This is a genomic window from Hoeflea phototrophica DFL-43, assembly GCF_000154705.2.
Classification (GTDB): domain Bacteria; phylum Pseudomonadota; class Alphaproteobacteria; order Rhizobiales; family Rhizobiaceae; genus Hoeflea; species Hoeflea phototrophica.
In genome coordinates this window covers 56674-114344 of sequence record NZ_CM002917.1, presented here as the reverse complement: position 1 = coordinate 114344, position 57671 = coordinate 56674, and the positions used below count along the sequence as shown (strand labels likewise).

The 57671-nt window shown below is 59.8% G+C and carries 47 protein-coding genes (2 of these 47 only partly in view); 12 read left to right on the top strand and 35 right to left on the bottom strand.

The genetic code is table 11. The annotated features are described in order from the left end of the window. Both HPDFL43_RS00510 and HPDFL43_RS00505 read left to right on the top strand, forming a co-directional pair. Positions 1 to 327, top strand: partial view of a four-carbon acid sugar kinase family protein gene (locus tag HPDFL43_RS00510; RefSeq protein WP_007199587.1) — the 3' end only. The gene continues 1059 nt to the left of window position 1, outside the view; 327 of the gene's 1386 nt are visible here — the last part of the coding sequence; the start codon falls outside the window, past its left edge; it ends in the stop codon at positions 325 to 327. Then, a complete protein-coding gene (locus HPDFL43_RS00505; protein WP_007199586.1) occupies positions 324 to 1589 on the top strand; it encodes a ribulose-bisphosphate carboxylase large subunit family protein in 1266 nt (421 codons plus the stop codon). Before HPDFL43_RS00510 ends, HPDFL43_RS00505 begins: the two co-directional genes overlap by 4 nt. A gap of 78 nt (positions 1590 to 1667) precedes the next feature. Here HPDFL43_RS00505 and guaA read toward each other — a convergent pair whose 3' ends face one another. The 16 genes from guaA to HPDFL43_RS00425 all read right to left on the bottom strand — a co-directional run bounded on the left by guaA (position 1668) and on the right by HPDFL43_RS00425 (position 18339). Continuing rightward, on the bottom strand, positions 1668 to 3239 hold the full coding sequence (guaA, locus tag HPDFL43_RS00500; protein WP_007199585.1) for a glutamine-hydrolyzing GMP synthase: 1572 nt from the start codon (positions 3237 to 3239) through the stop codon (positions 1668 to 1670). A 9-nt stretch (positions 3240 to 3248) separates the two neighbouring features. Continuing rightward, positions 3249 to 3881 (bottom strand): 5'-methylthioadenosine/S-adenosylhomocysteine nucleosidase, encoded by a 633-nt coding sequence (locus HPDFL43_RS00495; RefSeq protein WP_007199584.1) that lies wholly within the window; start codon positions 3879 to 3881, stop codon positions 3249 to 3251. After that, the gene (locus tag HPDFL43_RS00490) at positions 3878 to 4327 is read right to left on the bottom strand and encodes a PaaI family thioesterase (RefSeq protein WP_007199583.1); all 450 of its coding nucleotides are present in this window, start codon (positions 4325 to 4327) and stop codon (positions 3878 to 3880) included. The genes HPDFL43_RS00495 and HPDFL43_RS00490 overlap by 4 nt, the downstream gene beginning before the upstream one ends. 94 nt (positions 4328 to 4421) lie before the next feature. Beyond that, entirely contained in the window at positions 4422 to 4886 is a 465-nt protein-coding gene (locus tag HPDFL43_RS00485) for a TspO/MBR family protein (RefSeq protein WP_007199582.1), read from the bottom strand. 65 nt (positions 4887 to 4951) lie between these two features. Then, positions 4952 to 6244 carry an RsmB/NOP family class I SAM-dependent RNA methyltransferase gene (locus HPDFL43_RS00480; RefSeq protein ID WP_007199581.1) on the bottom strand — a complete coding sequence of 431 codons (1293 nt, stop codon included), beginning with the start codon at positions 6242 to 6244 and terminating at the stop codon, positions 4952 to 4954. A gap of 69 nt (positions 6245 to 6313) precedes the next feature. Beyond that, positions 6314 to 7060 carry an SDR family oxidoreductase gene (locus HPDFL43_RS00475; RefSeq protein WP_007199580.1) on the bottom strand — a complete coding sequence of 249 codons (747 nt, stop codon included), beginning with the start codon at positions 7058 to 7060 and terminating at the stop codon, positions 6314 to 6316. A gap of 18 nt (positions 7061 to 7078) precedes the next feature. Then, entirely contained in the window at positions 7079 to 8545 is a 1467-nt protein-coding gene (locus HPDFL43_RS00470) for an aldehyde dehydrogenase family protein (RefSeq protein ID WP_007199579.1), read from the bottom strand. 48 nt (positions 8546 to 8593) lie between these two features. Then, positions 8594 to 10204, bottom strand: coding sequence for an ABC transporter ATP-binding protein (locus HPDFL43_RS00465; protein WP_007199578.1), 1611 nt, complete (start codon positions 10202 to 10204; stop codon positions 8594 to 8596). Further along, on the bottom strand, positions 10201 to 11061 hold the full coding sequence (locus HPDFL43_RS00460; protein ID WP_007199577.1) for an ABC transporter permease: 861 nt from the start codon (positions 11059 to 11061) through the stop codon (positions 10201 to 10203). Before HPDFL43_RS00460 ends, HPDFL43_RS00465 begins: the two co-directional genes overlap by 4 nt. Then, a complete protein-coding gene (locus tag HPDFL43_RS00455; RefSeq protein WP_007199576.1) occupies positions 11058 to 12008 on the bottom strand; it encodes an ABC transporter permease in 951 nt (316 codons plus the stop codon). Before HPDFL43_RS00455 ends, HPDFL43_RS00460 begins: the two co-directional genes overlap by 4 nt. Before the next feature lie 70 nt (positions 12009 to 12078). After that, positions 12079 to 13569 (bottom strand): ABC transporter substrate-binding protein, encoded by a 1491-nt coding sequence (locus HPDFL43_RS00450; protein ID WP_007199575.1) that lies wholly within the window; start codon positions 13567 to 13569, stop codon positions 12079 to 12081. A gap of 44 nt (positions 13570 to 13613) precedes the next feature. Continuing rightward, positions 13614 to 14921: an acetylornithine deacetylase/succinyl-diaminopimelate desuccinylase family protein gene (locus tag HPDFL43_RS00445; protein ID WP_007199574.1), complete on the bottom strand. Its 1308-nt coding sequence runs from the start codon at positions 14919 to 14921 to the stop codon at positions 13614 to 13616. A gap of 156 nt (positions 14922 to 15077) precedes the next feature. Continuing rightward, positions 15078 to 15440 (bottom strand): septal ring lytic transglycosylase RlpA family protein, encoded by a 363-nt coding sequence (locus HPDFL43_RS00440; RefSeq protein ID WP_040449446.1) that lies wholly within the window; start codon positions 15438 to 15440, stop codon positions 15078 to 15080. A 102-nt stretch (positions 15441 to 15542) separates the two neighbouring features. Next, entirely contained in the window at positions 15543 to 16415 is an 873-nt protein-coding gene (locus HPDFL43_RS00435) for an SDR family oxidoreductase (protein ID WP_007199572.1), read from the bottom strand. Positions 16416 to 16430: 15 nt separating this feature from the next. Then, positions 16431 to 17642, bottom strand: a complete 1212-nt coding sequence (queG, locus tag HPDFL43_RS00430) for a tRNA epoxyqueuosine(34) reductase QueG (protein WP_007199571.1) — start codon at positions 17640 to 17642, stop codon at positions 16431 to 16433. A gap of 4 nt (positions 17643 to 17646) precedes the next feature. Beyond that, a complete protein-coding gene (locus tag HPDFL43_RS00425) occupies positions 17647 to 18339 on the bottom strand; it encodes a glutathione S-transferase family protein (protein WP_007199570.1) in 693 nt (230 codons plus the stop codon). Between the two features lie 190 nt (positions 18340 to 18529). Here HPDFL43_RS00425 and HPDFL43_RS00415 point away from each other — a divergent pair, with 190 nt between their 5' ends. Further along, on the top strand, positions 18530 to 19333 hold the full coding sequence (locus HPDFL43_RS00415) for an undecaprenyl-diphosphate phosphatase (RefSeq protein WP_007199569.1): 804 nt from the start codon (positions 18530 to 18532) through the stop codon (positions 19331 to 19333). 5 nt (positions 19334 to 19338) lie between these two features. Here HPDFL43_RS00415 and HPDFL43_RS22090 read toward each other — a convergent pair whose 3' ends face one another. The 12 genes from HPDFL43_RS22090 to HPDFL43_RS00355 all read right to left on the bottom strand — a co-directional run bounded on the left by HPDFL43_RS22090 (position 19339) and on the right by HPDFL43_RS00355 (position 32742). After that, complete coding sequence (locus HPDFL43_RS22090; RefSeq protein ID WP_007199568.1) at positions 19339 to 19485, bottom strand: hypothetical protein; 147 nt, start codon at positions 19483 to 19485, stop codon at positions 19339 to 19341. Between the two features lie 158 nt (positions 19486 to 19643). Continuing rightward, entirely contained in the window at positions 19644 to 20381 is a 738-nt protein-coding gene (locus tag HPDFL43_RS00405; RefSeq protein ID WP_007199567.1) for a sulfite exporter TauE/SafE family protein, read from the bottom strand. Positions 20382 to 20425: 44 nt separating this feature from the next. After that, a complete protein-coding gene (locus HPDFL43_RS00400) occupies positions 20426 to 21406 on the bottom strand; it encodes a complex I NDUFA9 subunit family protein (RefSeq protein ID WP_007199566.1) in 981 nt (326 codons plus the stop codon). A gap of 153 nt (positions 21407 to 21559) precedes the next feature. After that, positions 21560 to 21853, bottom strand: coding sequence for a DUF1330 domain-containing protein (locus HPDFL43_RS00395; RefSeq protein WP_007199565.1), 294 nt, complete (start codon positions 21851 to 21853; stop codon positions 21560 to 21562). Positions 21854 to 21855: 2 nt separating this feature from the next. Then, positions 21856 to 22584: an orotidine-5'-phosphate decarboxylase gene (gene pyrF / locus HPDFL43_RS00390; protein ID WP_052093244.1), complete on the bottom strand. Its 729-nt coding sequence runs from the start codon at positions 22582 to 22584 to the stop codon at positions 21856 to 21858. Between the two features lie 98 nt (positions 22585 to 22682). Beyond that, positions 22683 to 23264 (bottom strand): NADPH-dependent FMN reductase, encoded by a 582-nt coding sequence (locus tag HPDFL43_RS00385; protein ID WP_007199563.1) that lies wholly within the window; start codon positions 23262 to 23264, stop codon positions 22683 to 22685. A gap of 152 nt (positions 23265 to 23416) precedes the next feature. Next, a complete protein-coding gene (gene pmtA / locus HPDFL43_RS00380; protein ID WP_007199562.1) occupies positions 23417 to 24007 on the bottom strand; it encodes a phospholipid N-methyltransferase PmtA in 591 nt (196 codons plus the stop codon). 105 nt (positions 24008 to 24112) lie between these two features. Continuing rightward, complete coding sequence (gene dnaJ / locus HPDFL43_RS00375; RefSeq protein WP_007199561.1) at positions 24113 to 25258, bottom strand: molecular chaperone DnaJ; 1146 nt, start codon at positions 25256 to 25258, stop codon at positions 24113 to 24115. Positions 25259 to 25442: 184 nt separating this feature from the next. Further along, positions 25443 to 26540: an acyltransferase family protein gene (locus HPDFL43_RS00370; protein ID WP_040449444.1), complete on the bottom strand. Its 1098-nt coding sequence runs from the start codon at positions 26538 to 26540 to the stop codon at positions 25443 to 25445. A gap of 158 nt (positions 26541 to 26698) precedes the next feature. Further along, positions 26699 to 28618, bottom strand: a complete 1920-nt coding sequence (gene dnaK, locus HPDFL43_RS00365) for a molecular chaperone DnaK (protein ID WP_007199559.1) — start codon at positions 28616 to 28618, stop codon at positions 26699 to 26701. A gap of 317 nt (positions 28619 to 28935) precedes the next feature. Further along, positions 28936 to 31119: a transglycosylase domain-containing protein gene (locus HPDFL43_RS00360; protein WP_040449443.1), complete on the bottom strand. Its 2184-nt coding sequence runs from the start codon at positions 31117 to 31119 to the stop codon at positions 28936 to 28938. Between the two features lie 231 nt (positions 31120 to 31350). Beyond that, on the bottom strand, positions 31351 to 32742 hold the full coding sequence (locus HPDFL43_RS00355) for a M20/M25/M40 family metallo-hydrolase (RefSeq protein WP_007199557.1): 1392 nt from the start codon (positions 32740 to 32742) through the stop codon (positions 31351 to 31353). A 375-nt stretch (positions 32743 to 33117) separates the two neighbouring features. On the opposite strand from HPDFL43_RS00355, the gene polA reads away from it, so the two are divergent. The 7 genes from polA to HPDFL43_RS00320 all read left to right on the top strand — a co-directional run bounded on the left by polA (position 33118) and on the right by HPDFL43_RS00320 (position 44477). Then, a complete protein-coding gene (polA, locus tag HPDFL43_RS00350; protein WP_007199556.1) occupies positions 33118 to 36060 on the top strand; it encodes a DNA polymerase I in 2943 nt (980 codons plus the stop codon). A 255-nt stretch (positions 36061 to 36315) separates the two neighbouring features. Further along, positions 36316 to 37503 carry an ABC transporter substrate-binding protein gene (locus HPDFL43_RS00345; protein ID WP_245271161.1) on the top strand — a complete coding sequence of 396 codons (1188 nt, stop codon included), beginning with the start codon at positions 36316 to 36318 and terminating at the stop codon, positions 37501 to 37503. Between the two features lie 146 nt (positions 37504 to 37649). Next, positions 37650 to 39341: an ABC transporter permease gene (locus tag HPDFL43_RS00340; protein ID WP_007199554.1), complete on the top strand. Its 1692-nt coding sequence runs from the start codon at positions 37650 to 37652 to the stop codon at positions 39339 to 39341. Between the two features lie 11 nt (positions 39342 to 39352). Then, entirely contained in the window at positions 39353 to 40000 is a 648-nt protein-coding gene (locus HPDFL43_RS00335) for an ATP-binding cassette domain-containing protein (protein ID WP_156970143.1), read from the top strand. Then, positions 39997 to 42462, top strand: a complete 2466-nt coding sequence (gene hrpB, locus HPDFL43_RS00330) for an ATP-dependent helicase HrpB (RefSeq protein ID WP_007199552.1) — start codon at positions 39997 to 39999, stop codon at positions 42460 to 42462. Before HPDFL43_RS00335 ends, hrpB begins: the two co-directional genes overlap by 4 nt. A gap of 43 nt (positions 42463 to 42505) precedes the next feature. Further along, entirely contained in the window at positions 42506 to 43846 is a 1341-nt protein-coding gene (locus tag HPDFL43_RS00325) for an ActS/PrrB/RegB family redox-sensitive histidine kinase (protein WP_007199551.1), read from the top strand. A gap of 61 nt (positions 43847 to 43907) precedes the next feature. After that, on the top strand, positions 43908 to 44477 hold the full coding sequence (locus HPDFL43_RS00320) for an ActR/PrrA/RegA family redox response regulator transcription factor (protein ID WP_007199550.1): 570 nt from the start codon (positions 43908 to 43910) through the stop codon (positions 44475 to 44477). A 50-nt stretch (positions 44478 to 44527) separates the two neighbouring features. On the opposite strand, the gene HPDFL43_RS00315 is transcribed toward HPDFL43_RS00320, so the two are convergent. Then, complete coding sequence (locus HPDFL43_RS00315) at positions 44528 to 45004, bottom strand: MmcB family DNA repair protein (RefSeq protein ID WP_007199549.1); 477 nt, start codon at positions 45002 to 45004, stop codon at positions 44528 to 44530. A gap of 206 nt (positions 45005 to 45210) precedes the next feature. On the opposite strand from HPDFL43_RS00315, the gene HPDFL43_RS00310 reads away from it, so the two are divergent. Then, positions 45211 to 45864, top strand: a complete 654-nt coding sequence (locus HPDFL43_RS00310; protein ID WP_007199548.1) for a L,D-transpeptidase — start codon at positions 45211 to 45213, stop codon at positions 45862 to 45864. A gap of 84 nt (positions 45865 to 45948) precedes the next feature. On the opposite strand, the gene HPDFL43_RS00305 is transcribed toward HPDFL43_RS00310, so the two are convergent. The 3 genes from HPDFL43_RS00305 to HPDFL43_RS00295 all read right to left on the bottom strand — a co-directional run bounded on the left by HPDFL43_RS00305 (position 45949) and on the right by HPDFL43_RS00295 (position 51743). Further along, positions 45949 to 48105 (bottom strand): malate synthase G, encoded by a 2157-nt coding sequence (locus HPDFL43_RS00305; protein ID WP_007199547.1) that lies wholly within the window; start codon positions 48103 to 48105, stop codon positions 45949 to 45951. A gap of 135 nt (positions 48106 to 48240) precedes the next feature. Beyond that, positions 48241 to 50244, bottom strand: coding sequence for a hydantoinase/oxoprolinase N-terminal domain-containing protein (locus tag HPDFL43_RS00300; RefSeq protein ID WP_007199546.1), 2004 nt, complete (start codon positions 50242 to 50244; stop codon positions 48241 to 48243). 74 nt (positions 50245 to 50318) lie between these two features. Next, a complete protein-coding gene (locus HPDFL43_RS00295) occupies positions 50319 to 51743 on the bottom strand; it encodes a cytochrome P450 (protein WP_156970142.1) in 1425 nt (474 codons plus the stop codon). 206 nt (positions 51744 to 51949) lie between these two features. Here HPDFL43_RS00295 and gyrB point away from each other — a divergent pair, with 206 nt between their 5' ends. Next, positions 51950 to 54385, top strand: a complete 2436-nt coding sequence (gene gyrB / locus HPDFL43_RS00290; RefSeq protein WP_007199543.1) for a DNA topoisomerase (ATP-hydrolyzing) subunit B — start codon at positions 51950 to 51952, stop codon at positions 54383 to 54385. Between the two features lie 203 nt (positions 54386 to 54588). On the opposite strand, the gene HPDFL43_RS00285 is transcribed toward gyrB, so the two are convergent. The 3 genes from HPDFL43_RS00285 to HPDFL43_RS00275 form a co-directional block, all read right to left on the bottom strand. After that, positions 54589 to 55857, bottom strand: coding sequence for an ABC transporter permease (locus tag HPDFL43_RS00285; protein ID WP_007199542.1), 1269 nt, complete (start codon positions 55855 to 55857; stop codon positions 54589 to 54591). Then, positions 55854 to 56660 (bottom strand): taurine ABC transporter ATP-binding protein, encoded by an 807-nt coding sequence (locus tag HPDFL43_RS00280; RefSeq protein WP_040449438.1) that lies wholly within the window; start codon positions 56658 to 56660, stop codon positions 55854 to 55856. Before HPDFL43_RS00280 ends, HPDFL43_RS00285 begins: the two co-directional genes overlap by 4 nt. 86 nt (positions 56661 to 56746) lie before the next feature. Beyond that, positions 56747 to 57671, bottom strand: partial view of a taurine ABC transporter substrate-binding protein gene (locus HPDFL43_RS00275; protein WP_007199540.1) — the 3' portion only. It continues 68 nt past the right edge of the window; 925 of the gene's 993 nt are visible here — the last part of the coding sequence; its start codon lies off the right edge, out of view — the gene reads right to left on this strand; it ends in the stop codon at positions 56747 to 56749.

Below are 57671 nucleotides of genomic sequence, written 5' to 3'. Positions count from 1 at the left end.
TTCAAATCGGCGGTTGCTCACTCAGCTCATGACATGTCATCAGCGAACCAGATGATTGGCGAAGCGCTGGGGCGGGTTCTTCACACCGTACTTCTTCGAACCGGCACAAGACGAGCCGTTGTGTCGGGCGGGGACACCTCGGGACACGCAACCCGCCAATTGGGAATTTTTGCGCTGACCGCCTTGGCACCGACCATACCGGGCGCCTCGATTTTCAGGGCGCATGCGAACGGCCCCATGGATGGACTGGAGCTCGCCTTGAAAGGCGGGCAAATGGGAAGCAAGGACTATTTCGGCTGGATCCGAAGTGGTGGAGGACGAAGATGAACCGGATTACAGCAACTTATGACATCGAGTCACCGTTGGGCGTGGACCACGCCGCGACGGTTCTGGCTGGTGAACAATCCACCGGCACCTTTACGCGATTGGCGGCTGAGACAGACGAGCTTCGCGAGCGCTCCGCAGCCCGCATTGAAAGCTTAACCATTACAGGTTCGTCACCAAACCCCTCGCTGCCCAGCCGCAAAAGTGGCCCCGCATATGAACGAGGGACGGTCACCATCAGCTGGTCGCTGGACAATTTTGGCGTCTCCCTCCCAAGCCTGTTTTCGACATTGGCCGGAAATCTGTTTGAACTGGCTGAGCTTTCTGCGATCCGCCTTTTGGACATAGGTTTGCCGAAGGAATTCGCCCTGGCCCATCCGGGGCCGCAGTTCGGCGCAGATGGAACACGGGAACTGATGGGAGGTCACGAAGGGCCAGTCATCGGCACCATCATCAAGCCCAGTGTCGGTTTGAGCCCAAGCGAGACGGCTGAGCTCGTACAAACGCTTATCGAAGCCGGGATTGATTTCATCAAGGACGATGAACTGCAGGCAAACGGCCCGCATTGCCCTTTCGAAGAACGGCTGAAACTCGTCTCCAGGGTCATCAATCTACATGCGGAAAAAACCGGCAAAAGGGTGATGTATGCGTTCAACATCACCGATGAAATTGACCAGATGTGGCGCAATCTGGATCTGTTGCAGGAACATGATGGCATATGCGCCATGGTCTGCATGAACTCCGTTGGCCTTACCGGTCTTCGCGCAGTGCGGGATCGCAGCCCGATGATTGTCCATGGGCACCGTGCAGGGTGGGGCCTTTTTTCCCGTTCTCCCGATATCGGCATCAGTTTCACCGCCTTTCAGAAACTCTGGCGGCTGGCGGGTGCAGACCATCTCCATGTCAACGGACTGGCGAGCAAGTTCACGGAAAGCGATGAGGTCGTCGCCCAATCGGCACGATCGGTTCAACAGCCGGTCTGCGAGGGCGACGGCCCTCAGCATCTCGCCATGCCGGTCTATTCATCCGGACAGACAGTCTGGCAGATAGACCCGGCAAGACGGTTGCTGGGAAATGACGATTTCATCTTCTGCGCAGGTGGCGGCATCATGAGCCATCCGTCCGGAATTGGTGCCGGCGTGATTGCGCTTAGACAAGCTGCAGCTGCAGCCAAAGAAGGCGTTGATATCGAAATGTATGCCGCCAATGCGCCGGAACTGAAAAGCGCATTGGAAACATTCAAAAAACCTTCAATAGACTTGTGAACTTGACCGGTGCCGTATCCGGCTCGGCATCAGTGGTGCATTTCGGTCGATTGATCGAAATGCAATGTCACGTCCGGGCTATTCCCACTCGATGGTGCCGGGGGGCTTGGAGGTGACGTCGTACACGACGCGGTTGATGCCCTTGACCTCATTGATGATCCGGGTCGCGGTCTTACCAAGGAAATCCATGTCATAGGGATAGAAATCCGCGGTCATGCCGTCGACCGAGGTCACAGCGCGCAGGGCGCAGACAAATTCATAGGTCCGGCCATCGCCCATCACGCCGACCGTCTGAACCGGCAACAGCACGGCAAAGGCCTGCCAGATGGTGTCGTAGAGTCCGGCCTTGCGGATCTCGTCGAGATAGATGGCGTCAGCCTGACGCAGGATATCGAGCTTTTCACGGGTGATGCCGCCGGGGCAGCGGATCGCCAGACCCGGGCCGGGGAAGGGATGACGGCCGATGAAGCTGTCGGGCAGGCCGAGTTCACGGCCGAGCACCCGGACCTCATCCTTGAACAGTTCGCGCAACGGTTCGACCAGCTGCATGTTCATGCGCTCGGGCAGACCGCCGACATTGTGGTGCGACTTGATGGTGACCGAAGGACCGCCAGAAAATGAAACGCTTTCGATGACATCGGGATAAAGCGTGCCCTGGGCGAGGAAATCCGCACCGCCAATCTTTTTCGCTTCTTCCTCGAAGACCTCGATGAACAGCCGGCCGATTGTCTTGCGCTTGGTTTCCGGGTCGGCTTCGCCCTCAAGCTGGGAAATGAAGCGGTCTGACGCATCCACCAGCTTGAGCGAGAGATTGTAATGCTCGCGGAACATCGCCACCACATCAGCGGCCTCGTTCATGCGCATCAACCCGTGATCGACCAGGATACAGCTGAGCTGATCGCCGATCGCCTCGTGGATCAGCAGGGCCGCAACGGAGGAATCGACCCCACCCGACAGCGCACAGATGACTTTTCCGGACCCGACCTGATCGCGGATCTTCTGGACCATCTCAGCGCGGTAGGCCGCCATCGACCAATCGGATTTCAGACCGACGATCTTGTGCACGAAATTCGACAGGAGTTTCGCGCCATCAGGCGTATGCACCACTTCCGGGTGAAACATGGTGGTGTAGTAGCGCTTGGCTTCATTGACGCAGATCGCAAAGGGCGCATTGGGCGATGTGCCGATCACCTCGAAACCTTCCGGCGCCACGGTGACACGGTCGCCATGGCTCATCCAGACCGGGTATTTCTTTCCGACCTCCCAGATCCCTTCAAACAGCGGACTGGATTTGAGGATTTCAACATCGGCTCGGCCGAATTCACGGTGATGACCGCCCTCAACCTGGCCACCGATCTGCAAACAAAGCGTCTGTTGCCCGTAGCAGATGGCAAGGATCGGCACGCCGGACTCGAAGACTGCCTGCGGTGCGCGCGGCGAGCCTTCGCGGGTGACCGAATCCGGTCCGCCGGAAAAGATAACACCTTTCGGCTTCATCCGGGCAAAGCCGTCATCGGCCAGCTGGAACGGCACAATCTCGCAATACACGCCGGCTTCGCGAACCCGGCGGGCAATAAGCTGTGTCACCTGACTGCCGAAATCGATAATCAGGATGGAATCAGGATGGGTGGTGTGGAGGATCTCGTTCATGGCGAGCGATTAAGCCAAAGCCGCGCCGGATGCAATCGCCGCCTCGACGCGATCCACCGCTTGCGCCAGTTTTTCGTCGATGATGTGCAGATATTCGGTCCAATCATCGATGTGATTGAGCTCGGACTTGCCATCCGAGATGCCGCGCAGCCCGAGGACGGGGACTGCGAAACGGCTTGCCGCGCGCAGCACGGCGAATGTTTCCATATCCACCATCTCGGCATCGATCCTATCATAGGCGGCACCCGAGACGATGTTGGCCCCAGTGGAAAGGCTGGCCGATGCGATATCATCGGCAATCACCGGCAGCGGCAGAACCGCAGGCAGATCCAGAAACGGGGTTCGCCCCTTCTCGAAACCGAGCGGTCTTGCATCCATGTCGCGATAGCTCACCGAAGACACCTGATAGATGCCGGCCTGCTCAAGAACGTTGGAGCCGGCGGAGCCGAGCGAGACGATGCAATCAGGCAGGTCCGGGCCACATTGCGCCAGGCGCGCGGACACCGCGACCGCCGCTTCCACCGGGCCCACGCCGGTGATCAGCGGCGCAAAACGGGCCCTCAAATGTTGGCCATATTCGGCTTCTGCCGCCATCACGTACAAGATGCGGCGGTCTCCCGCCGGTTTGATTTCGCCCGTCATCCTTCAATCCCCTCACGTCCGCGGACCACCATCATGCTGCCCGTCATCGATGCTATCAGTTTCGCCGGCCCGTCAGCCACGGCATAGGCACGGCCATCGGTGACAATGATGGTGCTGCCCGGCTTGGTCACTTCACCGCGAAACAGGAACCGGTCACCACGGCCAGGCGAGAGCAGATTGATCTTGAATTCGATGGTCAGCACTGCCGCATCATGGGGCATGACCGACAGGGCCGCATAGCCACAGGCCGAATCGAGCGCGGTGGACAGAATTCCGGCATGGAGAAATCCATGCTGTTGGGTGAGATCAGCGCGAAACGGCATTTCGATCTCGATGACACCGTAATCCACCTTGGTAAGCTCCGCCCCGATGGTGCGCATGACCTCCTGCCGGGCAAAGCTCGATGCCACGCGGTTGCGGAAATTCTCGTCCGGTTTGTCCATCATGCGCAACACCTCTTTTCGCAGTTGCGAAGGTGCCAAGCAGCGCGGCAAACCGCAAGCGCTTTGTGAAACAGGCGATCCCTGGCCCACAAACCGGTCAGCCCCGGTTGAGCCACCAGATCGCGCCATTCAAAAGTCCGGCAAAGCTGACCCAGGCGGCATAGGGGATAAACATCAGCGCCGCAGGGCGATCGCGGCGCCAGGCCAGCGCGATAAACGCCAGGATCGCGATCAACATGGCGATGAGCACCGGCAGCGCCAGATCAGGGCGCTGTGCCGTGAAGAACACCAGAGGCCAGGCAAAGTTCAGCGCCATCTGGGCAAACCACAGCTTTGGCAAGGGGCTTTGGCGGTGATTGAGCCAGACCCGGGCACCGGCTATGCCGATGAGGATGTAGAGCACGGTCCAGACCGGGCCGAAAATCCAGTTGGGCGGATTGAAGACCGGCTTGTTGAGGGCCGCATACCAGGCGCCGGGAATGGAAAAATAGCCAATGAAACTTCCACCGGCCACGGTGAACACCACAAACGCCAGCAAGATGAGTGCATTGGATTTGCTCATGATCCGGTTCTCCGATCCTTCATTCCCTGATGCTTGGTAAACGCCTACCAGAGTGCGGCGATGTTTTATGACTTCCGCCGGAAGCCGGCAAAATAGAAACCATCGGTTCCGGTGCGTCTGGGCGACAGCAGCAGGCCGAGATTCTGATCCGCATAGGGGACAGGGGCCTCCGAATCCGCGGCAACAGACCGCCAGCGCTGCTTGAGGCTGATGGTTTCAAATTCCGGATGCCGCTGCAGAAAGGCCTTTACCCGGTCGGTGTTTTCTTCCGGAAGCAGGGAGCAGGTGACATAGGCCAACTCGCCACCAGGCCTGACATAGGCACAGGCCGCATCGAGCACCTTGTCCTGATCGGCCATACGGTCCGTGATGTTCTTCTCTGAAATACGCCATTTGGCATCGGGCCGCCTGCGCCAGGTGCCGGTTCCGGTGCAGGGCGCGTCGATCAGCACCCGGTCCATCTTGCTCTCCAGGCCATTCAGGTCAGCGGCGCGTTCCCTGATGTCGATGATGTCCGCGCCGGCACGGCGCATGCGTTCAACCATCGGGGCGAGCCGGCGCCGGTCTGCGTCATAGGCAAAAATCCGACCCTCATTGTTCATCATCGCCGCAAAGGCCAAAGACTTGCCACCGCCGCCGGCGCAGTAATCGAGCACGTCCTCACCAGGCTGTGCGTCGACCAGTCCGGCCGCCAGTTGTGAACCTTCATCCTGGATCTCGAACCAGCCGCGGGCAAAGCTGACCTCGCTCGCGGCAGCGATCTGGCGCTGCGGTCCTTCGCCGGCTTCAAACCGGACACCGAACGGTGCCAGCCGGGTTGGCTTGGGATCCCGGTCGGAAAAAGCCTCGAGGACCTGATCGCGGTTGGAGAGAAGCGTGTTGACCCTGAGGTCCAGCGGCGGCCGGGATGTCAGCGCCTGGGCCTCTAGCTCCCATTCCGGGCCAAACGCCCGCTCGAACGAGCCCGCGAGCCATTCCGGGATGTCGGCGCGGACATGGGCAGGCGCTTGCGCCAGATCCCTAGCCAGGCAATCGGCGAGACTCTCCGCCGAGGGGATTTCGGGGGCGAAACGATCTCCTTCAAGCGTGGCGGTCAGTTCCTCTGGACTGATCCGCCATTGCCTGAGCAAGGTGGCAACCGCCAGATCGGCTGGCGCATCGCCGTTCATCATGAAACCATGAGACAGCTTCATTCTCAAAGCGTCATGAACCAGATTGGAAATCGCAGCACGATCTCCGGATCCTGCGAAGCGGTGCGAGAGGCCCCAATCCTTGAGCCCATCGGGAACCGGCCGGTGGCGGGTCTCGATCTCGGTCAGAACTTCAATGGCTGCTTGCAGGCGTCCGCCAAGGCGCATGATGATAACTCCAGGGTTGGCTTCTGCTACAGGCTTGGATGACGCATAGCAAGCGCGGGGCGGCTTGCCTCAGATGCAGCGTCCTCCATCCACCTCCATCGCCACGCCGGTGATCATCGCCGCTTCATCGGAACACAGGAAGCATGCGGCATTGCCCATATCCTCAGGCGTCGAGAACCGCCCCAGGGGAATGGTGGAGAGAAACTTGGTCCGGATTTCGGGCGTGTCTTCTCCCATGAAGGATTTGAGCAGCGGGGTTTCGCCCGCCACCGGGTTGATCGCGTTGACGCGAATGCCTGCAGGCGCCAACTCTACGGCCATGGTTTTGGTCGCCGTGATCATCCACCCCTTGGAGCAATTGTACCAGTTGAGCCGCGGCCGCGGGCTGACACCGGCGGTCGACGCAACATTGAGGATCGCGCCTGACCCATTTTGTTTCATGACCGGAACAAAATGTCGCGCAGTCAAGTAAACCGACTTCACATTGATTGCGAGCACACGGTCGAACTCTTCTTCGCTGACCTCTTCCAGCGCGGTGGGCAGATGGGTGACGCCGGCATTGTTGATGAGGATATCGAGGCCACCAAAGCGCTCCAGAACCAGTTCCGACATTGCAACGACGCTGTCATTTTTGGAAACGTCAACGCCTACCGCGAAGACCTGGTCGCCAAGCTCGGAGGCGAAGGCCTCTGCCGATTGCGCGTTGATGTCAGCAATGGCCACGCGGGCACCCTCGGTAACAAACTTGCGCACAATGCCGGCACCAAAGCCCGATGCCCCACCCGTCACCAGCGCGGTCTTGCCTTGAAGTCTCATCGAAAATTCCTCCTGAGATTACTTGCCATGCCAGACAGCAACGGTCTTTAGCGCCGAGAAACCGTAAAGCGCCTCGAAACCCTTTTCGCGGCCATGGCCGGATTTGCCAACACCGCCGAAGGGCAGCTCAACCCCGCCGCCGGCGCCATAGTTGTTGACAAACACCTGACCGGAGCGGATCGCTCGCGCGAGCCGCATCTGCCGGCCGCCATCCTGCGTCCAGACACCTGCGACTAGACCGTAGTCGGTGCCGTTGGCGATGGCGACCGCTTCATCCTCGTCGCGGAACGGAATGATCACCTGAACCGGGCCAAAGATCTCATCACGAGCCAATGCATGGCTCGGGTCGACGTCGCCATAAAGTGTCGGGCGCACATAATGGCCGCCCATGGGCGCCGATTTCGGCATCTGACCCTCGGCCACCGGGGCAAGTCCGTCTTCATCGGCGCGGGCCAGAAAGCCCTGGACGATGGTTTTCTGCCGCGCGGAGATCAGTGGGCCAACCGACTGGTCCTCTATGGCGGCGCCGACGGTGAGCGACCGGTAGCGCTCGCTCATCAAACGCACCACTTCGACATGCCGCGACGCTTCGACCAGAATGCGCGAGGAGGCGGAGCAGGTCTGGCCGCAATTCTGAATGCCCGCATTGACCAGAAACGGCAGGGCACGGTCGAGATCGGCGTCAGCAAAGACAATCTGCGGCGATTTTCCGCCCAGTTCCAGCGTTACCGGGACGACATTCTGCGCTGCGGCCTGTTGCACCTTGCGGCCGGTTTCAAGCGATCCGGTGAAGGAGAGATGATTGACATCGTGATGGGCACAGAGCGCGGCACCGGCTTCCTCGCCGAGGCCGGGCACGACATTGAGCGCGCCATCGGGCAAGCCGCAATCGGTGGCGATCCGGGCGAAAGCCAGGGCGGTCAGCGAGGCTTCCTCAGCCGGCTTCAGAACAGCGGCGTTGCCCATCGCCAATGCGGCTCCGACCGAGCGGCCAAGGATCTGCATCGGATAGTTCCAGGGAATGATGTGACCGGTCACGCCGTGGGGTTCGCGCAGGGTATAGACCGTGTAGTCGGTGAGGTAAGGAATGGTCTCGCCATGGATCTTGTCGCAAGCACCGCCGTAGAACTCGAGATAGCGGGCTAGAGCGCGCGCATCTGCACGGGCCTGGGTCAGTGGTTTGCCGACATCATGGGCCTCGAGATTGGCGAGCCATTCGATGTGTTCCTCCACCGCGCGGCCAATTTTGGCAAGCAGACGGCCGCGTTCGGCGGCTGTCATCAAGCCCCAGTCGCCTGACAGCGACATGCGCGCGGCGATCACGGCAGCCTCGATATCATCGGCAGCACCGCGGGCAATGCGGCCGATCTCCTGCCCGGTGGAAGGATCTTCCACCGGCAGGGTGAGTCCGCTGCGGGTGTTGATCCAGCGGCCACCAATCAGGCATTGGCGGGTGTCGAAGCCGGCATCAAGCGTGGCGGGCATGGCGAGTCCTTTCGGCAGTTTGAGGCCAGCAACATAAGCGATAGCCCGTCATCCGGCGGATTCCGCCAAAGCGGCTTCGAGTGAGGGCGTCGCGGCAACAAGGGTTTGTGTATAGGGGTGCTGCGGATTGTGAAACACGGTTTCGGTGTCGCCCTCCTCGACGATACGGCCATCTTTCATCACCAGAACCCGGTCGGTGATGGCCCGGACCACCGAGAGATCATGGGAAATGAAGAGATAGGACAGGTCCAGCCGATCCGACAGATCTGCCAGCAGGTCCAGCACTTGTGCGCGAATTGAGACATCAAGCGCGGAGACCGCTTCATCCAGAACAATCAAAGCCGGCTCAATAATAAGGGCCCGAGCAATGGCAATGCGCTGACGCTGGCCGCCGGAAAACTCATGGATGTATTTGTCCGCATCCGCGGAAGACAACCCGACCTCGGTCAGAGCGCGATCGATCCTACGCTCAAGATCAATGCCCTGAGGCCTGTCTTTCATGAGGTGGAACGGTTCCGTAACAAGCCGTTTTACCCTGTGACGCGGATTGAATGACCCGTAGGGATCCTGAAACACCACCTGCATGCGGGCACGGAGCTCCGGGTGTGGACCATCACCGGCGCTTGAGAAGACATGGCCATTGAGCTTGATTTCACCACCCTGAAGCGGATCCAGCGCAAGAATGGCGCGGGCCAGCGTTGACTTGCCGCAACCGGATTCGCCAACCAGCCCGACATTCTCACCGTGAAAAATCTCAAATCCCACATGGTCCACGGCACGGAAGGGTGGCGGGCGGACAAACAGGTTTCGGCGCGGTTGCTGGTAGTCGCGCACCACGTCACTGACCGAAAGCACCGGAACCTGTTGAGGTTCGGCCCGTCGGCGGCGTTCGGGCGCATGGGCCGAAGCCTCAAGCAATGCGCGCGTGTAAGGATGCTGCATGCCCTCGAAGATCTTGCGGGTTGGCCCCGCTTCAACCACGGCGCCATCCTTCATGATAGCAATCCTATCGGCCAGACCCGCCACCACTGCAAGATCATGGGTGATCAGCATCAGACCCATATCCTGCTCATGCACGAGTTCCCTGAGCAGGTCGAGGATCTGTGCCTGGGTGGTCACATCAAGGGCTGTGGTCGGCTCGTCGGCGATCAGAATTTTGGGGCGCAATGCGATAGCCTGAGCGATGACCACGCGCTGACGCTGGCCGCCGGAGAGATCATGCGGGAACCGATCAAGCGGGAACCGGTCTTCCGGCAGGCCGACACGGTCGAGCATGGTCCGGGCAATGGCCAAAGCCTCACGCCGGCCGGCCGCGGTATGCACCATCACCGTTTCAGCCACCTGGTCGCCAATGGTGCGTACCGGATTGAGCGCGGTCATAGGCTCCTGAAAGATCATCCCGACATCGCGGCCACGCATCTGGCACAGCGCCGGCTCATCCATAGTGGCAAGATCGTTTCCCGCGACCTCGAGCCGACCCGTCCACTGACTGCCGCGCGGCAGGAGCTGCATCACCGACAGCGCGGTCATGGATTTTCCTGAGCCGGATTCGCCGACGACCCCGAGGATCTTGCCCGGTTCAAGCTCGAGATCGATGTCGTGCAGCACGGTCTTGCCGTGGATGTCGACCCGTAAGTTGGAAATCGAGAGCCCGTTCATCCCCGCCCCCGCCTGAGCTTCGGATCGAAAAGATCACGCAGGCCGTCGCCCATCAGATTGAGCCCAAGCACGGTGATGATGATTGCAAAGCCGGGAAACAAAGCCATGTGCGGTGCCAGCGAAATCAGGGTCTGTGCATCGGCCAGCATCCGGCCCCAGCTTGGCAGCGGTGGCTGCGCGCCAAGCCCGACATAGGCCAGCGCCGCTTCTGCGAGAATGGCCAGCGAAAACTGGATGGTGCCCTGGACGATGAGCAGATTGGCTATGTTGGGCAGGATATGTTCGGCTGAAATTCGCGCCCGGCCCTTGCCCGCCACCCGGGCAGCGAGGATGTAATCCCGGGTCCAAAGCGAGAGAGCTGCGCCGCGCGCAAGCCTTGCAAACACCGGAATGTTGAAAATGCCGATGGCGATGATGGCGTTGACGGCGCCGGGGCCAAAGACGGCTGTGATCATGATCGCCAGGAGCAGCGATGGAAAGGCAAAGACCAGATCATTGCCGCGCATGATGAATTCGTCGATCAGGCTCCCGCGGTGCGCAGCAGCATAGAGCCCAAGTGGGACACCGAGCAGCATCCCAACGCCGACCGCAACAAAGGCCACGGCGATGGAAACACGCGCACCGACCATGATCATGGAAAACATATCGCGACCGAAATGATCTTTTCCAAACCAATGATCAAGCGACGGCGTTTTCAGTTTGGAGGCGATATCAAGCTTGGTTGGATCAAACGGTGTCCAGGCAAAGGAGACAAGCGCCAGGATCACGAAGAACGCCGAAAGCACGAAGCCGGTGACAAAAGCCGGGTGACCAAGTGCCATGCGCAGAAAGCTGCGGTCGGTCGGGTTCGCACTCATGCGCGCCGCCTCCTCAACCGCGGATCTGCCGCAGCATAGGCAAGATCAACCAGGAAGGTGACGACAATGACCGCAAACACCAGAAGGATTACCACCGAGCGCACCACAATGAGATCGCGTTGGGTGATCGCCTGAAACACCAGCCTGCCGAGGCCAGGCAGATAGAAGACATTCTCGATGATGATGCCGCCGGCCAGCAGAAATGAGAACTGAAGACCGATGATGGTCAACACCGGGATCAGCGCGTTGCGCAGCGCATGCCGCCTGAGCGCCTGACCCCGGCTCAGTCCTTTGGCGCGGGCGGTGCGCATGAAGTCCTCATCCAGCGTGTCGATCAGCGATGATCGCATCACCCGCGCAAGAATCGACGCCTGAGGCAGCGCCAGTGCGATTGCCGGCAGGGTGAGTGCTTTGATGGCAGGCCAGAAGCCGGCTTCCCAACCAGGAAATCCACCAGCGGAAAACCAGCGCAGATTGATCGCAAAGACCAGAACGAGGATCATTGCGAACCAGAAGTTGGGAATGGCCACGCCAAGCTGGGTGGCGCCCATCACCGAAACATCGGCCGCCGAATTGCGCTTTGCCGCGGCGAGAATGCCGGCGGGAAAGGCAATCAGCGTCGACAGTGCGAGGGCATAGAGTGTCAAGGGCAGCGAGATCGCCACCCGTTCTGAAATCAGTTCCGAAACCGGGACACGGTAGGTGTAGGAGACGCCGAAGTCGCCTTGCAGCAGGCCGGCAACCCAACTCAGATAACGCAACGGCAGCGGATCATCGAGCCCGAGCTGGGTGCGCAGGGCTACCACTGCCGCAGGATCGGCATTGATACCCATCATGAAGGACGCGGGATCTCCAGGCACCACCTCCATGACCAGGAAGATCACCAGGCTTGCCGCAACGAGACTGAGCGAAAGCGATAGGAAGCGCCGCAGGAGATAGGCGGTCATCAGACAGGATCCAACGCGAATAGGATCCGAAGGCCGGGTGCTTTTCCGGCCTTCGGGCAGATCTCGGGCTTCACTCTTCCCAGTAAACCCCGGTCATGTCATTGGCCTGGGTCGGCGAATTGGGCCAGAGGCCCTTGAGCTTGGCATCGGCGACGCCGGTGCGGGCAAGCTGGAAGAGGTAGCCGTTGACGTAGTCATCAGCGATCTTCTTCTGGGCTGCCTGCATCAACTCAGTGCGCTTGGCCGGGTCGGTGGCGTTGGCCAGGTCCGCCATGATCGCCTTGAAATCCGCATCCCCATACTGGAAGTAATAGTCCTCGCGGCCATAAATCCCGATGTCCATCGGTTCGGTGTGCGATACGATGGTCAGATCAAAATTCTTGGCCTTGAAGACGTCCTCGAGCCACTGCGCCCACTCGACATTTGTAATTTCGGTGGCAATGCCGACTTCGCGCAATTGCGCTGCGATGATTTCACCGCCGCGGCGGGCATAGCTCGGTGGCGGAAGCTTCAGCGTGAGCGTCAGATCGCTGACACCAGCTTCGGCGAGCAACGCCTTGGCCTGTTCCGGATCATAGGCAGATTGCGCTGTCAGATCGACATAGGCAGGATTGTGCGGGGCGAAATGGGTGCCGATCGGCGTGCCATAGCCGAACATCGCACCATCGATGATCGCCTGCCGGTCAATCGCGTGGGTGATCGCCTGGCGGACCTTGATGTTGTCGAGCGGGGCCTTCTTGTTGTTCATGGCGAGAATGGTTTCGCCTTCGGTTGACCCGATAATCACGGAAAAGCGCGGGTCGGCTTCAAACTGAACAAGGTTTTCCGGAGCCGGGAAAACAGGAAAGGCGTCAAGGTCACCAGCCATCATTGCGGCAAAGGCCGCAGTCGGGTCGGAAATGAACTTGAAGGTCACCTTGTCGAGCCTCACCGCCTCGCCCCAGTAATCGGGGTTGCGGACAAGATCGACGCGGTCGCCCTTGACCCATTCGCCAAAGCTGAAGGGTCCGGTGCCCACAGGCTTGGCGGCATTGTCGGCGGCGGTTTCCGGCGCGACGATAACCGCATCACCCCAGGCGGTGTTGAACAGGAAAGAACCGTTCGGCTTGGAAAGCGTCACCTTGACAGTGGCCGGATCGACCACATCGACCGAAGCGATGTCGGCAAACAGGGCCTTCTGGGCATTGGTGGAATCGTCGGCACGCGCGCGATCAAGCGAGAACTTCACATCATCGGCGTTGAAATCGGATCCGTCGTGAAACTTCACACCCTCGCGCAGGTTGAATGTGTAGGTCAGCCCGTCATCCGAAATCTCCCAGCTTTCCGCGAGTGCCGGAAGAATAGACCCGTCAGCACCGAATCGGGTCAGGCCCTCGAACACATTGGCGTAGACCACCTCGTCAATCGCGGCCGCAGCCCCCCCGGTCGGATCCAGATTCGGTGGCTCGAGCTGCATGCCGATGGTTGCGTCCATCTTGGCGGCCATGGCCGGGGCCACGCCCAGACCCAGGCTCAAAGCCAGGATCGAAACGGCTGCTGCCATAATCGGGTTGTTTGTCATTGCGATTCCTCACTCACGTTGAGATGCTGACCTGCCGGGCCCTGTCAGGTGCGCCCGTACAAAAGATCATCCAGGGCAAAGGCCATCACCTTCGCTGAATCCACCATGTCGTCGATCCCGACATATTCATCAGGCTGATGCGCCAGGTCGAGAATACCGGGTCCATAGGCAATACAGTATTTCAAGCGGCCAATACGGTCAATATGTTTCTGATCATAGGTGCCGGGCGAGACCACATGCACCGGTTCACAAGACAGTGCCGAACGGATCCCGCGTTCCACCGCCTTGACAACGGGCGCATCAACCGAGGTCATGGTCGGACTGACCTGCCAAAGCTCTTCAAAATCATAGCGGAAGCCTGCCCGTTCAGCCTTCACCCGCTCCAAGAGCGTTATGATTTCCTCACGCACCTCGTCGGCCTGTTCTTCGATGAGATAGCGCCGGTCGATGACCATACGCGCCTCATCAGGCACGCAGGCCGAGGGAAAGCCGGTGAAATCGGGGGCCGGTTCTGCCTGTCCGCCATGCAGGGAGTTGATGTTCATGGTCGATTGCCGCGCACCATCAGGCACCACCGGCATGGAGGTGTGCTTTTGTGCCAGCGCCGGGAAAAGCGACGATTCCATTTCGGAGATGACAGCACCCATGTGGCGCACGGCGCAATCGCCCAGAAACGGCATGGAGCCGTGGGCGATGCGGCCATGGGTCTTGATCTGCGCCCACATCACGCCTCGGTGGCCCAAACAGATCCTGTCCTTGTTGAGCGGTTCGGGAATAATCACATGCTGCACCCGTTCAGGCGAGAAATAACCCTGTTCGGCGAGCCAGGCGACGCCGCCGTAGCCGCCGGTCTCCTCGTCAGCCGTGCCGGAGATTTCGATCGCGCCAGGATATTCGGGCCACAACGCGATGAATGCCTCGGCCGCGATGATGGAGGCTGCCAGCCCGCCCTTCATGTCACAGGCGCCACGGCCATAGATCTTGCCGTCCGATACGGTTCCGCCGAAGGGATCGAAGGTCCAGCCGGCGCCAGCCTCGACCACATCGATGTGGGAGTTGAAGTGCACACAAGGGCCAACGCGTCCACCCTCCCGGCGGGCGACCACGTTCCAGCGCGGATATCGGGCGCTGTCTCCAGGCGTGCCTTCGGCGCGCAGTAACTTGATCTCGAATCCGGATGGCTTCAGACGCCGGGCCAGATAGTCACAGATATCGCGGTAGCACTCGCCAGGGGGATTGAGCGTGGGGATGCGGATCAGGTCCTGGGTCAGCGCGACGAGATCATCGCGCCGGGCGGCAATTTCTCGCGCCAAAGCGTTTTGCCGCGTCTCTATGTCCTGCCCCTCGATCATCACAACGGTCTCCTGGTAAACCGTGGTTCACCATAGCGGGATGGACGCAACTGACAAGCAGTTTGAGCAATTTTCAGGGAAAGTCGGAAGCTGCTAAGTATATGATATTTAGCACATTAACCGGAGCTCATAAAGGCCGTCGGCTCCGTCGCGGTGTCAGGACACCACCTTGTAGCAGACTTTCGCGACGCCGGACCGGATCATTCCCAACTCCCTGGCGGCGGCCTTGGACACGTCGATGATGCGGCCCTTGATGAAGGGGCCGCGGTCATTGATGCGAACGACCACGGATTTGCCGTTGCGCGGGTTGACCACCTCCACCATGGTTCCGAACCGGAGCCTGGGGTGCGCGGCGGTGAACTTGGCCGGATCCATGCGCTCACCGGATGCGGTCTTGGAGGTCAACGCATACCAGGAGGCACGGCCACAGGCTGCGCTGGCCGGTGCCACTGACAAAGCAACAAGTGCAGTGGCGAGAAGCAAGGCACCGAGCGGCTTGCTGGAAGTGATCAGGGTCATGTCTTGGTCCTTGATGAGCTGGACCCCCTGTTCGAACAACAAAAAGGCGCAACAATGGACGTCGGCATCACTTTTTATGGCCGAATGTTGCGCTGCGGTGGATCAGCCTTTCCAGCCGCCGTCCCGCCACAGCGCGCCAAGGCCTTCCATATAGTCGGGATAGGTGAACCGATAGCCCGCAGCCTTTATTCTTGAATTGGCGACGCGCTTGTTCTCGCCGTAAAATGACCGTGCCATGGGCGTAAGGTCGGCAGTTTCGAAATCTGTTTCCGGCGGCGGCGCCACGCCCATCAGGTCTGCGGCATGGGCGACCACATCCTGTGGCGGTGCAGGCATATCATCCGTAACATTGAAGACCCCGCCAAGATTGTTGCGCGCCAGCAATGTGGTCGCGCCACCGATATCAGCGACGTGGATGCGGTTGAACACCTGGCCCGGCTTTATAAGCCGTCGCGCCTTGCCGGCATCAAGGGTCTTGAGCGCATTGCGGCCTGGCCCGTAGATGCCTGACAGCCTGAGGACAGCCAGCGGTACATCTGCGGCGAGGGCAAGCTCCTGCCAACCCTGTTCGGCTTCCACCCGCGCGATGGAGCGTTTGGACACAGGCTTGCAGATGGTCTCCTCGTCAACCCAATCACCGCCATGGTCACCATAGACGCCGACTGTGGAGAGATATCCCGCCCACTCAAGCGCAGGAAGATGGTTCTTCAGACCGTCGGCAAAGGCGGCAAGCAAAGGGTCACCCTCAGCATCGGGTGCGATCGACATCACCAGATGGGTGATGCCAGCCATATGGGTGCGCAGATCTCCGTCCGGAGCACCGCCCTGGTAGATCAATGGAGTAAGGCCGGCAGCCTCGAGCTTGGCAAAACGTTCCATGCTGCGGGTGGTGCCGCCGGCAAAATCGCAATCGCCTGCCAGAGCACGGGCAATGGCAAGGCCGGAAAAACCAGCACCGAAGATCATCAATCGCATTGTTTCACCTGTTTTTCACGCATTTGGCCGATTGAGCGCGAGGTCCCATTCAGCTCGGACTTCCGGATCCGTTTCTCCCAATACAACCCCGTCCTGAACTCCGATTCGGCTCTGGGCCAATTCGCGCATTCGTGTGGGCAGTGTCAACTGCGACAATGCCCAGACAGAGGCGCCGCGTACCAGGGGTGACGGATCGCTCAGCAAGGTCTCGCAGGCGGGAACAAGCGTCTGATCACCACTGTTGCCAGCCGCAACCAGCACATTGCGCAGAAACCTGTTGCGGCCGATCCGCTTGATGGGCGAGCCGGAGAAGAAAGCGCGAAATCCGGCATCATCCAGCGCCAGAAATTCAGCAAGCCTTGGCGATTGCAGATCTTCGCGGGCGATCAACTTCATTTCGCTCGCGGATTGGGCGTATTTGTTCCAGGGGCACACGGCCAGGCAATCATCGCAACCATAGATCCGGTTGCCCATGGGGGCACGGAATTCATGGGGAATCGGCCCCTTGTTCTCGATGGTGAGATAGGAAATGCAGCGCCGCGCATCAATCTGATAGGGCGCCGGGAACGCGTCTGTCGGGCAGGCTGAAAGACAGGCCCGGCATGAACCGCAATGATCCGTCTCCGCCACATCCGGCATCAGTTCGACCGTGGTGAAGATCGAACCCAGAAACAACCAGGAGCCGTGGCTGCGGCTGACCAGATTGGTGTGCTTGCCGATCCAGCCCAGTCCGGCAGCCTCGGCCAGCGGTTTTTCCATGACTGGCGCCGTGTCGACAAACACCTTCACATCGCCACCAGCCCGCGCGGCAAACTTGCCGGCGAGCTGTTTGAGCCGGCCCTTGATGATGTCGTGATAATCCCGGTTGCGGGCATAGACCGAGATCGACGCGCGCGATTTTTGCGCAAGCCCCTCCAACGGACTGGTCGCCGGGCCGTAATTCATTGCCAGCATGATCACCGAACGGACCTCAGGCCAAAGGCTCTTGGGATTGGCGCGGCGGTCTCTTGTGTCTGCGAGCCATTCCATCGAGCCGTGGCGGCCCAGTTCGACAAATCGCGCCAGTCTGTCGGAAGCTTCGGCGCCGATATCGGAGGGGGCAATCGCAAGATCGGAGAAACCGAGTGCCGCAGCCTCTTTCTTCAGAAAGGATTTGAGATGGTCGGCAGCATCGGTCCTGGCGCTCCGGCCTTCGCTGTCCTGCGCGGGGGAGCCATCGGAAGCCACAGCGCTAGAAATCGAGGTCAGCGTAGTGGGAGACCGGCGGAATGTTGCGGACCCTGTCGCCCAGCAGCGGTCTGAACGAGGGACGCGATTTCACCCGCTGGTACCAATCCTTGGCCTGCGGGCTCTCATTCCAGTCAATTTCGCCGAGATAATCCATCACCGAAAGTGCAGCGGCGGCAGCGAGATCGGCATAGCTCAGACGGTCGCCGGCAAGCCAGGCACGTGACCCGGCGAGCCATGAGAGATACTTCATGTGCTGACGAATATTGGCGCGGCCCGCACGCAACATCTTCGGATCGGGGGATCCACCGCCGTCCTTGGCGGAAAGCTGAACCTTGAAAATGCGCTCACGCACAAGCGGCCGCACGACGTCCTGTTCGAACTTGATCAGGAACCACTCCATCAACCGCCTTGTTTCGGCGCGCTGAAACGGGTCTTCGGCCAGGAGACGCCGGTCACGCTTGAACACGCCGAATGATTCGTCGAGCCATTCGGCAATGATGTGTGGACCACAAAGTGCATAGTCGTTGTCGCAGACGCATACCGGCAGGGTCCCGGCGGGATTGATCTTGATGAACTCCGGGCGCTTTTCCCAGGGCAGTTCCTCAACCAGGTCGGCGGCATAATCGACTTCTCCAAAGCACAAGCGGATGAACCGTGACGCTGAAGAAACCGTGTGGTGATAGAGAACTGGCATGGTGACGCAAACAAGGATCGGGTTGGCGCTGGTGCGCAGGGCTGGTCAGATTCCGGAAAATAGAGCTATACGGATTGGCCCGCGGCAAGACAAGCGAATCACGAGCCATGTGCGGACCTTGTGTTTTTTTACGGATGCGGACATGACAAAGCTCTACATCAGCTCTCGGGCGAAACAAAGGCGTACCTGAATGGATGGAACAACACTTGTGGGAGCGGCCCTTTTGGGTCTGCTGGAAGGCCTGACCGAGTTCATTCCGGTCTCATCCACGGCCCATTTGTTGCTGGCGGGTCATTTCCTCGGGTTCAACTCTCCCGGCAACAGCTTCGAAGTGTTGATCCAGCTGGGTGCTATCCTGGCAATCCTGTCGGTTTATTTCGCACGGCTGTGGAAGCTCGCCATGGATTTGCCGACCAGCGCCGAAGCGCGGCGTTTTGTCGGCGCCATCCTGCTGGCATTTCTGCCCGCTGCGGTGATCGGGGTGATGGCGCATGGGTTTATCAAGACGGTGCTGTTCGAATCAACCGCATTGATTTGCTGGGTGCTGATCGGCGGCGGAATCGTGCTGCTGATCATCGACAGGATGCCGCTCAGGCCGAAATACACCAATGTGATGGACTATCCGCTGTCGCTTGCTTTCAAGATCGGGTTGGTCCAGTGCCTGGCGATGATACCGGGGACGTCGCGTTCGGGCGCAACCATAGCAGGGGCCTTGCTGCTGGGCGCAGACAAGCGGTCGGCGGCCGAGTTTTCGTTCTTTCTCGCCATGCCGACCATGGCCGGTGCCTTTGCCTATGATCTCTACAAGAATTACGACAAGCTCGGCATGGACGATGTTACGGCCATCATCATCGGTTTTGTCATGGCTTTCATCGCCGGCGTTATTGTGGTGCGCAGCCTGCTTGATTTTGTTTCAAAGCACGGGTTCGCGCCATTCGCCTGGTGGCGTATCGCGGTTGGGACACTCGGCCTGATTGGATTGTGGTTGTTCTGAGCGGGTTACTTGCCGACCTGCAGCGTGCACGGGTCCACCCCATAGGCGGGAGCACAGCCCTTGGAACCAGCCACGCTACCCGGCGAAAAAGCCGCAGCAGACAGAATCAAGACCGCCGCGAATGCGAATGCAGTTACAACAGTCTTGGCCATCTCAATCTTCCCTGCTTTTAACGGTCACAATACCCACCTCTCCAGATCAGAGATCTCCCGCACGTGACGAAGCTGGAGCGATCTAGCCGGACTGCCCGGCGCAATCAAGTGCCAGGCCGCTGATCGGCACATAAAAACCCATGATTCTTTACTGATAGTTAACCATGCGCCATTCCGGCAACACCCTGGCGGAAAAGATCGAGCGCCAGAAGCGTAAGGCATATCCTGAAGATCAACCTAAACCGTTTTTCGGGCGTTCGGCGCAGAACATTCGTGCCAACCCAGGTTCCGGCCAAACCGGTCAGAACCATAAGAGCGATCAGCGGCGCCCATGGCGCAAAGGCGAAACCAGCTAAGCCGAAAGCAAGGGTCTTGACCAGGTGCTGCAAGCTCATCACCGCTGCGGTGGTGGCCTGAAACCCCAGACGTTCAGGGAAAGTCTTGGACAGCACAACGGCGTTCAACGGACCGGTGGCACCAAACAGCATGGTCAGAAATGTGGTGATCATGCCAGTCAGCGTGAAACCCGGCAGGCTGATGGCGGCCAGTCTGGGCAAGCTTACCCAGGTGAGCACAAGAATGAACCCGCCCAATGCGGCCTTGAGCACAGTGTCAGGAAGAGCGCCGACAGCCTGTCCGCCGATCCAGCCACCGGGTATGGCGCCAGCCAGAAAAGCGGCAAGACAGCCCCAGGCGATATGATGGCGCAGAACAACGGAGCGACCGACATTGGACCCCAGTTGCACCACACCGTGGATCGGGATGATCGCAGCGACCGGGACCAGGTAGCCCATCAAGGCAAGCAGGGCCAAGCCGCCGCCGATTCCGGCCGAGGCGGTCAGCGCAGATGTGAAGAAACTTGCGAATATCAGCGCAAGGGCTGACCAGCTTTCCATTCCCTGCGGCGCCAGGGCCGCAAGAAAGGGCGCCAGGTCAGGACTCAGGCTTCACTCCCTGTCCCGCTGTACTGGCCATGCGGCCGAAAACGGCCAAGATAGGTGGGCAGGATCGCTTCAACCGTGGTCTGGCGGATACCGATGCCAGCGAGGGTGCGGTTCTCACGCGCGGCTTCATCAGAGACGACATTGTCGGATTTGAGCAGCTTGACCTGGTCGGCGGTCAATGGCGGATCGATGAAGGGGATCAGCGATGTGATTTTGCCCATGAGTGAAGCGACGCCCCAAGGCAGCGTGACCAGCGGGCGCTTGCGGTGGATGGTTTCAAGCATTTCCTCAAGGCACTGCCTGAAGGTCATCACCCGCGGGCCACCAAGTTCGTAAATTGCACCAGGCACGAGGGTGCCATCAACGCTGCGCGCCACAGCTTCGGCGACATCGCCAACATAGACCGGCTGGAATTTCGTTTCGCCGCCACCAACCAGCGGCAATGCCGGCGCGAGACGGGCCATTCCGGCGAATTTGTTGAAGAAGCCGTCCTCAGGCCCGAAAATGATCGAGGGGCGCATGATCCGGGCGTCCGGCATGACTTCGGCCACGGCCAATTCGGCATAACCCTTTGTCCGCGCATAATCAGAGTCAGAATCCGGGTCTGCGCCGATGGCGGAGATATGGGTGAGGCCGGCACCTTGGGCCCGGGCGGCTTCCGCCACTGCGCGGGCACCGAAAGCCTGCACCGAATCAAACTTGTTGCGGCCGGACTCAAACAGAATACCAACGCAGTTGATCACATGATCAGCGCCCCTGACCGCGCGGTCGACGGAATCCCGGTTGCGCAGATTGGCCTGAACGGCAACAATCTGGCCGACACCTCCCAGCGGCTGCAAATGACCGGCCAGATCAGGGCGACGGACCGCGACGCGGATGCTGTAGCCGCGCCGGGCGAGCGCCCGTACAACATGGCGGCCCACGAAACCTGACCCGCCAAAAACAGTGACGAGCTTGGGTTGGTTCAGCGTTGACATTGATGCACTCCCTGAAAGAATCCTGGTGCTGCCCGGCAAAGCTTGGCTTATTGCTCCGCGCGCGGAACTTACCAAGCTCTTAGTCAAAAACCACCGCGAGGTGAAGGCCCAAAAGCTCTTCCAAACCGCCCATGACGACTTCAGGCGTCAGACTTAACCCTCATAGCCTTCAACTATGATGATTTCGCCTTCCGAAACCTTCTGCCGAATTGCCCGGGCCTTCTGGTAGGTTTCTGAGTGGTAGCAGGATTTGGCAGCTTCAACGCTCGGGAACTCGATCACCACGTTGCGGGCGCGGCCTTGGCCCTCGACAGCGTCACAGGCACCACCGCGGACCAGAAACTGGGCTCCAAATTCCACAAAAGCCGGTTTCGCGGTTTCAACATATGCCTTGTAGCCCTCCGCATCATGAACGTCGACACGTGCGATCCAGTATGCTTTTGCCATAATCAAACCTTCTCCTGATATTGAGACATTTCCATGCGAATGGCGCGCGCGGCAGCGGCCGGGTCTTCAGCGGCAACGATGGGCCTCGCCACCACCAGATGGGTGGCGCCCGCCATGAGCGCATCCGCCGGGGTCATCACCCGTTTCTGATCGCCATGATCAGCACCGGCGGGCCGGATGCCCGGCGTGACAATTGCCATGTCCGGTCCGACCACCTCGCGCACGGCTCTGGCTTCGGTCGCCGCGCAGACAATTCCACCCATACCCGCAGTACGGGCCTGCGCTACGCGGCGCAGCACCAGCTCCTCGGGAGACAGCGCGTAACCCGCTTCTTTGAGGTCGGCAGCATCCATTGACGTTAGAACCGTTACGCCAAGCAGACAAAGATCGCTGCCTTTGGCAGCTTCCACCGCAGCCCTCATCGCCTTCGGATAGGCATGAAGTGTAAGCATGTCGACGCCCATCTTGACGATGTTCTCGACGCCCTTGGCCACCGTATTGTCGATATCGAGCAACTTCATGTCGAGAAAGACCTTGCGGCCCGAGGCCTTGAGATCGCGCGCCAGAGACAGGCCGCCTGCAAATGCGAGTTGATAGCCGATCTTGAAGAAAACGGCTTCATCGCCGATCTGCTCCACCTTGGCTACGGCCTCGGCGACTGTGGGGACATCGAGCCCCACGATCAGGCGCGGATCGGCCGTCTGCGGGGCAGAAGCATTCAAATCAAGCATGGCATCTGGCATGACTCATCCCTTCCGTTGATCCGGTCCTCGCATGATGATGGCTGGATCGCAAGCCCAGGACTGCCCCACGTATCAGATGATTGCCGCTATGCTGTCGATGCCAAGGCGCAATGGGTGATCAGTGAACGGCAGGCACCAACAAGCATGGTGTTGGTGCGTTCATCAATCAGACTGCCCGATTCATCAAACGCACTGGCGGCTCCGCCCACAGAACATTGCTGAGTAATCACCTGTGCGCCGACATTCATCATCACCGAGCGCACGTGATAGAGTCCACGAATGCCCGCAAACTTGCCGTTCGAAGCGGATCCGAGAGCCACGTAGCGGCCGGCCCAGGGCTTGAGCGGCTTGTCCCCATCCTTGGAAATCATGCTGACCCAGTCGATCATATTTTTCAACAGCGGCGGTATCGATGAATTGTACTCAGGACAACACAGGAAAACGCCATCATGAGCAGCGATCAACCGGCCGAGTTTCATGGCGTTTTCAGGAACCCCGGATTCGTTCTTGAGATCCTCGTCAACCAAAGGCAGCGGATAGTCGATCAGCGAAATCCGGGTAACGTCGGCACCTTGCCGCGCCAGCTCGACGGAAGCGGCTGCGGCCAAGGCAGCATTGAAAGAGCCGGACCGGTTGGAACCGGGAAGAACAAGGATTCTTGAGGTCATGGGATCTCCGATTTGGGGACGGCCTGGCAGTCGGGAAAAAGGGCTTGTTTGCCTATATAGGCGTCAAGGTTAAGCCGTAAACAGATGGGCGGGCCATGCTGATCCAACGTGCCTGACATCATCGTCCATACCCCGGGTTTGGAAGGGCGACGCTACGCTCCTCTGCGATAGAGCCAGATCCGCGCCGGGGGGACGTTGCGCATGACGAAGTCATGATGGATGACCTCAAAGCTACCGCTTTGCGCAGGCACCGGTGAGGCCAGCCCGTAGGAGAACTGCACCACCGGCCGGCCGGCGGGCAGGCGATCAAGCAGATCCTCAAGCAGCATCAGCCGGTCAGAGACCGGAAAATTGAGCAGCGGAATGCCGGAAATGACGCAATCAAATTCGAGCTTGCGATTTTCACCAAGTGTCGTGTCCAGGTCAAATGCATTGCCGTGGATAAAGTTGACCCGAGGCAGGTCCAGCATCAGACGCGCATGAAACTCCGCACAAAATTCAACCGACATAAGGTTGGAAGGCTCTACACCGCGATCAAGAATGGCCCGCGTAATCACACCTGTACCGGGACCAAGCTCGAGGACAGGCAAGCCGGAAGCCGGCTCTACAAGAGATGCCATGGAGCGGGCGGCAATGGTGGATGTGGGAAGGATGGCGCCAGTGTTTCTGGGCCCGTTCATCCAGGTTCTGAAAAACCGGATTTCCTCATCAAAGTGTTCTGCAAAACGCCGGGGAAAGTTCATGGTCACGCGAGGTGCCCTCCAAGGTGGCCCCAATACAGCACCGGAAAACCTGTTTCCGGCACCCCAACCCACCCAGTGCATAAGATGTGCTCTGGGGCAGCTGTGTCAATCCGTCAGCGTGTCAAAGAACCCTTTCATCCGCGAAAAGAAGCCGGCCGATTCGGGGCTGTTCTCCTTGGAGGACAGTTCCTGGAACTCTTCCAGCAGCTCACGCTGGCGCTTGGACAGTTTCTGCGGTGTCTCGATTGTGATCCGGATGTAGAGATCTCCGAACTGCGCCGATCGCAACACCGGCATCCCTTTGCCACGCAACCTGAGCTCCTTGCCAGGCTGGGTGCCCTCAGGAACGGTGACACGCGAGCGGGCCCCGTCCATTGTGGTGATGTCGAACTTGCCGCCGAGTGCCGCCGTCGTCATCGAGATCGGGACTGTGCAAAACAGATCAGCGCCTTCGCGCTGGAAAACTGCATGCGGCCGCACCGAGAGGAAAATATACAGGTCTCCGGTCGGCCCGCCGCGCATGCCGGCTTCACCTTCGCCTGCGAGCCGGATCCGGGTTCCGTCCTCGATTCCGGCTGGAATGTTGACCGACAACGAGCGCTCTTCGGTCACCCGCCCCTGACCGGAGCATTTGGTGCACGGGTCGGTGATGGTCTGGCCACGTCCGTGGCACGTTGGACAGGTACGCTCGATGGAGAAGAAGCCTTGCGCAGCACGAACACGTCCCGATCCACCGCAGGTGGAACAGGTCGAAGGCTGGGTGCCGGGCTTCGCGCCCGATCCGGTGCACGTATCGCAAGTGATTGAGGTCGGAACACGGATCTGCGCTGTCTTGCCGGCATAGGCCTCTTCCAGAGAGATCTCCATGTTGTAGCGCAGATCTGCTCCACGCTCGCGCCCGCCGGATGAACGACGGCCGCGGCCACCCCCCATCATCTCGCCGAAGATGTCCTCGAAGATATCGGAGAATCCGCCGCCACCGCCGGCACCGAACCCACCTCCGCCCATGCCGCCGGGGCCACCCTGCTCGAAGGCAGCATGGCCAAAACGGTCATAGGCCGCGCGCTTCTGGGGGTCCTTCAAGAACTCGTAAGCCTCGTTGATCTCCTTGAACTTGCGTTCGGCATCAGCGTCGTCCGGATTCTTGTCCGGATGGTATTTCATGGCAAGCTTGCGGAAAGCGCTCTTGAGCTCTTTCTCGTCGGCGCCGCGCGCCACACCAAGCGTTTCATAGAAGTCTGGCTTGGCCATTGTATCCGTTATCTCTTTTCCGGGGCGTCCAGCAGATGAACCGTGAGGCAACCGGGACGCAGAAGACTCTTGTTGTTTGAAGCCGCGAACAAGCGGGCAGGACTTTTGCTTTGAGCGAGATGTAGTCATTGACTGGAAAAATTTCCAGCCCCGGCAATGAAAGGATGGAAGATATTGCCGTGTTTCAGGCTGTTTTCCGCTCCAGGACACGCTCTGACCAAGCTTTCGTCAGGGATCTCTCAATCCATTTGCCAGCCGGCCGCTCAAGGTAACGGGCTGAGTACAATGCAACCATGATTGTTGCCAGTGCAGGAATCGGCATGAACAGCCAGAAAAGGAGCGGGTCGTCGATACCAAGAATGCGGTTCCAGATCAGCGAATAGGCGAAGAGTTCAATCACAGGATGCCAAAGGTAGATCCCGAAGGACACAGCCATCACGGACGCGGCAGGATTCAACCAGGCGGTTTCATCGCCACCTGTTTTATCCGCAAGAGCGGCCAGAACGATGGCAACGCCAAAGAGCCCGAGGATAAGATAGATGTTCGCATCTGAGAACATGGCGACGAAAACCAGGCCCAAAATACTCCATGCCAAGAGCTGGCTATGGCGCGGCACGTCCAATTGCCGTGCAATGGCGCACAGCATTGCTCCAAACACAAAGTCTGCGGCAATACGATAGGCAGCCCAAAGCTTGGTGTTGAACCAGAAGTCGTATTTTTCCGTCGCCCCCCGATCGAGGAATTCGAGGATCGCGACGAAGAATGCCAACAGCAAGGCAAGCCCCCAAACCCGTCCCGACGAGAAAGCGAACAGCACCAGTGGGAACAGAAGATAGGCAAACCATTCCCCGGACAAAGACCAGGACACATAATTGAAGGTCAGCTCCGAATTGACGCCCCACGCCTGTAGCAAAAGCAGATTCGAGGGCAGCGCCATCAGATTGTAGCGGCTGTCCGCACCCTGTGACGACAGCAGTCCCGCATGGATGGCAATGGCAAACAGGACAAAGACGGACAATGTCGCTAAATGCAGCGGATACAGCCGCGCCAGACGCTTGATCAGAAAGCGGACGTAGTGGTCCCGGTCGTTCCTCATGGCTCCGTAATGCTCGAAGATCAGGAACCCTGACATTATGAAGAACATGTCGAGCAAAGGAAGCATATGCTCGAACCAGTCCGTAATCGGATCAGGGTTGGGGGCATGATGGGCGAAATGATAAGCCATCACGAGCAACGCAGCCAGCAAGCGCCATGCGCCAAACAACCGATAGTTCTGTTTCATCCCGCCCGCCTCACCAATCATTCTATGAGCAAACCGGGTCTGTAGATCAGAAAAGGATCACAAAACAAGCAACCGCTGCGAACTTTCGTCTGTTAGTATTAACGCGAAAAGGGTGCCCTTCCGGGCACCCTCTGACTGTTTTCTGCGCTTATTGATACTTAGGCCGACTTCTTCTGATCGTCGTCGTCCTTGACCTCTTCGAAGTCTGCGTCGACGACCTTGTCGTCGGAGCCACCCTCGGCACCGTCCTCGGCTTCAGCTTCGGCCTGGTTTTGCTCGTACATCGCCTGGCCAAGCTTCATCGACACTTCCATCAGTGTCTGGCTCTTGGCCTGAATGTCCTCTGCGTCCGGCTCTTCAGCTTCCACTGCAGCCTTCAATGCGGCAATGGCATTGGCAATCGCAGTGCGATCTTCTTCGGAGACCTTGTCGCCATAGTCCTTGAGCGACTGCTCCGAGGAATGGACCAGACTTTCGCCCTGGTTCTTGGCTTCCACCACAGCGCGACGCTTCTTATCGGCCTCGGCGTTGGTTTCAGCTTCCTTGATCATCGCCTCGATGTCGCTGTCGGACAGGCCGCCAGAGGCCTGAATGCGGATCTGGTGCTCCTTGCCGGTGCCCTTGTCCTTGGCCGACACGTTGACGATGCCATTGGCATCGATGTCGAAGGTGACCTCGATCTGCGGCACGCCACGCGGTGCGGGCGGGATACCGACCAGATCGAACTGACCCAGCATCTTGTTGTCGGCAGCCATTTCACGCTCGCCCTGGAAGACCCGGATCGTCACCGCATTCTGGTTGTCTTCAGCGGTGGAGAAAACCTGGGACTTCTTGGTCGGGATCGTGGTGTTGCGGTCGATCAGGCGGGTGAAGACACCGCCAAGCGTTTCGATTCCGAGCGACAGCGGGGTCACATCGAGAAGCAGCACGTCCTTGACGTCACCCTGGAGAACGCCGGCCTGGATGGCAGCACCCATGGCAACAACTTCATCCGGGTTCACGCCCTTATGCGGATCCTTGCCGAAGAACTGCTTCACCACTTCCTGGATCTTGGGCATGCGGGTCATGCCGCCAACCAGCACCACTTCGTCGATTTCTGCAGCCTGCAGACCGGCGTCCTTGAGCGCGGCCTTGCACGGCGCGATGGTGCGCTGGACAAAATCGTCGACAAGGCTTTCGAACTTCGACCGGGTCAGCTTCAATGTCAGGTGCTTCGGACCGGACGCATCAGCGGTGATGAAGGGCAGGTTGATTTCGGTCTGCGATGCCGAAGACAGCTCGATCTTGGCTTTTTCGGCAGCTTCCTTGAGGCGCTGCAGCGCGAGCTTGTCCTTCTTCAGATCAATGCCCTGATCCTTCTTGAATTCGTCGGCCAGATAGCCGACCAGGCGCATGTCGAAGTCTTCACCGCCCAGGAAGGTGTCGCCATTGGTCGACTTCACTTCAAAGACGCCATCGCCGATTTCGAGAATGGAGACGTCGAAGGTGCCGCCGCCAAGGTCGTAGACTGCAATCGTCTTGCCTTCGGTCTTGTCCAGACCATAGGCCAGTGCAGCAGCTGTCGGCTCGTTGATGATGCGGAGCACTTCAAGTCCGGCAATCTTGCCGGCGTCCTTGGTGGCCTGCCGCTGGGCGTCGTTGAAGTAGGCAGGAACGGTGATAACGGCCTTGTCGACGCTCTCACCAAGATAGGATTCGGCGGTTTCCTTCATCTTCTGAAGGATCATGGCCGAGATCTGTGCAGGCGAATAGCTCTCGCCATTTGCTTCGACCCAGGCATCGCCATTGTCGCCACGGCTGATCTTGAAGGGGACAAGTTCCTTGTCCTTGGTCACGGCCTTGTCTTCGTAGCGGCGGCCGATAAGGCGCTTGACTGCAAAAAGGGTGTTTTCCGGGTTGGTGACCGCCTGTCGTTTGGCCGGCTGGCCGACCAGACGCTCACCATCTTCACTAAATGCCACCATCGAGGGCGTGGTACGGGAGCCTTCCGCGTTTTCGATCACGCGGGCATCCTTGCCATCCATCACTGCGACGCACGAATTGGTGGTTCCGAGGTCGATTCCGATTACTTTCGCCATGTTACTTTCTCCTTGAAGCGAGCTGCCGGGACCCGGTCAGGCGTTCCATTCGACAGCCCCTAACGGGACAATACTAAGAAGCGGACGGCATGATTTTCCATGTCTTGTCCGTTTGCGCTGCCTGGGCACAGTCTGTTTCCATAACACTGATGCCGGAAGCGTTGGGGGGTATATAAGAATGTCACTTCCAGACTGCAAGCGCCCGCAACAGGTCTGATTATTGATGACGGCCTGTTTTTTGGATCAAACCGCACTTTTTTGAAGCGCGGTAGACCGCTTCTCCGGGATTGGAGGACAATGCGCCCGCTGTCCCGGCCCTAGTTCCCCATAAGGATATCGAGAAGGGTTGTGCGGGGAGCATTGCCACCGGGTTGCGGCGAGACCCCCACATCAGCCGGCGGGACCAGCGGGCTGTCTCCGGTCGCTCCAGTCGAATCACGCGACAAGGGGATGGGAATCAGATCGCGCATCAGGCCTGCCACCGGATCATCCTCAGCTATCGATGAGCCTCCAATCGATACCGGTGGAACCGGACCGGCAAGCGGCAAGCGCACTGCCGGCAAACCCTTGTGAGCGGCCTGCATGAAGGTTTTCCAGGTTTGGGCCGGAAGCGCGCCACCGGTAACCTTTTTCATCGGCGCACCATTATCGTTTCCGAACCACACCCCTGTTGCCAGGTTTGCCGTGTATCCGACGAACAGGGCATCGCGGAATGACTGGCTGGTGCCGGTCTTGCCTGCTGCCATCCAGCCATCCAGTCCGGCCTTCTTGCCTGTGCCTTCACTGACGACACGAACCAGCATCTGGTTCATCATTGCGGCAACCAGTGGATCAATCACCCGAGGCGGATTGTCATAGGTGTTCTCGTAAAGCACCTTTCCATCCTGGGTGGAGACGCGGCGGATCACGTGCGGTGTGGCCTTGTAGCCGCCATTCATGAATGGGGCATAGGCCGCCGTGAGCTCCATCAGGGTAACTTCGGAGGTTCCCAGCGCGATCGAGGCGTTGGCTTTCATATCGGCTTCGATGCCCAGCCGCCGGGCTGTCTGCACCACCGTTTTGGGTCCGACCTCCATCGCCAGTTGCGCCGCCACAGTGTTGAGCGAAAAGGTCAGCGCATCCGACAGCGTGACCGCGCCGCGGTACTTGCCATCGTAGTTTTCCGGCGTCCATTTGCCGATCCTGACCGGCGCATCATTGCGCACCGAGAGGGGCGTCCGGCCTTGTTCGAGCGCCGCGGCGTAGACGAAAGGCTTGAAGGCCGAACCCGGCTGCCGTTTGGCCTCGGTGGCACGGTCAAACTGGCTGGTCGCATATTCACGGCCTCCAATCAGCGCCCGCACCGCACCGGTTCCATCAACCGAAACCAGCGCACCCTGGCTGACTGCAAGCTTCGCACCATTGGCCTCAAGGCTCGCACGCAAGGCTTTTTCGGCCTCGCGCTGTAGGTGGAAATCAATGGTGGTGTCGACCACCAGATCCTCAGTCACGGGTCCCACCAGATCGGGCAGCCGTTTCATGACCATATCAGCCACATAATTTTCTGATCCGGTCCAATAGCTTTTGGCCCGGATTTGCGGACTGGTCAGTGCGGTGGCAATTTCACGGTCGGAGACGACGCCATGTTCGCGCATGGCTGCAAGAACCACCTGCGCGCGCTCTTCCGCACCTTTCGGATTCCGCGCCGGCGACAGCCGGGACGGCGCCTTGAGAAGACCGGCAAGCAGCGCTGCCTCGGCCAGCGTCACATCACGGGCCGGTTTGCGGAAATAGCGACGCGACGCTGCTTCGACACCATAGGCGCCGGAACCGAAGAAGACCCGGTTGAGATACATTTCAAGGATCTGATCCTTGGCGAACTTATGCTCGAGCCAAAGCGACAAAAGCACTTCCTGAACTTTTCGCTCAATTGTGCGCTCGGGCGACAGGAACAGGTTCTTGGCCAATTGCTGAGTCAGCGTCGAACCGCCCTGGACCATTCGACCAGCGCTCACATTGGCCACCATGGCGCGGGCCAGTCCGATCGGATCAACGCCGAAATGCGAGTAGAAGCGGCGGTCCTCGATGGCAATCACCGCTTGCGGAATGTAGGGCGACATGTCGCCCAGAAGCACCGCCTCACCACCGGTTGCGCCGCGATTTGCCATGACCTCGCCACGAACCGAAACGATCTTGACGTTGGGTGGGCGATCAGGGATCGACCAGGTGGCCGCACTTGGCATGCGGGCACCGTAATAGGCCACCACACCGGCAATGGCGATGCCGCCCCAGATGGCCAGCACGAAACTCCAATAGATCAAGCTACGAAACGCGCGGCCCAGGCGGCTTCGACCATTACGAGCCTTGGGCTTGCGCGCTTTGGAAGCCGGTTTCTTGCGGCGTTTGGCCGGTGCAGATTTGCCGGCGACACGCTCGTCAGCGACGGTCCGCTTTGCCGATTTCGATCTGGTCTTTTCAAAAGACGGTTCGATGCGGCTTTGTGGGGTGATCTTGCGCGGCATGAAAGGTCCGGGTTCCGTTTCGGGCGGGTCTCGACCCGGATCGTTTGCGCAGCAAGTGGCAACCGCGCGCAACATCCGGTGTTTGACATCGCCGCAATGCCGGAACCGGAGGCCTGTCCCGTTCTGGCACCGCAAGGCGACTGCAAAACACCCTAAATGCGACGATTTAAGGGGTGGTTAAGGAATTTCATATGATGGCGCCGCAAACCAAAGCAGCGTCATACGCTCCGGTCACTTCCGCGAGAGCGCATCCAGAATGCGCACCCAGGACCGTATTCCGCCTGCAAATGAAGTCAGATCATATTTCTCGTTGGGTGAGTGAATCCGGTCATCTGTCAGGCCGAAGCCACACAGCATGGACTGAAGTCCCAGAATGTTCTGGAAATCCCCGACAATCGGAATGGAACCGCCCATGCCGATCATCACAGCCGGGTTCGGCCACTCGTCGGTGAGCGCGTTGCGCGCTTTGGTGACAACCGGAGAATCAAACGGCAGCTGGATCGCCGGCGAACCGCCATGCGGGGCAAAGCTGGCGCTGCAATCGGCTGGGAGCCGCGCCTCGACATGGGCGCGGAATGCGGCACGGATCTGGTCAGGATCCTGCTTCCCGACAAGCCGGAAGGAAACCTTTGCCGAGGCCTCGGCGGCGATCACGGTCTTGAAGCCCTCACCGGTGTAGCCGCCCCACATGCCGTTGACTTCCGCAGTGGGCCGCGCCCAGGTCTGCTCGAGCACCGACCGCCCGGTCTCGCCTGCGGGAACCGACAGACCAACCTCTCCCAGAAAGCTTTCGGCCGTCTTGCCGAGACTCTCCCAGCTCGCGAGAATCTGTGCAGGGGTGTCCGTTACGCCATCATAAAAACCTTCAAGCGTCACCCGGCCGGTTTCGCCATGAAGATCGGCGAGGATCTTCGACAAGATATGCAGTGGATTGGCCGCAGCACCGCCAAACAGACCCGAATGCAGGTCACGGTCTGCGGCATGGATGGTGACTTGCTCGCCGACCAGTCCGCGAAGCCCGACCGAGATCGCCGGTGTTTTCGCGTCCCACATCCCGGTGTCGCAGACCAGTGCGCATTCCGCTTTCAGCTCCTCCGCATTGGCCTTGAGGAACGGCCTGAGCGAGGGGGAACCGGACTCTTCCTCGCCCTCAAACAGGATGGTGATTCGGCAGGGCAACGCTCCCGAGACGGCCTTCCAGGCGCGGCAGGCCTCGACAAATGTCATCAGCTGACCCTTGTCATCGGCCGCACCCCGGCCGGTGATTGCCTTGCGGCCCGGTTCGATTTGCTTGATTGCAGGCTCGAACGGCGGGTCGGTCCACAGATCCAGCGGATCGACCGGCTGCACATCATAATGGCCATAGAAAAGATAATGCGGTGCATCGGGCGTGGCGCCATCGTGATGGGCGACGACCATCGGATGGCCGGGGGTGTCACGCAGGCTGGCATCAAAGCCCAGACCATTGAGTTCATCGACAAGCCATTGCCCGGCGCGGCGGCATTCAGGAGCATAGGCGGGGTCGGTTGAAATCGACTGGATGCGCAACAGCCCGAACAGTCTCTCGAGACTCGCGTCGAGATTGGCATCGGCTGCGGAAAGGACGGCATTGAGGTCTGTCATGGAAGGATCCAAGCTCCGGGATGGGGAATCAGAAGCGGTGATCTTAGAACCCTGCTGCGGCAAAAGAAAAGCCGCCATGGCCGGAGGGGAAGGGCCATGGCGGCATATTGGCAGGACAAGGACCATAAGAGGGGGCGGGGAGGCCCTTGTCCTTCGTCTGGAAGCGGCGGGGGACGAGCCGAAAAATCCAGACAACGGCTTGTTAGTGCGCCGATGATTGGGAGTTGGCGTTCAGATTATGGCTTTTCAAGGACACGAAGTGTTTCCAAAGATTACAATTTGGTAACCATTTCGTGAGCAGCGGCCTGCACCAATCGGCATCGCAACCCAAAACCATGATGGACCTTGCGCCAGCTGCGCGCTAATCCTTGCGCCATGAAAAAAGGTGATCATCTCTTTCTCGTCGACGGTTCGGGCTATATTTTCCGTGCTTATCATGCGCTTCCACCGCTGACACGCAAGTCTGACGGCCTGCCGGTTGGCGCGGTGTCTGGCTTTTGCAACATGCTTTGGAAGCTGGTGTCAGAGGCACGCGACACGTCCGTGGGCGTGACACCAACCCATTTCGCGGTGATTTTCGACCATTCGTCAAAAACCTTCCGCAACGAGCTTTATCCGGAATACAAGGCCAACCGCTCGGCGCCGCCCGAGGATCTGGTGCCGCAATTCGCCGTGATTCGCGAGGCAACCCGTGCCTTTGACCTGCCCTGCATCGAGATGGAGGGTTTCGAGGCCGACGATCTGATCGCCACCTATGCACGGCTCGCGCGTGAAGCTGGCGCAGATGTGACCGTGATCTCGTCGGACAAGGATCTGATGCAGCTCGTCGGCCCGCAGGTGTCGATGTATGACAGCATGAAGGACCGGCAGATCGGTGTCCCGGAGGTCATCGAGAAATGGGGCGTGCCGCCCGAAAAGATGATCGACCTGCAGGCGCTGACCGGTGATTCGGTCGACAACGTGCCAGGCATCCCGGGGATCGGGCCAAAAACCGCCGCACAGCTGATCGAGCAATTCGGCGATCTGGACACGCTGCTCGAGCGTGCCGGTGAGATCAAGCAGAACAAGCGGCGCGAGAACATTGTCGAGTTCGCCGACAAGGCACGGATTTCGCGTGAACTGGTTCGATTAAGAGATGACGTCGAGGTTTCCGAGAAGCTTGGAGAGCTGGTGCTCAACCCGCTTAACGGACCGAAGCTGGTTGCCTTCCTCAAGGGCATGGAATTCACCTCGCTGACACGGCGGGTGGCTGACGCGACCGACACCGATGCCAGTGCGGTGGATGCCGCGGACGTGGCCGTTGACGCGGCCGCCGAGATGCGCGGGCCCGATCTTGATCCCGGCGATGCGGCGAATGCGGCAGTCACCGCAACCGGCCAGAATGACGATACGCCTCAGGGCCTCGCCAAGCGGCGCGCGGCAGAAGCGGGTTCAGCCAAGATCGACACAACGGCTTACGAGACCCTGAGCGACATTGAGCAACTCAAGGCCTGGTGCGCCATGGCACGCGAGACCGGTGTCGTCGCTTTCGACACTGAAACCACCTCGCTTGATGCGATGCAGGCCGAACTTGTGGGTTTTTCATTGGCCGTTCCGGAGGCTGCACCCGATACCGGTGAGCTGAAGGTGCGCGCCTGCTACGCGCCGCTGGCCCACTCCAACGGGGTTGGCGATCTGCTTGGCGGCGGCGGCCTGCAGCCGGGCCAGATGCCGGTGCGAGCCGCACTTGATGAACTCAAGGCGCTGCTCGAGGAGCCCGCGGTTCTCAAGATCGGACAGAACCTTAAATACGACATGCTGGTGATGGCGCAGCACAACATCGAAATAAAGAGTTTCGATGACACCATGCTTTTGTCCTATGTGCTCGATGCGGGCCAGGGTGGCCATGGCATGGATGCTCTTTCGGAGCGCTGGCTGGGCCACAAGACAATCGGCTACAAAGACGTGACCGGCTCGGGCAAAAGCGCGATTCCGTTTGCGCAAGTGGCCATCGACAAGGCAACCGCTTATGCGGCCGAGGACGCCGAGGTAACCCTCAGGCTGTGGCATGCCCTGAAAGTACGGCTGGTTTCTGAAGGCATGACAAGCGTCTACGAGCGGCTTGAGCGCCCGCTGGCGCCGGTTCTGATGCGTATGGAGCAACGCGGCATTAGAGTTGACCGGCAGATCCTGTCGCGGCTGTCGGGCGAACTGGCCCAGGGCGCAGCAGCTCTCGAAGCGGAAATTCAGGAGCTGGCAGGGGAAAACTTCAATGTCGGATCGCCCAAACAGCTGGGCGAGATCCTGTTTGACAAGATGAGCCTGCCGGGTGGCTCGAAAACCAAGACCGGGCAGTGGTCGACATCCGCCCAGGCGCTTGAGGACCTGGCGGCCGCCGGACATGAGCTGCCGCGCAAGATCGTCGACTGGCGGCAGCTGACCAAGCTTAAATCCACCTACACCGATGCGCTTCCGGGCTTCATCAACCCCGAGACCAAGCGGGTGCATACGTCCTTTGCGATGGCGGCGACAACAACCGGTCGGCTGTCCTCATCCGACCCCAACATTCAGAACATTCCGGTACGCACGGCGGAAGGGCGCAAGATCCGAACCGCGTTCGTTGCCGAACCGGGCAATGTGTTGATTTCGGCTGACTACAGCCAGATCGAACTGCGGGTGCTTGCCCATGTCGCCAACATTCCACAGCTCACACAGGCCTTCGCCGACGGGGTGGACATCCACGCGATGACCGCCTCGGAAATGTTTGGCGTGCCGATCGAGGGCATGCCTTCAGAGGTTCGTCGCAGGGCCAAGGCGATCAATTTCGGCATTATTTACGGGATCTCCGCCTTTGGCCTCGCCAACCAGCTCAGCATCGAGCGTTCCGAGGCCGGAGACTACATCCGCAAGTATTTCGAGCGGTTCCCGGGCATCAAGGACTACATGGACGCCACCAAGGCAGAGGCCAAGGAGAATGGCTATGTGACGACCATATTTGGCCGCCGCGCCCATTACCCGGAAATCCGATCCTCCAACCCGCAGGTCCGTGCCTTCAATGAGCGGGCAGCAATCAATGCGCCGATCCAGGGCTCTGCTGCCGACATCATCCGCCGCGCGATGGTGCGCATGGAACCAGCGCTTGAAGCGGCCGGAATGCAGGCGCGCATGCTGTTGCAGGTTCATGATGAACTGATCTTCGAGACCGCGGAAGCGGATGCGGACAAGATCATTCCTGTGATAGTCGAGGTGATGGAGAACGCCGCCATGCCAGCCATCGACATGGCGGTGCCACTGCAGGTCGACGCGCGTGCGGCCAAGAACTGGGACCAAGCGCACTGATGACGTTGGGAACCGCCGCGCGCGCTGGCGGCCGTTTTGCAAGGTGTTTGTCCAACCGGATCCCGACCGTCATCACGGCGCTTGCAGCCCACAGCAGCCTTCACACATGCGAATCACCAAATTGTGACGCTGTTGAAAGGCCGCGACAATTGACGGAAATCTGCCCCTGTGGTGTTTGGCCCTGCAGTTTGCTTTTTGGTGAGGACTTTCATGATCAAGATTTCGACCTTCTTTGCTGGCGTTTTGACCGCCGCCATGGCGTTGTCCCAACCAGCTCTGGCCGCTGATCCGGATCCGCGGAACTGGGATGCCGTGCTAGAGGAAGCGCGCGGCCAGACCGTTTATTTCAATGCCTGGGGCGGCTCGGAAAACATCAACAGCTATATCGACTGGGCCGGCAGCACGCTCAAGGAGCGCTACGGGGTCAATGTGGTTCACGTAAAGCTCGATGACACGGCGAATGCCGTGGCAAAGGTTCTGGCGGAAAAGGCGACCGGGAAGAACGAAGGCGGATCGGTCGATCTCATCTGGATCAATGGCGAGAATTTCGCCTCGATGAAACGGCAGGAATTGCTGATGTCGCCGGACTGGACCACCGGCCTGCCCAACTGGGCCTATGTCGACCATGAGAACAAGCCGACAATTCTGACTGATTTCACCATTCCCACCGACGGACTCGAGAGCCCGTGGGGCGGTGCCAAGCTGGTGTTCTTCCATGACACCGCGCGCACACCCGCTGACAGTGTTCCCCAGTCCTCGGCCGATCTTCTGAAATGGGCCCAGGAAAATCCAGGACGCTTTTCCTATCCGCAACCGCCGGATTTCATCGGCTCGTCATTTCTCAAGCAGGTGCTTTCGGAAGTCATCGTCGACAAATCCAAACTCTCAAAGCCGGTTGATGATGCAAGTTTTGCAGAAGACGCCGCGCCGCTGTTTGCCTATCTTGATGCGTTGCACCCAAATCTTTGGCGCAGCGGCAAGGCCTATCCGCAGAATTATCCCGACATGAAGCAGAAGCTGGCCGATGGCGAGCTCGACATCATCTTCGCCTTCAACCCTTCCGAGGCTTCGGCGGGTATCGCAGCGGGCGAACTGCCCGATACCGTGCGTTCCTTCACCTATCCCGCAGGTACACTCGGCAACACGCATTTTGTCGCCATCCCGTACAATGCAGCAGCCAAGGCAGGCGCGCTGGTGCTGGCTGATTTCCTGATTTCGCCGGAAGCGCAGGCACGCAAGCAGGATCCGGCAATCTGGGGCGACCCGACCGTGCTGTCCATGGACAAGCTTTCGGATGAAGACCGCGCCGCGTTCGACGCGCTGGATCTGGGCATCGCCACCCTCAAGCCCGACGAACTCGGCCCGGCACTTGATGAGCCCCATCCCGATTGGATGGAGCGGATCGAGGGTGAGTGGGTTCGCCGCTATGGTGCGGCCAACTGAGACCGGCGCGCTGGCACGGCGACCGTCATGACAGCCAAAGGATGCCGCGGCATCCCGGGCCTTGCGCCATATAATCCGACCCGCCGCTTCTGGTTTGGTTATGTGGTGTATGCTGACCTCATGGCACATGACGGAGCACCCAGGAGATGAAGGTGGGCGGTGTCCGCCTGGCGCGAGTGGCGCCGCCGCTCACGCTCGCCGTCCTTCTGGGGCCGTTGGTCTTCGGGCTCGCGGGAACCGCGCTTCCCGCGTTTGGCTACCTGCCGGAGCTGGGCGGCGAGCATTTCACCACAGAGCATTTCGGCGTGCTTGGCGCACAGCCTGGAATCGCCCGCTCGGCGCTGCTGTCGATCCTGATCGGGCTGGTCACCACGCTGATTTCGCTCGGCACCGTGGCGGCCTTTGTCGCCAGCGATCTGGGAACAACGACCTTCTCGCGGGTGCGCCGGCTGATCTCGCCATTGCTGTCGGTGCCCCACGCCGCGGCGGCTTTCGGGCTGGCCTTCATGATTGCACCGTCAGGCATGATCATGCGGCTGATCTCACCATGGGCCACCGGGCTTGACCGGCCCCCCGACCTGCTGATCGTCAACGACCCGATGGCACTGTCGATGATGGCCGGGTTGATCGTCAAGGAAATCCCGTTCCTGTTTCTGGTGACACTGGCAGCTCTGCCACAGACCCGGCACTCCGAGACCATGCGGCTGGGACGTTCGCTCGGCTATGGCCGGATCGCCAGCTTTACATTCCTCCTGTGGCCGCCACTCTACCGGCAGATCCGGCTCGCAGTGTTCGCCGTGGTGGCCTATGCGACATCGGTGGTTGATGTGGCACTGATCCTGGGGCCGCACCTGCCGCCCACCCTGCCGGTCCGGTTGATTGACTGGATGAACGATCCCAATCTTGAAACCCGGTTTCTGGCATCGGCCGGCGCGGTGATGCAATTGAGCGTCACCCTTGCCGCACTGCTGATCTGGGTTGTGATCGAACGCATCGGCGCTCTGGCTGTGTGCCTTGTCCGCGACAGAGGGGCGCGCATGCGCCGGGACCTGATTGTTCGAATCCTGGCACGGCTAATGATGTCGAGCTCGGCGCTTGTGGTGTTTGGCGGAATTGCGATCCTGGCGCTTTGGTCTGTTTCCGGGCTTTGGCAGTTCCCCGATGCCTTGCCTGCGAACTTCAGTATGCGATCGTGGATGCAGGCCATGCCAAGGATGAGTGGACCGCTTGCAACCACGCTGGCCGTGGCCGGTCTGTCGACGTTGATCGCCCTGGTTCTGACCATCCTGTGCCTGGAACGTGAATATGAAACCGGGCGCGGGCGCGACGCTCTGCTGCTGATCTATCTTCCCCTGATCGTGCCGCAGATCTCCTTCATGTTCGGGCTGCAGGTGCTTTCAATCTGGCTCGGTGTCGACGCGAGCTTCGGCGCGCTGGTGCTGGCCCATCTGGTGTTTGTCCTTCCATATGTCTTCCTTTCGCTCAGCGACCCGTGGCGCGCCCATGACCGGCGGCACGACCAGATCGCGGCCGGGCTCGGCATAAGCCGGGGCCGGGCGCTTCTGCACATCAGACTGCCGATGCTCACACGCGCGATCTTGACCGCAGCCGCGGTCGGGTTTTCGGTTTCAGTGGGCCAGTATCTGCCAACCCTGCTGATCGGCGCCGGCCGTCTGACCACGGTTACGACGGAGGCCGTGGCGCTGGCTGCGGGCGGCAACCGCAGGGTGATTGGCGTTTATGCCTTCATGCAGACACTGCTGCCATTTATCGCCTTCGCCATTGCAATGGGGCTGCCAGGCTTGATATTCCGCAACCGGCGCGGTTTGCGGGTGTAATGATGAACAGCATGACAGACAATCAGGGACTGGTTCTGGACCATGTGCGCATCGCGCTTGAAGGCCGGGAGCTCGTTTCGATCAGTGCCCGGATAAGGTGCGGCGAAACGCTGACGGTAATGGGACCCTCCGGATCAGGCAAATCGACGCTTCTGGCTTATCTCGGCGGTTTTCTCGACCCGGCTTTTACCGCAAGCGGTGGTGTTTATGTTGATGGTATCGATCTGATTGCCCTTGAGGCAGAGAAGCGTCATGCCGGCATCCTGTTTCAGGACCCGCTGCTGTTTCCCCATCTCAGTGTCGCCGACAACATTGCGATTGCAATCCCGGACACGGTGCGCGGACGCAAGCAACGCCGGGCCATGGCCGAGGCGGCGCTTGAGGATGCAGGCCTTGCGGGGTTCGGAAACAGCGATCCGGACACCCTTTCAGGCGGGCAGAAGGCAAGGGTGGCGCTGCAACGGGTCTTGCTGTCGCAACCCAGACTGCTGCTGCTCGACGAGCCGTTTTCCAAGCTTGATGCCCATCTGCGTGACCAGACCCGGCAGATGGTGTTCTCCAAGGCGCGCTGCGCAGGCCTGCCGGTTGTGCTGGTCACCCATGATGAGGCCGACGCGGGCGCTGCGGGCGGAGAAGTCCACAGGGTTGGCCAATCGTGAACGGGATTGCCGCGCGTTTCGCCAGCCTGCCGGTCTGTGACGTCCTGCCGGCGCTGTGCGAGGCGCTGACACATCACTCGCGCGCTGTTCTCGCTGCCCCGCCGGGAGCCGGCAAGACGACTCTCGCTCCGCTGGTCTTTCGCGAACAAGGCTGGCTTGAAGGCAAGATCATCCTGATCGAACCCCGCAGGCTCGCCGCGCGCGCCGCCGCACGGCGGATGGCTGCAATGCTCGGCGAAGAGGTCGGCGCGACGGTGGGCTACCGTATGCGGCTCGACACCAGGGTCTCACGCAACACCCGCATCGAAGTGGTCACCGAAGGCGTGTTCACCCGCATGGCGCTGGAATCGCCGGATCTTGAAGGCATAGGATGCGTGATCTTTGACGAGTTCCACGAACGCGCCCTGGAGGCCGATTTCGGCCTGGCGCTGGCGCTCGATATCCAGTCCGGACTGCGCGAGGATCTGCGCATTGTGGTGATGTCTGCAACGCTTGATACGACCCGGGTTGCGACCCTGCTTGAAAATTGCCCGGTGATAGAGAGCCAGGGCCGGAGCCATCCGGTCGAGATCCGGCATCTGGACCGCACTGCAGGTGAACGCATAGAGCTCAGCATGACCCGTGCGATCGAGACCCTGCACCGTGCAGAGAGCGGTTCGATTCTCGCATTTCTGCCGGGCCAGGGCGAAATCAAGCGGGTGGAACAGGCGCTTGAGAGCCGATTGGGGCCTGAGACAGATGTGCAGCCGCTTTATGGCGGGCTTGGATCGGGCGAACAGGATGCCGCGATCCGCCCGGCGCCGAAGGGGCGGCGCAAGGTGGTGCTGGCGACCACAGTCGCGGAAAGTTCGATCACGATTGATGGTGTGCGCATCGTCATCGACAGCGGCCTTGTGCGGCAACCGGTCTATGAGCCATCGACCGGCATCACAAGGCTCGAAACCGTGCGCGCGTCGCGCGCGTCCGCTGATCAACGGGCAGGCCGTGCCGGACGCACCGAACCAGGCATTGCCGTCAGGCTCTGGAGGGAAGAGCAGGGCAAGGCGCTGCCTGCCTTTGCAACACCTCAGATCCTGGCGAGCGATCTTGCCTCGATGGTGCTCGATTGCATAGCCTGGGGTGTCTCCGACCCGCGTGAACTACGCTTTATCGATGGGCCGCCCGGCCCGGCGATCGAGGAGGCCCGCAGCCTTCTCACCGGTCTTGGGGCAATTGATGCGAAAGGTGTGCTGACACCACGTGGCCAGCAGATGCGGGCGCTGGCGCTGCCGCCACGACTGGCCGCCATGGTGGTTGCCGGGCGCGAGCAGGGCGTTGGGCAGGCCGCAGCAGAACTGGCGGTTCTGCTCACAGAACAGGGGCTTGGCGGCACCGCAACGGACCTCGACGTCCGCTGGCAGCGCTTTCGCAGTGACCGCAGTCCGCGGGCATCGGCGGCGCGCTCGCTGGCCGGGCGCCTGGCCGGAGCCGGACGCAAAGCGGAGCGTTCCGAAATGCCGGGGGCCGCAGGACTGCTCGCCACCGCCTTTCCGGACCGGGTCGCGAAACAGCGGGGCGGGCGCGGGCAATTCGTGCTTGCCAATGGGCGTGGTGCGGTGATTGACGAAACAGATCGGCTGGCCGGCGCAGGTTACATCGTGGTGGCCGATCTGAGCGGCAAGGCCCAGGCGGCGCGGGTTCTCGCCGCAGCCGAACTGGCAGGGTCTGAACTCGACGAGCTTCTGGCCGATCGGGCAGAAACAAAGCAGGAATGCGTCTTTGACGAGGCGAGCGGCGCAGTTCGGGCGCGGCGTGTCACCCGGCTTGGTGCAATCACGCTTGCCGAAGCGCCGCTGCCAAAGCCCGAAACTTCTGAGGCAATGGCCGCACTTTGTGCCGGGATTCGCAAGCTGGGGCTCAGGTGCCTGCCTTTTTCGGCTGCTGGGCAGCAATTGCGAGATCGAATCGGCTTTCTGCACCAAAGCCTTGGTGACCCATGGCCGGATGTATCAGATGCAGCCTTGCTGGACAGTCTCGAAACCTGGTTCGCGCCGTTTCAGCCGGGAATTACGGCGCTGAAGACCATTGACCGAGACGGACTTCATCAGGGCTTGCTGTCACTTTGCGCACCTGGCGCCCAAACGGAGATCAACCGTCTGGCGCCGACTCACTACGAGGCACCCACCGGATCACGGCTTCCGGTCCGTTATGGTGAGGAAGGACCGGTGGTGGCGATCCGGGTGCAGGAGTTGTTCGGTCTGTCTGGGCATCCCTCAATCGGTGGCGGGCGGTTGCCGCTGACGCTGGAATTGCTGTCGCCGGCGCAGCGCCCGATCCAGACCACGCGAGATCTTCCCGGTTTCTGGAAGGGGTCATGGGCTGATGTCCGCAGCGAGATGCGCGGCCGGTATCCACGCCATCCCTGGCCCGAAAACCCAGGCGAGGCGGAGCCGACACGGCGGGCCAAACCGCGCACCCGGTGAAAAACCATTGCCGCGCCTTGCAACAGCAGAGTAAATCAGGCGCATGACAGTTTTTCCGCCCTTTCTTGAAGACCAATCGCTTCGCCACCGCCTGCGGCTGCAAACGCTGACCCGGCTGCGCTGGCTGGCAGTTGCAGGCCAGAGCCTCGCAGTTGTCATTATCGCTCATGGCTACGGTTTCGAGTTTCCCGAGGCGCTGTGTTTTGCGTTGATCGCCTGTTCGGCCTGGCTCAATGTGTTTTTGTCGGTACGGTTTCCCGCGGCCCACCGGCTGCCGCCGCTTGGGGCCATGGCGGTGCTGTCCTTCGACGTTCTGCAGCTTTCAGGCCTGCTGTTCATGACCGGAGGCCTTGCCAATCCCTTCTCGGTTCTGCTGTGCGTCCCGGTGATCATCTCGTCAGCATCTCAACCGGTGCGGCATACGGTCGGCCTGGGTGCGCTTTCGGTGGCAGCGGTGACGCTGCTTGCCTTCTATTCACTGCCGCTGCCCTGGTATCCCGACAGTGATTTCGAGGTTCCGTTTCTGCTGATCGTCGGAGCCTGGATTGCCATCGTTTCAACGACGGTTTTTGCGGCTGTCTATGCCTATCAGGTTTCTGCAGAGGCCACTCAGCTCGCAGATGCGCTGGTTGCAACTGAGCTGGTGCTGCAGCGTGAGCAACATCTTTCTGCACTCGACGGCCTGGCGGCAGCGGCGGCACATGAACTGGGAACGCCGCTTGCCACGATCTCAGTGGTGGCACGGGAAATGGAAAAGGCTTTGGCGAGTGACCCGCGATTCGCTGATGACATAATGCTGTTGCGCAGCCAGAGCGAACGCTGCCGCGATATCCTGCGGCGCCTGACCACTCTTTCGACCCAGGACGAGGTCCATATGGCGCGGTTGCCACTTGGATCATTGATCGAAGAGATCATTGCACCACACCGGGAGTTCGGCATCGCGATCGAGGTGGTGAGTGGCGACAGTGATTTGAAGGAGCCTGTGGGCCGGCGCAATCCCGGCATCATTTTCGGCCTTGGCAATCTGATCGAAAACGCTGTCGATTTCGCAGACAGTCAGGTCACGGTGACCGTGTCGCATGATGCAGACCGGGTCAGCATCACTATTGATGATGACGGCCCCGGATTTGCGCCCGATGTGCTGACCCAGATCGGTGTCCCGTTCATGAACAGGCGCAGCCGGCTGGACAGGGAGAAAGCCGGGGGGTTGGGCCTCGGCCTGTTCATCGCCAAGACCCTGCTCGAGCGTTCGGGGGCGACCCTTTCTTTTGCGAATCGGCCGCTCCCGGCCACCGGCGCACATGTACAAGTCAGATGGCCAAGAGAGAAAATGGACGTCCTGGGTGCGGATTCCAGCCGGATTGCACCGACTGGAACTGGATAAATCGCACGAACGCATTAAATCGAGTAGGAGAGAATGCGTTTTAGCGCCCTTGAGGTGAAATATGACCAGCGACACTGCCAATCTGACAGAAACCCAGTCCATCGGACCGGATGCATCGCTCCTGCTTGTCGATGATGACGGACCGTTTCTGCGACGACTTGCCCGCGCTATGGAAGCGCGTGGCTTTGCAGTCGACATTGCCGAGACCGTCGCTGAAGGCCTCGCCAAGGCACGCCATCATCCACCCAAATATGCAGTGGTCGACATGCGGCTGCAGGATGGAAACGGGCTCGATGTCATCGAAGCGATCCGTGAGCGGCGCGACGACACCCGGATCATCGTGCTGACCGGTTATGGCAATATTGCGACCGCGGTGACTGCGGTAAAGTTGGGGGCAATCGACTACCTTGCAAAGCCCGCCGATGCCGACGAGGTGTTTGCTGCCCTGACCCGCAAACCCGGTGAGCGGGCTGAGGTGCCCGAAAATCCGATGTCCGCAGACCGGGTTCGCTGGGAGCATATCCAGCGGGTTTATGAAATGTGCGAACGCAATGTGTCCGAGACCGCGCGGCGGCTGAACATGCATCGACGCACGCTGCAACGCATACTCGCCAAGCGTGCACCTCGCTGAGGATCCCCGCCGTTCAAGCATGGATCGCGCATCTCTGACAGAGATGCCCTTCAGATCGGGTTGGCTGACAATTCGGCTTGAAGCAGACGGTCTGCCGCAGCGCGAGCAAAACGCAGCAGCACCGCTTTTCTTGAAGCCGCCGCCAGCCGATGCTCAGGCGCCTCGCGCAACAGATCCGCGGACCAGCCATCGGATACGATCAAACCGCAGTCTTCGGGAAACAGCTCTGGCGGAACGCCGGAGTGGGTGGCGAAGAACAACCGGTCGCAATGCGCCCGATAGTCGGGCCATTTCCGGTCTGATCTAAAATCCTCGACCGAGGACTTGATCTCAACGATCCAGATTTCACCCTTATCGTTGAGCGCCATGAGGTCGGCCCGGCGCCCCGAGGCAAGTGCAATCTCCGGCACCATCGAGAGCCGCAGATCCGAAAAAAATCGCTGCACCCCGCGACGCACCATCATTGCCCGGTCCGATTGACGTCCGTCGATCAGCGGATTGTCGTTGTGTGGCGAGACGATTGGCATTACCAATAGGTGGCACGGCAGTCGGCTGATCGCAACGCACGGCGGCTTCTTTGTTGCACAAAAGCAATGCGTGATGACAAAGCGGGACCCTTGGCCATGTTTTTCGAAAAAGCCGATTGCATGGTTAAGATTTGTTTAAAATAAAACGGGTCAAGGTGCGCGCGAATCAAATGGCGCAATTTCCTTCGCTTCGGAAGAGACCATCTATGACACCTCGTTTTCTGCTTACCCTCGTTGGCATGATCGCTGCGCTTGCGCTTGCAGGCTGCTCAAGCTCTCAGGACGGTGTTTCAGGCACCACGACGCAAATCTTCACGTCCGAATATGGCAGTGTGAAGGATGCCGGATACAGGATTCCGGCAGTCCCGATCAGCAAGGTCAAAGATCGTTATCATCGTCAGATTGTGAGCTACCGCACGCTGGAAAAGCCGGGAACGATCATTGTCGATACACCCAACCGCTATCTCTATTTCGTTTTGCCGGGCCGGAAAGCCGTCCGCTACGGAATCGGCGTCGGCAAAGCTGGATTTGCCTGGGAAGGCGAAGCCTATATCGCATGGAAACAGGCCTGGCCGAAATGGACACCGCCAAAGGAGATGATTGAGCGCAAGCCGGAACTGGCGCGCTATGGCAAGGATGGCATGAAGCCAGGTCTGAGCAATCCGCTCGGCGCCCGCGCCCTCTATCTCTTCAACGAAGATGGCGAGGATACGCTGTTCCGCTTGCATGGCACACCGGAGTGGAACTCGATCGGAACGGCAGCCTCATCAGGCTGCATCCGGTTGATGAACCAGGACATCATCGACCTTTATGACCGGGTTCGTCCAGGCAGAGGCGCCAAGGTTGTCGTCAAGCAGTAAGCGTCTGCGATACTCATGTAAAAAACCGCCCGATGCGAACCGGGCGGTTTTTTTGTGGAGACGATGCAATCAGCCAGGAGCGGCTCAGGCAATATTCGCCTTGAACTCAAGGCGGCGGCGGTGAAGCACAGGCTCGGTGTAGCCATTGGGCTGTTCACGGCCTGCCAACACAAGTTCGAGTGCTGCCTGGAACGCCACTGAGCCGTCAAAATCAGCCGCCATCGGCCGGTAAGCCGGATCACCGACATTCTGGCCGTCCACCACCTCGGCCATGCGCTTCATGGTCTCAACAATCTGCTCACGGCTGACAATGCCATGGTGCATCCAGTTGGCCATGTGCTGGGCCGAGATCCTGAGCGTGGCACGGTCTTCCATAAGGCCGACATTGTTGATGTCGGGGACCTTTGAGCAACCGACACCCTGATCGATCCAGCGCACCACATATCCGAGAATGCCCTGGGCATTGTTGTCGATCTCAAGCTGGATCTCTTCCTGGGTCCAGTTCGGTTTGCGCGCCACTGGGATGGACAGGATGTCATCGAGGCTGGCGCGTTTGCGCGACCGCAGTCCGGCCTGAACATCGGCGACATTGACCTTGTGGTAATGCGTGGCGTGCAGCGTGGCTGCGGTCGGTGAGGGAACCCATGCGGTGTTGGCCCCGGCCTTGGGATGGCCAATCTTCTGTTCAAGCATGGCCTCCATCATATCCGGCATGGCCCACATGCCCTTGCCGATCTGGGCGTGGCCGGCAAGACCACATTCAAGACCAATGTCCACATTCCAGTTTTCATAGGCTGCGATCCATGCCGCCTGCTTCATGTCGCCCTTGCGAATCATCGGCCCGGCTTCCATGGAGGTGTGGATCTCGTCGCCAGTACGGTCGAGGAAGCCGGTGTTGATGAACACCACCCGTTGACTTGCAGCCCGGATGCATTCCTTGAGGTTGACGGTGGTGCGGCGCTCCTCGTCCATGATGCCCATCTTGATGGTGTTGGGCTTCATGCCGAGTGCAGCTTCGACGCGGCCGAAAATCTCGACGGCAAAAGCCACTTCTTCCGGACCGTGCATCTTCGGTTTGACCACATACATCGATCCGGTGGCGGAGTTTGCGCGACGACCATTGGGACCGATGTCATGAAGCGCAATCAAACCGGTCATGAAGGCATCCATGATGCCCTCGGGAACCTCATTTCCGTCAGCATCATGGATGGCCGGGTTGGTCATCAGATGGCCGACATTGCGGATCAGCATCAAGGAACGGCCCTTGAGGGTCGCAGGCTTGCCGTCACGGGCTGTGAAATCGATGTCGCCATTGAGGCGGCGAACAAAACTCTTGCCGCCTTTGTGCACTTCCTCTTCGAGATCACCCTTCATAAGGCCAAGCCAGTTGCGGTAAACCAGCACCTTGTCCTCGGCATCGACGGCTGCAATCGAATCCTCGCAGTCCATGATGGCGGTGACAGCAGATTCCAGAGAAATGTCGCCGATGCCGGCGGGATCGGTCTTGCCGATCACGCTGCCGGGGTCCACGAACACAACCGCATGCAGGCCGTTCTTGAGGAAATAGAGCCGGTAGGCGTTGTCGCTCTCGCGCTTGAAGCCGGTGTATTGAGCCGGGTCAGCCAGAGCCGTCTCACCTGCTGCGGTCTTGATTTTCAGTTCGCCGCTTTCGAAGTCGAAACCGGTCACATCGGCCCATTTGGCGTTGCCGAGCGGAACGCTGTCGTCGAGGAAGGACTTGGACCATGCAATCACGCGTGCGCCACGTGCCTGGTCATATCCACCCGCCTGAGGCAGGTCGCCGAGTGCATCGGTGCCGTAAAGCGCATCATAGAGCGAGCCCCAGCGGGCGTTTGCAGCGTTGAGCGCAAAGCGCGCGTTCATAACAGGCACGACAAGCTGCGGACCGGCAATCGATGCGATTTCAGGATCGACATTCTCGGTAGAAACCCGGACTTCGCCACCCTCTGGCAGCAGATAGCCAATCGATGTGAGGAAGTCCTTGTAGACATCCAGATCCACCGGCGCACCGTGTTCGCGGTGCCAGGCGTCGATCTTCTCCTGCAACTCATCGCGCTTGGCGAGCAGCGCGCGGTTTTTCGGCGCCAGTTCAGCGATGGCAGTGCCAAGTGCCTCAAAGAACCGGGCTGCCTCGACACCCGTGCCGGGCAAGGCCTCATTGACGATGAATTCATGCAAGTCGGCGCTGATTTTCAGGCCATTTGTCTCAATTCTGTTCACGCTCGGTCTCCGTTTGTCGGGCGAAATCCAGTCCGCCAAAATGTGGCCGGAACCTGACGTGCCCTTGATTGCCTGTCAATTCATCTAAGGTGCAAATGATTTGTTCCAGTTTGGAATAGGTGATTTGCCGTTGGTTCATTTTCCGGCAATACGGGGCCTGCCCGAAGCAATGGCCGTGAACCGGGCCTCCACCAGTTTTTCAAGCCCTTCAATGAGCGGCATGTCGATGTGCTCAAAACTCTCGATGACGGGGTTTTCCGCACCACTGCGGATGGCGGCATCGCACGCCTGGTTCCGTGCCAGCTCGCGGGCCAGGGCAAAAGCCTCATCGAGATTCTTGACAATCCGGGCATCACCAGCACCATTGACGGCAAAGCGGCCCTCTTCGGGTTCTGTGACAAAGGCAATGACGGTTTCACGCACCTGGCCGACGACTGCACCAACGGCATTGGCAACGCCGGCATGAACGGGAACGAAGCTTTCTGCATCAAGCATGGCCGCGATCGCCGGATAGTGGACCGGCGCAGAAGCACCAAGAGCCACCAATGGGCGATCAAGACCGAGGCCGAAACGGACGAAGCCCGGTGCCCGGTTGAGTGCACGGTCAATCAACACGGAGCGATTCGGATCGATGCCGTGAACCCCTTGATCGGCAAACAGCGCAGTGAGGATGGCTTCGGCGCTTTGCCGGGTCAACCGCTCTGACACCATGTTCGCCAGTTCGGCTGGTGATTGGGCAAGCGCCTTGCCGGAGCCAGCCTTCCGTCGGGTGAACAGCTCCGCACCCAAACGCGCTGCCTCGGCGTTCCACTGGTCCTGCCGTCCGAGTACATGCATCGCATCAGAGGGGGTAAAGCCTGCAATCATCACCAGCCCCCGGGCGACAAGCCGATCCAGCGTTGCGCGTTGCGAGGTTCCGGTAAGTACGGTTTCAAGCGGCTGGGGCTCAGCTTCGATTCTGCTGTAAAGCGCGCTTTCCTGAGCGGCCAGGCCAGCGGCAAGCGCATCGGGAAGACCGGTGCGCAGCGCGAAACGACCATCCAGACGGCCGGGAAAAGAAGCACGCAACTGCCGTTCCAAGGCAGGCACAACGGTGTCCGGCCAGAGCTGCCCAGCCAGGCTCAACGGCATCAAACGGCGCGGTCCCAGGATCAACCCGGCTTCAAGGCCTGCCTCCTCGGTCCGCACTTCGGAATCTCCGCCCAGACCGAATGTGTGCATGGCCACCGCTTCGACCATGGTACGATAACGCCCGACAGTTGCGCCTTCGGTGTCCAGCCTCGGCCGGCCATTCTCAAGCACGGCTACATCGGTGGTGGTGCCGCCAATGTCTGAAACCACCGCGTCGGACAGCCCGGTGAGGTGGCGGGCGCCGACAAGACTTGCCGCGGGGCCGGACAGAATGGTTTCGATTGGCCGCAGCAAGGCCTCCTGGGCGGAAATCAGGGCGCCGTCGCCGCGCACGACCATCAGCGGCGCGTCGATGCCACGCTTTTCGAGGTAACCACTGGTGGCATCGATCAGCCGCGCCACCATGGAGATCAGCCGGGCGTTGAGCAAGGTGGTCAAGGCCCGGCGCGGGCCGCCAAGCTTGGACGACAAATCGTGGCTGCAGGTGACCGGCAATGCAGTGCGGGCGCGGATCAGATCCCGCGCTGCGATTTCATGGGCGGGATTGCGCACCGCGAAATATCCGGCGATCGCCACTGCAGAGACCTCATCTGGCAGCGATGCCAGCCGCTCTTCCAGCAAGGTCAGATCGAGCGGGGTTTCGCGTCCGTGGACATCATGTCCACCAGGAAGTTGGATCACCGGATCATTGCCCAGTGCATCTGCAAGACCATCACGTCCCAAATCTTCCGGCGAAAAGCCGATCATCACCAGCGCAGCACGCCCACCCTGACCTTCGACCAGTGCATTGGTGGCAAGTGTGGTAGACAGGGAAACCAGCGAGATGCGCGCGGCCGCTCCACTTAGATCCGAAAGCACTGTTTCCACTGCGCCGGCCACGCCGACAGCCAGATCATGACGGGTGGTCAGCGCCTTGGCGGAGGCGAGAATGCCTTCACTTTCGCTGTAGAGCACAGCATCGGTGTATGTGCCGCCGGTGTCGATCCCGAGAAAAAGCGGTAATGTCATTAGGCCCTCAATTCCCGCACAATCCGGGTCATGCCCGGTTCAACCGATGTCATACCGGTGTTTGAGCGGCGGCGCTATCGGCTTGCGTTGCCCTGTCGACGGCTGACACGCATCGGCAGGCCACCTTCGGGCTGGGTGGTAAGCTTCTGCACCGGCCAGGGCTTGGTTTCCGCGACACAGTCGAAGCGAAACTCCGACAAAAGCGCGCCCAGCGCGATCACCGCTTCCTGCAGCGCGAAGGTCGCGCCGATGCAGATCCGCGGGCCGACGCCGAAGGGCAGATACTGATAGCGATCAATTGATCCCCGGTTTTCCGGCAGGAACCGCGAAGGAATGAAGGCTTCGGGACGATCCCACAACAGCGTGTGGCGATGCAGGGTCCAGGGCATGACCAGCACAGTCGTGCCAGCCTCGATGGTCACCGTCTCACCCTTTTCATCCTGCCATGAATCATCGGTGATAGCGGCTCGGTTGATGGATGGTGCGGGTGGATAAAGCCGCATCGCTTCTTCGAACACAGCGCGGGTCCAGGGCATCTGGTCCAACCATTTCACCGGATCAGGCTCACGCGCAATCACCTCATCGATTTCCGCCTCAACCTTCTCGCGGTCCGCCGGCGAATTGGCCAGACAGTAGAGTGTCCAGCCAAGCGCCCGGGCTGTGGTCTCATGGCCAGCACCGATGAAGGTGATGATGTTGTCCTCGATCTCGTCCAATGTCAGCCCGGCCGGATGATGCAACCGGATCAGCAGCGTGAGAAAATCCTCCGGCACCGCGTCAGGTTCATCGCGCATCATTTTCTGCCGGTCGTCCATAGTCTGCTTGACGATGGCACGGAACTTGTCGAGCACCTTCTGACCGAACATCCGGCGGATCCGGGGTATCCATCGCGGCGCCTTGAGCAGATCCATCGGATCAACCTGGCCCATCGTCGACAGCAGCCGTTCGATGTCGCCGGCAAATTCCTCCTCGGACCCGGCGACATGACCGGAAAACAGTGTCGCGGACAGGATGTCGAAGGTCAGTTCGGTCATGTCTACGGCAATGTCGCGGACGTCACCAGTGCCGGAATTGCTGTCCACAGCCGCCACATAGCGATCCTTGAAGGCCTGTGATTGCGCCAGCATCTGCTCGGCGAAACCTCGTGCGTGGCGCGGCGTAAACACCGGTGCCATCGCCTTGCGCGAGCGTTTCCAGGTCTCTCCCTCGGCTGTAAGAAGACCGTCGCGCAGGATCGGACGAAGAATAAGCTGCCGGATCGTAGCCATCCGGTAGTTCTGCGCATTGTCGACCAACACATGGCGGACCAGACCGGGGTGGTTGGCGATCAGTGTGCGTTCATTGAAGAACTTGGTTTTCATCCATTTCAGCCGGAATGAGGGCTCGCCCCACAGTTCCAGCGGATTGCGCATGACCGTGCGAATGATCTCAAACCGCGAGGGCGGTTTGGTGCGCGGAACAGGCGCCGGCGGTACAAATGGGCTTGCAGATGCGAGCATGGTTATTCCCTCAGAGGACGATCACTTGGAAGGCGACCTGTTCATACCCATATATGCACTCAAATACCCACAATTCCATGGCTGCGGCGATTTGGTTTTCACCGGCCAGACGCCTATAGTGCAGCATTCAAACTGCGGTGATTCGCCACCGTGTTTTCCTGATTTTCCGCCCGGCTAGGCCGATTTGGACTGAAAGACCCTGCATGATGACAGATACGCCTGAGACAGACCCGACCGTAGAGGCCGAATATGGCGCCGATTCGATCAAGGTTCTCAAGGGCCTGGATGCCGTTCGCAAACGGCCCGGCATGTATATTGGCGACACCGATGACGGCTCCGGACTGCACCACATGGTCTATGAGGTCGTCGACAACGCCATCGATGAAGCGCTGGCCGGGCATGCCGACCGCGTTACGGTAACGCTCAATCCCGATGGTTCGGTCACAGTCACCGACAATGGCCGCGGCATTCCGACTGATATGCACCAGGGCGAAGGCATTTCGGCCGCCGAAGTGATCATGACCCAATTGCACGCGGGCGGTAAGTTCGACCAGAATTCCTACAAGGTTTCGGGCGGTCTGCATGGCGTTGGCGTTTCCGTGGTGAATGCCCTTTCGGTCTGGCTGAAGCTGGTTGTCCGGCGCAAGGGCAAGATCCATGAAATCCGGTTTACGCACGGTGTCGCGGATGCTCCGCTGCAGGTGCTGGGTGATTGCGGTGACGAGACCGGCACAGAAGTGACGTTCATGCCAAGCAGCGAAACCTTCACGATGATCGATTTCGACTTCGGCACGCTCGAGCATCGCCTGCGGGAACTGGCATTCCTGAATTCCGGGGTCCGGATTCTGCTGGCTGACCGTCGTCATTCCGACGCCAAAGAGCTCGAATTGTACTATGAAGGCGGGCTGGAAGCCTTCGTGCGTTATCTCGACCGCTCCAAAAAGCCGCTGGTCAATGATCCGGTGACACTGATCGGCGAAAAGGACGGCATCACCGTTGAACTGGCGATGTGGTGGAACGACAGCTACCACGAGAATGTGCTCTGCTTCACAAACAACATCCCCCAGCGGGATGGCGGAACCCATATGGCTGGCTTCCGGGCCGCGCTGACACGCCAGATGGTGTCCTATGCCGATGTTTCCGGCATGACCAAGAAGGAAAAGGTATCGCTGACCGGCGACGATTGCCGCGAAGGATTGACCGCCGTTCTTTCGGTCAAGGTGCCGGATCCCAAGTTCTCCTCGCAGACCAAGGACAAGCTGGTTTCGTCGGAAGTCCGTCCGGTGGTGGAAAACCTGGTGAACTCGACGCTGAGCAGCTGGCTCGAAGAGCACCCCACAGAAGCCAAGACCCTGGTGGGCAAGGTGATCGAAGCCGCTGCCGCACGCGAAGCGGCGCGCAAGGCGCGTGAATTGACCCGCCGCAAGGGTGCCCTCGATATTGCCTCGCTTCCCGGAAAGCTTGCCGATTGCTCCGAACGCGATCCCGCCAAGTCCGAACTGTTCCTGGTGGAGGGCGATTCCGCTGGCGGGTCGGCCAAACAGGGCCGCTCGCGCGAAAACCAGGCCATCCTGCCACTCCGTGGCAAGATCCTGAACGTCGAGCGGGCGCGGTTCGACAAGATGCTCTCGAGCCAGGAAATCGGAACGCTGATCACGGCGCTGGGCACCGGTATCGGCAAGGACGAGTTCAACGCCGACAAGCTGCGCTACCACAAGATCATCATCATGACCGATGCTGATGTCGATGGCGCACATATTCGCACCCTGCTGCTCACTTTCTTCTTCCGGCAGATGCCGGTGCTGATCGAGCGCGGGCACCTCTACATTGCCCAACCGCCGCTCTATAAGGTGTCGCGCGGCAAATCGAGCCAGTATCTCAAGGACGAGAAGGCTATGGAGGAGTACCTGGTCAGCTCCGGTCTCGAGGAAGCGGCGCTCGAACTCTCCACCGGCGAAGTGCGGACCGGCGCGGATCTCAAGGACACTATCACAGATGCATTGCGCATGCGCATGCTGCTCGAAAGCCTGCACTCGCGCTACGACCACACCGTGGTCGAGCAGGCGGCGATTGCCGGTGCACTCAATCCAGAGCGAACCACTGATCCCGCGTCATCGGACGACATGGCAGCGGAAGTGGCACGGCGGCTTGATATGGTGTCTGAAGAATCCGAACGCGGATGGACCGGTGCTGCCACCGAGAATGGTGGCTTGCGTTTCGAGCGCATGGTGCGCGGGGTCAAGGAATCGGTGCATCTCGATGCCGGCCTGATCGGCAGCCAGGACGCACGGATGATCGACCAGATGAACGCCAAGCTGCGTGATGTCTATACCGAACCTCCGGTGCTGAGACGCAAGGAAGGCGGCCTGCAGATCTCGGGACCGCGCGAGTTGCTCGATGCGGTGTTCAGCGTGGGCCGCAAGGGCCTGGCGCTGCAGCGCTACAAGGGTCTTGGCGAAATGAATGCGGAGCAATTGTGGGAAACCACGCTTGATCCGAATGCACGCTCGCTGCTGCAGGTCCGGGTCAATGATGCGGTGGATGCCGACAGCCTGTTCTCCCGGCTTATGGGTGACGAGGTGGAGCCACGGCGCGAGTTCATCCAGGACAACGCATTGTCAGTGGCCAATCTCGACATCTAGAGCGCCGTGCGTCCAATTGGACGCTCAAAGGTCGCTCTAACACTTTGATTTGATGCATGTACGTTATCACTCAATTGAATCCAATTGAGTGATAACGTACATGCATTAGACCGGTTGAGAGCAGCAAGATCTGCCAATTGAAAAGCCGCCGATTCTCAAGAATCGGCGGCTTTTTCGTTTTGGTATGATCAATTCTGAAACAATCAGCCGCGGCCCTTCCAGGGCACCAGCCATTTCTCGGCCATGCGCATCAGGATATCGATGCCGTAACCGATAATGCCGATCAGTATGATGCCGAGAATGACGATGTCGGTAAGCTGGAATTTTGATGCGTTGACGATCATCATACCGGCACCGCGGTCGGCTGCGACCAGTTCGGCGGCCACAACTGTGCCCCAACACACGCCCATCGCCACCCTTGCACCGGTGAAAATCTCCGGTAGCGAATTGGGCAGGATCACATGTCTGAGGATCTGCCATTTGGAGGCACCCAGCGAGTAAGCCGCATGCACCTTTGATATTCGAACCCCCGAAACGCCGGCACGCGCAGCAATCGTCATGATCCAGAGTGCCGCCAAGAACAGCAGGATGACCTTGCCTTCCTCACCAATGCCGAACCAGATGATGATCAGCGGGATCAGTGCCAGAGGCGGGACCGGGCGCATGAACTCGACAATCGGGTCGAACCAGCCCCGGAACCAGTTCGACAGGCCCATGGCATAGCCCAGCGGAATACCGATGATAGAGCCAAGCAGGAAGCCGGCGATCACGCGACCCAACGAATATCCCAGATGCTCCCAGAGCGAGACATTCTTGTAACCTTCGGTGGCGATCTCCCCCAGCCGGTACACCACGGCTTCGGGAGAGGGCAGCCAGATTGGTTCCATCTGCCAGCCCTTGTCGGGCTTGACCGAAAGACTGCCCTTGGCGGTCATGGTGATCTCACCGTCGCTAAATCGAACCGTATCACCCGGTGCGATCGGCTGACCGTCGATTGCAATGACGGCATAACCGTCTTCCTCGCCACCGATGTCATTGTCAAAGGGACGGCTCAGGCTGGATCGCCAGGCGCCAATCTTGACCGCGTCATCGACAGCAAAACCATCACTGCTGGTGGCAACCTCAGGCAGGGGCACTTCTTCGCCAACCTTATGAACCCGAACAGCAACAACACCGTCATCGGTTTCGCCTTGCGCATTGCGTGCGGTGTAGGTGAAGCTGGTGTCGCCAACAAAGGGGCCGGGCACATGCAGGGGAGTGATCACCGATCCCGTAAAGGCGCCCCAGATTGCGAACAGCGCGACAATGGAAACCACTGAAGCAAACCGGTTGGCGCTGACTGCGCTTTCATCGCCGAACGTCACGGTTTTCAAACTGACGAAATCATGCCGGTGTTCTTGCGAGCGATCCCAGGCCCGGTAGGCGATGTAGGCCAGCGCGAAAAGCGCAACGTAAATAAAGAGAACGATCATGCCGGCTCCTCCTGCCGGCCCATGATTTCCTCTTCCATGTCCCAGATCATGCCGAGAATTTCCTCACGGCGTTCGCCAAACGCCGGATCTTTCTTGACCATGCGCAGATCCTGCCCGACGCCCATTTCGGCAAAGGGAAGGCGATACTCCTTGTGAATACGGCCGGGCCGCGGCGCCATCACCAGAAGTCTTTCACCAAGCAGCAAGGCCTCTTCCACCGAGTGGGTGATCAGAATGATGGTCTTGCCGGTTTCCTTCCAGAGCTTGAGCACGAGACCCTGCATTTTCTCGCGGGTCAGTGCATCGAGCGCGCCAAGCGGTTCATCCATAAGAATGACATCGGGATCATTGGCGAGACAGCGGGCAAGCGCCACGCGCTGTTGCATGCCACCCGACAATTCGTAGATCATCTTGTTGCCGAAATCCTGAAGGCCCACGGTGCGCAAGAGATGATCGACAACGGGCTGCGTTTCCGAATCAGGTTTCCCCGCCATGTCCGGCCCGAAGGAGATATTGCGCCTGACGTTCATCCATTCGAAGAGTGCGCCCTGCTGAAACACCATGCCACGCTCCGGGCCCGGACCTGTGACCGTTGCCCCATTGAGCGAAACCGTACCGTCTGTTGGCGCCAGAAACCCGGCAACAATATTGAGAAGAGTGGTCTTGCCGCAGCCGGACGGGCCAAGAACCGAGAGCAGTTCACCTTTTGCAAGTTTTAAAGATACGTCTTGAAGTGCCTGCACCGAACCGCCGTCAGGCAGATCAAAGCGCATGGATAATTTGTCGATAACCAGGTCGCCCATGGTTGCTCCAATCGCACGGAAGAGGAATTGCCGTGGCCGGATGTCCCGGCCGATTGGCCGGGACATCCATGGATCATTGTTTTGACTTACATCTGCGACGCAGAAGAAAGGGCATCCGTGGTCACGGCACCATCATAGGTGTCACGGGAGGCGGGGATGTTGCCCTGGGCCTTGAAGAAGTCGCCAACGCCCTTGAGGAACGTTTGGGTCGCGCCACCAAGCCATTTGTCGGAAAGCTGATCCTCAACCGTGGGGAACTGGAACCCGGCAAGTGTCGCTGCGGTGTCCTCTTCGGACATGCCTGCATCCTTGGCGATCACCGGCAGCATTTCGGCTGAATCGGTGAGCCATTTGGCGTTCATGTCAGCGGTCACCTTGAGGAACTTGGCCAGAACATCGCTGTTTTCTGCGGCAAAGGAAGCAGGAACCGACGTCACGTCATAGACGGAGATACCGATTTCGTCCTTCTCCGCGCCGGTCAGCAGCACGTTGCCATGTTCGACCATGCGGCGCAGCGAACCGCCCCAGCCGCAGACCATGTCGAGGCTGCCCTGAGCGAAAGCAGCGGCACCATCTGGCGGAGCCATGTCGACAACTTCCATGGTCGACACGTCAACGCCGAAATATTCCATCTGCTTGAGGAAGCCGTAATGCGCTGCGGTGCCGATCGGCACGCCAGCCTTCTTGCCTTCCAGTTCCTTCGCATTTTCCTTGGTGATTTCCAGCTCTTCCTTGACCACGCAATTGTCGTTGTCGTTGTAGACCACGGCAATATCGGCGATCTGCAGATCCTGGCCGGCTGAGGTCGCGACCACGAAAGGCGGCACGCCCTGGCTCACCGAGATCTGCACGTCACCGGAGGCCATGGCGGCCGACATAGCGGTTCCCGCATCGAAGGATTTCCAGTTGACCTTCATGCCAAGCGCTTCGTCATAAAGACCCGTGGCTTTGGCGAACTGAAACGGCATTGGCCATTCCAGGAAGTAACCGACGGTGATCTCCTCGGCCTTG

What these genes read in the sequence shown, in the direction of transcription:
- HPDFL43_RS00355 (WP_007199557.1), bottom strand. Translation starts at nt 32,742, where the DNA reads ATGACAGACCTCAATGCCGTCCTTTCCGCAGCCGATGCCAATCTCGAC.
- HPDFL43_RS00335 (WP_156970143.1), top strand. Translation starts at nt 39,353, where the DNA reads ATGACAGACAATCAGGGACTGGTTCTGGACCATGTGCGCATCGCGCTT.
- HPDFL43_RS00370 (WP_040449444.1), bottom strand. Translation starts at nt 26,540, where the DNA reads ATGAAACAGAACTATCGGTTGTTTGGCGCATGGCGCTTGCTGGCTGCG.
- HPDFL43_RS00405 (WP_007199567.1), bottom strand. Translation starts at nt 20,381, where the DNA reads ATGGAAAGCTGGTCAGCCCTTGCGCTGATATTCGCAAGTTTCTTCACA.
- HPDFL43_RS00400 (WP_007199566.1), bottom strand. Translation starts at nt 21,406, where the DNA reads ATGTCAACGCTGAACCAACCCAAGCTCGTCACTGTTTTTGGCGGGTCA.
- HPDFL43_RS00340 (WP_007199554.1), top strand. Translation starts at nt 37,650, where the DNA reads ATGAAGGTGGGCGGTGTCCGCCTGGCGCGAGTGGCGCCGCCGCTCACG.
- HPDFL43_RS00480 (WP_007199581.1), bottom strand. Translation starts at nt 6,244, where the DNA reads ATGCGCCTTGGCGGACGCCTGCAAGCAGCCATTGAAGTTCTGACCGAG.
- HPDFL43_RS00295 (WP_156970142.1), bottom strand. Translation starts at nt 51,743, where the DNA reads ATGCTCGCATCTGCAAGCCCATTTGTACCGCCGGCGCCTGTTCCGCGC.
- HPDFL43_RS00385 (WP_007199563.1), bottom strand. Translation starts at nt 23,264, where the DNA reads ATGACCTCAAGAATCCTTGTTCTTCCCGGTTCCAACCGGTCCGGCTCT.
- HPDFL43_RS00440 (WP_040449446.1), bottom strand. Translation starts at nt 15,440, where the DNA reads ATGACCCTGATCACTTCCAGCAAGCCGCTCGGTGCCTTGCTTCTCGCC.
- HPDFL43_RS00435 (WP_007199572.1), bottom strand. Translation starts at nt 16,415, where the DNA reads ATGCGATTGATGATCTTCGGTGCTGGTTTTTCCGGCCTTGCCATTGCC.
- HPDFL43_RS00445 (WP_007199574.1), bottom strand. Translation starts at nt 14,921, where the DNA reads ATGATCGAGGGGCAGGACATAGAGACGCGGCAAAACGCTTTGGCGCGA.
- HPDFL43_RS00475 (WP_007199580.1), bottom strand. Translation starts at nt 7,060, where the DNA reads ATGAGACTTCAAGGCAAGACCGCGCTGGTGACGGGTGGGGCATCGGGC.
- HPDFL43_RS00395 (WP_007199565.1), bottom strand. Translation starts at nt 21,853, where the DNA reads ATGGCAAAAGCATACTGGATCGCACGTGTCGACGTTCATGATGCGGAG.
- guaA (WP_007199585.1), bottom strand. Translation starts at nt 3,239, where the DNA reads ATGAACGAGATCCTCCACACCACCCATCCTGATTCCATCCTGATTATC.
- HPDFL43_RS00315 (WP_007199549.1), bottom strand. Translation starts at nt 45,004, where the DNA reads ATGCCAATCGTCTCGCCACACAACGACAATCCGCTGATCGACGGACGT.
- HPDFL43_RS00300 (WP_007199546.1), bottom strand. Translation starts at nt 50,244, where the DNA reads ATGACATTACCGCTTTTTCTCGGGATCGACACCGGCGGCACATACACC.
- HPDFL43_RS00485 (WP_007199582.1), bottom strand. Translation starts at nt 4,886, where the DNA reads ATGAGCAAATCCAATGCACTCATCTTGCTGGCGTTTGTGGTGTTCACC.
- polA (WP_007199556.1), top strand. Translation starts at nt 33,118, where the DNA reads ATGAAAAAAGGTGATCATCTCTTTCTCGTCGACGGTTCGGGCTATATT.
- HPDFL43_RS22090 (WP_007199568.1), bottom strand. Translation starts at nt 19,485, where the DNA reads ATGGCCAAGACTGTTGTAACTGCATTCGCATTCGCGGCGGTCTTGATT.
- HPDFL43_RS00345 (WP_245271161.1), top strand. Translation starts at nt 36,316, where the DNA reads ATGGCGTTGTCCCAACCAGCTCTGGCCGCTGATCCGGATCCGCGGAAC.
- HPDFL43_RS00310 (WP_007199548.1), top strand. Translation starts at nt 45,211, where the DNA reads ATGACACCTCGTTTTCTGCTTACCCTCGTTGGCATGATCGCTGCGCTT.
- HPDFL43_RS00425 (WP_007199570.1), bottom strand. Translation starts at nt 18,339, where the DNA reads ATGCCAGTTCTCTATCACCACACGGTTTCTTCAGCGTCACGGTTCATC.
- HPDFL43_RS00360 (WP_040449443.1), bottom strand. Translation starts at nt 31,119, where the DNA reads ATGCCGCGCAAGATCACCCCACAAAGCCGCATCGAACCGTCTTTTGAA.
- HPDFL43_RS00455 (WP_007199576.1), bottom strand. Translation starts at nt 12,008, where the DNA reads ATGACCGCCTATCTCCTGCGGCGCTTCCTATCGCTTTCGCTCAGTCTC.
- HPDFL43_RS00465 (WP_007199578.1), bottom strand. Translation starts at nt 10,204, where the DNA reads ATGAACGGGCTCTCGATTTCCAACTTACGGGTCGACATCCACGGCAAG.
- dnaJ (WP_007199561.1), bottom strand. Translation starts at nt 25,258, where the DNA reads ATGGCCAAGCCAGACTTCTATGAAACGCTTGGTGTGGCGCGCGGCGCC.
- HPDFL43_RS00505 (WP_007199586.1), top strand. Translation starts at nt 324, where the DNA reads ATGAACCGGATTACAGCAACTTATGACATCGAGTCACCGTTGGGCGTG.
- HPDFL43_RS00470 (WP_007199579.1), bottom strand. Translation starts at nt 8,545, where the DNA reads ATGCCCGCCACGCTTGATGCCGGCTTCGACACCCGCCAATGCCTGATT.
- HPDFL43_RS00490 (WP_007199583.1), bottom strand. Translation starts at nt 4,327, where the DNA reads ATGATGGACAAACCGGACGAGAATTTCCGCAACCGCGTGGCATCGAGC.
- pyrF (WP_052093244.1), bottom strand. Translation starts at nt 22,584, where the DNA reads ATGCTTGATTTGAATGCTTCTGCCCCGCAGACGGCCGATCCGCGCCTG.
- HPDFL43_RS00325 (WP_007199551.1), top strand. Translation starts at nt 42,506, where the DNA reads ATGACAGTTTTTCCGCCCTTTCTTGAAGACCAATCGCTTCGCCACCGC.
- HPDFL43_RS00415 (WP_007199569.1), top strand. Translation starts at nt 18,530, where the DNA reads ATGGATGGAACAACACTTGTGGGAGCGGCCCTTTTGGGTCTGCTGGAA.
- HPDFL43_RS00285 (WP_007199542.1), bottom strand. Translation starts at nt 55,857, where the DNA reads ATGATCGTTCTCTTTATTTACGTTGCGCTTTTCGCGCTGGCCTACATC.
- dnaK (WP_007199559.1), bottom strand. Translation starts at nt 28,618, where the DNA reads ATGGCGAAAGTAATCGGAATCGACCTCGGAACCACCAATTCGTGCGTC.
- HPDFL43_RS00450 (WP_007199575.1), bottom strand. Translation starts at nt 13,569, where the DNA reads ATGACAAACAACCCGATTATGGCAGCAGCCGTTTCGATCCTGGCTTTG.
- HPDFL43_RS00495 (WP_007199584.1), bottom strand. Translation starts at nt 3,881, where the DNA reads ATGACGGGCGAAATCAAACCGGCGGGAGACCGCCGCATCTTGTACGTG.
- pmtA (WP_007199562.1), bottom strand. Translation starts at nt 24,007, where the DNA reads ATGAACTTTCCCCGGCGTTTTGCAGAACACTTTGATGAGGAAATCCGG.
- gyrB (WP_007199543.1), top strand. Translation starts at nt 51,950, where the DNA reads ATGACAGATACGCCTGAGACAGACCCGACCGTAGAGGCCGAATATGGC.
- HPDFL43_RS00280 (WP_040449438.1), bottom strand. Translation starts at nt 56,660, where the DNA reads ATGGGCGACCTGGTTATCGACAAATTATCCATGCGCTTTGATCTGCCT.
- HPDFL43_RS00460 (WP_007199577.1), bottom strand. Translation starts at nt 11,061, where the DNA reads ATGAGTGCGAACCCGACCGACCGCAGCTTTCTGCGCATGGCACTTGGT.
- HPDFL43_RS00320 (WP_007199550.1), top strand. Translation starts at nt 43,908, where the DNA reads ATGACCAGCGACACTGCCAATCTGACAGAAACCCAGTCCATCGGACCG.